The following is a 57,671-nucleotide window of genomic DNA, read 5'->3' as shown; positions in this document are numbered from 1 at the left end:
AAGAGAGGTGAAAATTGTAAATAGACATGGAAGGTGAACATGATGACGTTACAGGAACATATACCATTATGGAATCATGCTGCTATAAGGGTGCTTGATGTTCGTCGGTCTATTTTGCGATCGAGTGAGAGCCTGCAAGGGTTCCGATTGCCAGCCAGTGCCTTCCTATTCGCTGCTGCTGGTGATGCAAAAATTCTCATCGACGGAATGGAGCATGTGGTGAATCGTTTTTATGTGTGCCATGCCGGAAAAGGCGCTACGATTGACATTGTGCAAGTTGATGAAAAACTCGATTATTATTTTATTTTTTACAAAGCAGTTCTCGTTTTACCAGCTCGTAAAGAACTGTTAAATGAATATAGAGACAATAATCCTTTTCAAATGCAATATGGTTTTGCCCCTGCATATCCGCTAGGTCTCCTAACGAGAATCGAGCAAATGTATTCGCACTGGATGCTCGATATTCAATTGGAAAGATTTCATGTGAGAGCGTTGTTTCACCAATTGGTTTACGATCTTATGAAGCAGCTCCATGCCACTGAGGGTACTGCTAAGGCTCAGCCGGATTACGTCAGCCAAACGATTCGCTTCATGGAGGAACGTTATGCTGAGACCATTAGTCTTCAAGAATTGGCGAGTACCCTTCATTGCAACGAGAGAAAGCTACAGCGATTATTTAAAGCGCAGCTTCGGATTGGGCCATTGGAGTATCTCATTCAGGTTCGGATGGATCATGCGCAAACTATGCTATTGAATACGAATATGCCGCTTAAAGCCATTGCAGAATCAGTAGGTTATGGTGATAGTTATTATTTTAGCCGAGCCTTTAAGAAGCATTTTGGCGTTTCTCCTCTTTACTTCAGAAAGTACCGTCGGATAAGTTCATCCTCTATGTCGCAAAATTCCATTGTCGCAGATAACGCTCTCTCGTATGATAGTGATTGTGATAATCATTATCAACAATTAGACGGGGGAGTTATACGGATGAATAGGAGTAAGAGGTCGGTTTTAGCGGTTAGCTTGATGCTCAGTTTAATTTTATTGTTGAGTGCATGTTCGGCAGGCAATAGCACGGGAAACAATACGGGAGGGGCTAGTCCAACTGGAGCTGAATCCAATGTAGCTTCTACAAACACAAACGTATCGCAAACAGCGCAGCAGGCGTATCCTGTTGTTATTAAACATATGAAGGGCGAAACAACGCTGGAGCAGCGCCCACTTAAAATTGCGGTGCTTGATACAAAATTTGTGGATCAATTGGTAACTTTAGAAGAGCAGCCAGCAGGCAGCGTAAAAGCTGCGGCAGATAAAACAGACTTCCCGGCTTATTTAATGGATAAGCTGAAGGATGTTAAATTGCTTGGTACAAGGGATGAGCCCAATCTTGAAGCTATTATGGCCATGGAGCCCGATTTAATTATTTGTACTGAATTCCAAGAAGAAGTGTATGAGAGCTTGTCCAAAATTGCTCCAACGATCATGCTTGATTTTAATGAGGATTGGCGTGTCACGTTAGATAATTTTGGAAAAATTGTCGGGAAATCTGAAGAAGCGAAGGCTGTCTTGGAAGCCTATAACGTGAAAACAGCGAAGCTGAAGGTAGAACTGAAGGCTAAGCTCGGAGATCAGACTGTTGCATTAATGCGTCCACGTGATGAGGGGATACGTATACATACGCCAATCCACCGTACAGGAGCTATTTTATACAATGATTTAGGCTTGAATGCCCCAGAGTCAGTCTTGAAGGAAAAGGATACGGCTTATGAAATTGCATTAGAAGCTTTCCCGGAAGTTGGCGCTAATCATTATTTCCTCGTAAAAGATGATATGTTCAAGGCGGCAGTGGACGAAATCCAGAAGACGGAAACGTGGAAAAATGTTGAAGCTGTGAAGAACAATCAAGTCTATGATGTTGATTCAAACATATGGATTGCCTATTATGGCCCGATTGCCATCAATATGATTGTCGACCGGGTAGCTGAAATTTTCCTTGGTAAGGCATAACATGTCAGCAAAGCTTTCAAAGTCTGAGTGGGGTAATTTAAAAAGCAGATATCACTTCTCTTATGAAAATAATACTCACTCCGCTGATCGCTTCATTTATTCAAGAAATTTATTGAATAAGGAGCTATGCGAAACCTATCTGGATTCGCTAGCGAGCGAAATAGGTTCGCCATCAAGAAGAGTAACAGCGTCGATGCTGGCGAAGCGATATGCTTTTCTAGTGGTTGCTCCTGTTCTGTATGCGATGACGGTATACGACAAGAATCTGCTCTTGAAGTTGGACAATTGCCGCTTGGTTTCACCCAGCGACAGCGAGTTCAATGTGACTAAATCCAAGTTTCCTAATCTGAGCTTTGAAGAACCAAGCGTTACGGAACCGGTAGCTGGGAAGCGGAAAGAGTGGCGGGATCATGTATTACGACAACTTTTTGCAGAGCATATTTCCCCATTATTTCATGCTTTATCTCTGTTTGGTGGAATTCCTCTAGTGATCTTATGGGAGAATGTGATGGTTCGAATGGCTCCGATTTATGAAGACGGACTGGAGGAAGAAACGAATCCGGCAATCTTACAACGACTTCATGAAGATTTCACGTTTATTACGCAGACTGCACCTGGGAGCATATTTGGAGAACGCCGAAATCCGTTTACTAAGTTTATGAGCAAAACGAATATAGGCACTATGAGCGAGCTGCCCGATATTCGCCAAACCTGCTGCTTCTATTATGAGATGTCTTCGGCTGAATATTGCAGAGCTTGTCCGAAACCTCTCGAATGCCATAAATAGCTGGACGATTGCTCATTTTATTAAATCGTTCTTATATATAAGGCTTTTGAAAAATAATTCGATTCCACATATGCCATTTGACGGCCGATGTCATAGAGCTTAAGCTCGGGATATTTTAGCAGCTTACAATCTTTAATCATCCGAACTTTTGTCAAATAGGCAAGAAAGGTTTCGCCTGTTACAGCTATGAACATTTAATCGAAGTAATGGCAGTTAAATGGACCTCTTCGGCGACGTCCGCTAGGGAAATGGATTGTCCCAATATGGGGTTGCTTCCACAACAAATAGCAGGAGCTTTTCCTGCTATTGTCATTTTAACTGGGAAAGTCCCCGTTAATTTTTAGCTGTGCGCTCATCTGACTTAATTAGCTGGAACTTCTCCATGTAATTTTGCTGCTAAGCGCCTTTTTAGCGATTATGTGTTGAATTAGCAGGATTAAATCCTGTTAATTGCTATTTTGGGTTGCTTCCACGTCAAATAGCAGGAGCTTTTCCTGCTATTGTTATTTTAGCTGGAAAAGCACCCGTTAATTTTTAGTTGTGCGCTCATCTGACTTAATTAGCTGGAAATTCTCCATGTAATTTTGCTGCTAGGCGGCTTTTTAGCGATTTTGTGTTGAATTAGCAGGATTAAATCCTGTTAATTGCTAGTTTGAGTTGATTCCACCACAAATAGCAGGAGCTTTTCCTGCTATTGTTATTTTAGCTGGGAAAGCTCCCGTTAATTTTTAGCTGTGCGCTCATCTGACTCAATGAACTGGAAGTGCCATGCTGAGCATTTTTCAGACGTAATATTAAAATAAGCTCGTTTTACTCTTTAGTGTGTTGATGGATTTTCAGTTTATCTCATGTGCCGTTCGACTAGTGCTGCTAATTAAATACGTATTATGTAAGCCCGACCTGCTGCTCGCTCCATGCCCAAAGCTTGGCCGCCAGCTCAGGATTGCCCGCTTTGCTTGCTGTTTGAACGATCTTGCTGTCGATAAAATATTGGCCGGTCTGATTTGCCGCCTCATCGCTTGCCGCCAAATAAATAGCTGTCTTTGCCCCTTCAAGCGGTGTTCTGAAAAAAGGCCTGAGCAGCTTATGCACCGTTTTTCCGAAGCCGTTCTTGCGATCTACGCCAATATTGGTTGCTACAGCCCCCGGATGAACGCTGTTAACCGTTACTCTAGTGCCTGCGAGACGTCTCGCCAGCTCATTCGTGAATAAAATATTCGCCAGCTTCGATTGCGAATAACCTTTTACGACATTATAGCCCTTCGTCAAGTTCGGATCGTCAAAATGAATCCTTCCAGCCTTATGCGCACCAGACGATACATTGACAATTCTCCCTTGCGGGGCACTTTTAATAAGGTCAAGAAGCTCGTTAGTCAGCAAAAAATGACCCAAATGGTTGATCCCTATTTGCGACTCAAACCCATCCGATGTCATCTCTCGCTTCAAAGAGACAACACCTGCATTATTGATCAGCACATCAAGCTGACTATATTTCTGCTTAAATGCAGCTGTGAAGTTGCGAATGCTGGCAAACGAGCCTAAATCGCAGGTCATGAGGTCAATATGGTTGCTTCCGCTTTGGTTGCGTGCTTGTTCAATTGCCTGCTCGCCTCGCTCCTTGCTGCGGCATATCATCACCACATGCGCGCCTTGCTTCGCAAGCTCTACCGTTGTCGCAAGCCCCATGCCGGAATTAGCGCCAGTTACGGCTACGACCTTTCCTGTCATATTCCTCATCCAAGCCACCTCCGAATATTCCTTATTTACAGCTTACCATGTGCAAGAAAGGTATGCCGTACAAATTCAATAAACGATCTGACATGGGGAGACAGCTGATCCTCATTGCGGTACGCCAAACAAATATGCCTGCGGTTTACATACTGAGGCAGATCGCGCATAACCAGCTCGCCGGCATCGATTTCTCGAATGACGCTTCGGCGCGGCAGAATGCCCACACCCATATTGCATTTTAAAGCTTCCTTGATCGTTTCGATCGCACCCAGTTCCATGACGCTTTCCCACTGCAAGCCAGCCCCGCTTGCCCATTCATCCGACAAGGTGCGCGAGGTTGAGCCGATTTCATGCAGCAGGAACGTTTCATGCCTAAGCTCCTCGACTTCTACTTGCGTTTGGCTCGCTAACGGATGCTCCGGCGCAAGCAGCAGCTTCAGCTCATCGGCGACTAACGGCTGTATAATAAGCCCTTCTTCCAGCGATTCGCCAAGAGAGACGATGCCTACGTCGATCTCATAGCTGCGCAGCATCGCAAGCACGGAAGCTGCTTGCTTCACGGTCAGCATGAGGCTCACACTCGGATATAGCTTGCGGTAGGCGGCAAAGTGCGGCGGCATCACATAGGTTGCGGGCGTGTAGCTTGCTCCCAGCCGCAGGCGCCCTTCTCCCTGCTCGCGACGCTCCAACATGGCAAGTCTAGCTTCTTCCATAAGGAAAACAATTCGCTTCGCATAGGGCAGCAGCTCCAAAGCCGCTTCGCTTGGCTGAAGGCTGCGCGAGTGCTTGCGAAACAGCTCCACGCCTAGCTCCTCCTCAAGCCTTTTGAGATGAAAGCTGATCGTCGGCTGCTTAAGCCCCAGCTTATCTGCAGCTTCCGCGAGTGTTCGACCGCTGCATACCTCCATAAACACATGCAGCTGCTGTACGTTCATCCCTTACTCACTCCCTAGCTTTTTGCCTATTAATATAGATTAAATCTATATGTATATCAATATCTATCGATTATATTTCATAATATCTCGACAATACGTTAACAATCATCTGACAAACCGTTGCTAAAGTTAGGAGGTAAGCAAAACAGATAGTGGAGGGAAATCGATACGATGAAAACGAATGGAAAACGCTGGCTTGGAACCGTTTTGCTAGCTGGATTGATGACACTTACCGCTGCATGCGGCAACGGAAATGCAGGGAATACGAATAACGGGGCAGCAGCAAATGCCGGAAATACACAAACGACGGCTCCTACCGAGGAAGCGCAAGCGACAGAAACAGCTAGGGCGGAGGATGAAGGAACGCTTACGGTTTACTTAAATGATTTTGACAGCATGATCGTTCCATTGTTTGAGGAAGCTACTGGCTACAAGCTGGAGGTTGTCGTAGGCAACGGAGCAGAAATTATGTCCCGCGTTGAAGCAGAGAAAGGCAATCCGCACTGGGATGTCATTTGGCTGGATGCTATGCCTTCCATTTATGGACTAGGCGCAAGCGGTCAACTGCTCGAAGGCTGGTCGCCGGATAACGTCGCCAATCTGACTGACTTTGCCAAATCTTTTGTGCCTGAGAAGCAATGGTATGTTCCTACAGGCGCACATGCTGCGGGAGTTATTGTGTACAACAAGGACAAAGTGAAGGCGGAGGATGCGCCTAAATCATGGGAAGAGTTCTCCGATGCGAAGTATAAGAACATGATCGGTATGGCTGATCCAGCGATCGCAGCTCCTGCTTATCCTTTCGTTTCTTGGTTTTTTAATGAAAAGACAATCGATGGCGGACAAACGTTTTTCAGCTCGCTGATGGACAACGGGCTTCGCGTATATCCCAAAAATCCAAACGTTGTCAAAGCGCTCGCCTCAGGTGAAATCTCCATCGCAGCGCTGCAAGAGAGCAATGCCTATGCGATGAAAAACGATAATGAGCCCATTGAAATCATCTGGCCAGCAGAAGGCGCTCCTGCTTCCGTTCGGGTAGCTGCCATTCAGAAGGATACCAAAAATCCGAATGCGGCTAAGGCATTTATCGAATTTTTGCTCGATCCAAAAACACAGCAAGCCTTAATCGATCAAGGCGACGAGAGCTATTTCCAACCTTCAGTGAACGGCGTAAATGCAAAGCAAGATCGCGCAGCCGATGCGAAGCTCGTTGCAGCCGACGCTTCCTGGGCATCTGAGAATGAAGCAGCTATCAAGCAATGGTTCGCTGATCAGTCGGTTAAGTAAACAATGCAAACCTTTATGAAGGATCGGTTAGGATGGTTTGTCAGTATCATCTTATTCATTCTCGTCTTATATCCCTTGGCGGCAGTCATTATTCAGGTGCTGCTGCCTGGGGTTTTCTTCGGCAATTGGCAACTCGGGGATCTTGCGCTGCTGCTCGAAATATTCAAGCGTCCCTTATGGCAAAAATCGCTCGAAAATTCCGTCGTGCTCGGACTTGGAACTACGGTGCTCGCTACGCTTCTCGGCGGCGTACTGGCAACGATACGCGCAAACTGGTCATTTCCAACAGCCAAGCTGCTGGATGCCTCGGTTTGGCTGCTCATTATTACGCCTTCGTTTATTTTAGCGCAGGGCTGGGTGCTATTTGCTGCCGGAGGCGGTATCGCCGTTAACCTGCTTGGCTGGCACTGGGTTACAAGCGCTGTTTTCCAGCCTGCGGGGCTCATTTTTATTATGACTTTAAGCAAATTTCCATTCGCCTATTTGAGCGTTCATGCAGCAATGGAGTGGAAGGTTGATCAGCTGTCGCACGCAGCTCGCCTATCCGGAGCATCTGGTTTCACGGTATGGCGTACGATCCAAGCGCCTCTGCTCATGCCTGCCGTTTGGGCTGGCGCTGCGCTTGTCTTTATGGATACAATCGGCGATTTCGGGCTTCCCGCATCGATTGCCGCCGTCTATCGTTTTCCGACACTGCCTTACTCCATTTACTCAGCAATCTATACGTCGCCCATTCGATTTGATATGGCAGGTGTCCTATCCTTTTATCTCGTATTGTTAATCGGCATTGCGATGTTTGTCCAATTTTATGCGATGCGCCGCTCACGCTTTGATTTCTTATCAGCGCGGGCGCAGCGGTCTGTACCGAAGCCGGCTGGCAAGTTTGCTGTGCTTCTTACAACATTAAACTTGTTATTTCTTGCCGTAGTCATCGGCATTCCGATAGGCGCAAACGTACTGATGTCCGTATTTAAAACCCAGTCAGGCGGTTTGAAGGTAACTAATCTCACCTTTGATCATTACCGCGAATTATTTCATAGCTCAAGCACGCTGCTGAAAGGTTTGTCCCATTCCTTACTGATCGCCGGCGTCGCCGCACTGCTCGGTTTATTATTCGGGCTCTGCGTCGCCTATGTTCTAACCTATTCGCAGTTCAAATTCAAACGGACGATTGAAGTGTTCTCGGTCGTCACGCTTGCCGTTCCCGGCGTCGTGCTGGGCATCGGGTATATTTTCGTCTGGAATCAAAAATGGCTTGAATCGATCGGCTTGCTCCTGTACGGAACGCCTTGGATTCTCGTACTTGCCGCAATCGCCGGCGCCATTCCCGTCATTACGAGATTGATGGTAGGCGCAATGGCCAAAGTGCCGCTTAGCCTGCTTACTGCCGCGCAGCTGCAAGGCGATACGCTCGGAAGCCGGGTCCGCTTCATTCTTGTCCCTTTAGTACGCGGCGCCTTGCTCTCTGCGGGTCTCGCGGCATTTGGGTCCAGCGTGTTTGACTTAGCGGTTAATTCGATCTTGTTCCCGCCGAACTTCCTCACGCTGCCCGTTACAATTAACAAGGCATTCGAGGATTTGGATTTTGGGTATGCTTCAGCGGCAACCGTCGTTGGATCAGCCATCGTTATTATGATCATTTTGGCGATTGAGCTCATGCTCCGCCGCAAGGAGGCAAATACATGACATCGACAGCGATTCAGCAAAGGCATCACCTCACAGATGAGCTTAAGCCCGTTGCTCCAGCAGCTCCAAAACCGCTGCTTGCAGCAGTAGGTTTAATCAAAAGCTACGAATCGTTTCAAGCGCTTAAAGGAATTTCTTTCGACATGCGCGAAGGCGAGATTATTAGTGTACTTGGACCGTCAGGCTGCGGTAAATCGACGCTGCTCCAGCTCGTAGCCGGCTTATTGAAGCCAGACGGCGGCCAGCTTACGCTGGGCAATGAGATCATCGCCTCCTCGTCCGTCATGATGCCCCCCGAGAAGCGCGGGGTTAACATGGTTTTTCAAGACTATGCGCTGTGGCCGCATATGAATGTCTTCGATAACATCGCTTATGGGCTGCACAGAAGCAAGATGGCTAGGGCGGACATTCAGCAGCGCGTTCAGGAGCTGCTGACTATGCTCCATCTTGAAGGGTTTGAGCGCAGGCTGCCGCCGCAGCTCTCCGGCGGCCAGCAGCAGCGGGTTGCTATTGCGAGGGCGCTTGCTACTAGGCCAAAGCTGATGCTGCTCGATGAGCCGCTCTCCAACCTCGATATGCGGCTGCGCGTAGAAATGCGCACCGAGATGGCGTATTTATTCCGCCGATTAGGCATGAGCGTCTTCCATGTTACGCATGACCCGGAGGAAGCCTTCGCTATGGCCGATCGGCTGCTTATTTTGCGCAACGGGCAAATTGATCAAATGGGCACGCCGCAGCAATGCTTCACGCGTCCGGCCAGCCGCTGGGCGGCTTCCTTGCTTGGAGCGATTAACGGCTTGCGCGGCGAGGTCATAAACGGAGACAGCGGCAGCGCTGTTCGAATCGGCTCATCGTTAATCCACGGCTTGCTCGCTCCAGAGCAGCAAAACCTCAGTGACCATTCGCAAGCTATCGTCATGTTCCGTCCTGAGGAAGCTGAGGTCATCGAGCGAAGAGATGCCGCAGCTGAGCTTTCATTAGCTTCGCCACAGGAGCGGATAGACAATACGATTCAGCTTCAAGTGCTTCACTGCACCTTCGAGGGCAATCGCTGGCGCGCAGTCGCACAAACGAGCTGCGGCCAGAAGGTATACCTGGTACTCGCTGTCCCGTTAGAGGCTGGCGAGCATGTAACGATAAAGCTTGCCATTCGCTCTGCTTTCATTTACCCGAATGAGGAAGAAAGGTAGTCGATTCATTTGCTTAATCCAACAAAAACAGACTCACGTCTTTTAGCTATTGCAGATATACACGGTTATCAAGAAGAACTTATGCTTTTGCTTAAAGAAGCAGCTTATAACCCGCACCATGATCGGCTTATTTTGCTGGGCGACTACATCGATGCCGATAGACCCGCAACATGGGGCACGCTTGATACGGTTCACCAGCTTATTACCGAAGGTGCACGGGCATTGCTCGGAAATCAGGAGCTGCGGCTTCTCGCATCCGCTAAGTCTAGCAGAGCGCTTCACCCGGAAACGAAGGAATGGCTGCGCGAGCTTCCATTATATCTGGTAGACGGCCAGTATTTATTTGTCCATGCAGGCATACGGCCAGGCGTCCCCCTGCACGAGCAAAAAACGAAGGATCTAACGGAAATTCGTGACGAGTTTATTTATGCGCCGTTATCGGGGGCGGACGAAGCTCAGTCATACACCATTATTTTTGGCCATACGCCAACCTTTAAGCTGGACGCTTCTTCCCCCGGAGCCATATGGCAAGGAAATCGGCGTTTCGCCATTGATACTGGAGCCAAGCACGGCTGTCGCTTAACGCTGCTTGATGTCAGCAGCCAATTAAGCTATTCGTGCTCGACCGCGCCAGAGAGCGGCTGCGGCGATTTCAGATTGGAGAAGCTAAAAACCCCCATCTAACATAAAAAAAGCGCTGCCCGTTTAAGCATTAATGGGTTATGCGCTTTTTTCATTTTTCTTCTTAGATAGAGCTGTTTACATTATTATTTCGTTCAAAAGCAACGATCCAATCCCCTTGGACTGCCGCATATCCTGTGTCGCCCTCTACAACTAAACCGTACAAGTTTTTGACGTCTACATACTCTTTACGAACGCCATTATCGAATTCAAGCGTAATGTAATAATACGTACGGGATGAGTTGCTGGTATGCAGTGCCCCATCGTGGTTATGGTGATTCGTATGATGGCGAACGTCCATACGCTTTGCTACAACGCGGGCGTAAGTTGTTTCTTTCGGAGCACTCGAATTTTTGAAATATTTAATAACGCTAAAAATAATACCGCCGATAACGAGCGCGAAGACGATGACTATAAATATAGGAACAATCGTAAACATGATTCCGAAGCCGCCGCCTGGGGGGCCGAATCCAAATCCATTCAAAGACCATCACATCCAATCTTTTCTTTTCATGCCATTAATTTTACTATTTATACGCTTTTTCAGCTAGTCTGATGTGTAATAGAAGCTAAACAGCGTATTGATTAGAGACGAGAAGAGTAAAGAGGTCTGGCAGTAAAAAAGGAGAGAGGAGTGGTGACGCCGGAGTATGTTGGAGCTTGAAGGGATTTACGAGTAGGTTTGCGCAAAATAGAGCGGCTGGACGCTGCGCACGCCGGAAAGTTGTATAGCCGCTCCGCTTGATCATTTTCATTTCGACAACAATTTGGCCTCATTCATGCTTGATTAACGGAAAGCAATCAATGACCTCATACATAGGGGACTCGTTCATATGGGTAAGCATGAGCACAAACTGATCGATTTCAAAGCTGAACGATGAGGCGATAGACGTCGCAGCTTCAATTGGCATTTTGTTAGCGCCAGCGAAACCTTTGGCAAGAGTAATATGCGGCGAGTAGGGACGATCTTCTGGAACGAAACCAACTGAACTCGTTGCCTTAACAACCTCTTTGTGAAGAGCAGACAGTCCCTCTAGGTCTCCGCTAACAGCGCCCCAAAGAACGCGTGGAGCAGCGGGCGGGCCAAACGTTCCGATTCCGCTCCAAGTCAATGAATTCACATTTGCCTTCACTTTTTTTAGAGCAGTTACTAGCTCTTCGCGCTGGATAGCGGATGTGTCGCCTAGAAACTGAAGCGTAATATGGTAATCACTTGGATGTGTCCATTTACGGAAAGGCAGCCCGGTTTTGTGATCAGCGGCCCAGCTTTCAAGCTCCTTGGAAACAGATTGTGATATTGGTATTGCAACGAACAAGCGCATCTTATTTTCCCTCCTATTCACAGTATGCAGCCATAGTAGTCGAACCATTCATGCTGCAAGTTTGGTTCGGCTTCTTTGCTAGTTCAGATTTCAGCTTGTTTGCTTAAGTAAACCAAATATCGCGGAAGCGTACCCAGCCTAGCGATTCCAAAGCTATGCCTCGCACGGAAGGATGGAATGCGGTTTTCAAATGTTTTCGGTATAGGAAAAACAGGCTGTGCCTTTCTTTGAGATGAGCCTCAATATCCATGAATATGGCTTCTCGACGTGACGGGTCCGGCTCACCCAATATCAACTGGATGCTGCGCTCCAGCATATCATGAACCTCGGGAAGCGCATGCTGCTGCATGCTTTTGTACAAATCGATCAGTCTAAGCTCGCGATGCTCGTCCAGCATAACAGCGAAAAGCAGTAGATCGGCGGACATCCGTGCTGATCCTTTAAATTGCTCGGCAGGGATGAGATTAATTTGCAGCGGAATGCCTGATTTTGCACATACCTGCTGAATGATCTCGGCATCGGCTGCATACTGCGGAATCGTGGCTAGCACCAGTGATTCGCCTTGATAGCCGGAATTGGCAAGTTCTCGCTTGATTACGCTCCAATCAATGGGAGCTGCATGCTGCGAATGATCATTCTGGTTCAGCCAGAAGCTGTTAACTCCCTCGATAACATCGCCAGACAGCAGCTGCAAAAGCTCTGTTCGCTCGATAGCAAGGTCAATTGCCGCACGAATAGCAGGGTTTGCAAGCAAGCCATGCTTCTGTTCATTAACCGTGATGAATTTACAGGTCATGCCGGACTGTCTGACCTGCTGCCATCGTTCAGCTGCCATATCGGTTAGTCTCGCGTTGTGCATGATCTGGAACGATTGCAGCTCTGCATGGTTTTCGCGTGTTGCCTCCTCGGCAACAGTCCACACTTCTACGCGATCGAGGAAAGCTCTCCCTTGAAAATACGCGGCGAAAGCTTCCAATATCCAGACGCCTTGGTCATTTCCAGTGAATCGAAACGGTCCTGTGCCGATCGGCTTTATGCCGAATTGCTCACCAGCTGCCGAACATGCATCTTGCGGCACGATAGAAGCCCGATTAGTCGTCAAAAAGGCGAGAAAAGCTTCGTTGCGCTCGGATAATTGAATGCGTATGGTCGTGTCGTCCGGCGTGTCCATTGAGATAATATTGGTGTAGACCCAGCTGTACAGCCCTTGCGGAGCCAGTCTTTTAAGCCGTTCCAGTGAGTATTTGACGTCAGATGAATCCAGCTCCCGACCATGATGAAACAGAACGCCCTTGCGCAAATAAAAAGTCCAGCGCGTACGCGAGTCATCTACCTCCCATGCATGTGCAAGCTGCGGCAAAATCTGCTCTCCCTTCGGATCGATGCGAACGAGCCCGTCAAATATTTGATTAACGAGATGAGACTCGCCCGTATAATGAATGGCTGCCGGATCTAGTGAATAGATGGTCTGCGGAAGCGGGAAGCGCAAAATATCAGTACGCCGCTTGCCCTGCACCTCTGAATGAAATCCGAATTGACCTGAGAGCCATTCCTGAAATTGATCGCGCAGCAAAGGTGCTTCTTCGATTTGCTGAAGAAGCTCAAGCGCAGAATGCAAATCTTGCTTTTGCATCATTTCTTGCGCTTCCTCCAGTGCGACTTGTTCCTTGCTGACGAGGAAGGAGAGCGCTGAACGATTGCCTCGTCCCCTCTTTGGCTCCCACACCAGCCACTCCTCTTGCTGCATTCGCTTCAATAAAAGTACCATATTCCGATGTGTGCAATCGAGCAAATTTGCAAGCTCCTGTGTAGTAACCTCAAAGGGAATATTCTCTTGAATACTCGGATATGAGCGCCTAAGCGCGATATAATGCCTTCGAATTTTCATGCAAAATGCTCCTATCTCGAAAATATGAAATTTTCCAATTATAACTTACACTTTTTGTTCTTGTTTTCTAGGTTACAATAAAAGGAGTAAATTGACAAATCGAGTACAAAGATGGAGTGAATGTAAATGAGAGATCCGGCGCCATGGCAAAAAAGGTATGAAAAAATGCTAATCCTTGCCCTTTTGTTCGGTCTAGTCAGTCAATATTTGTTCGTGGGAGCAACTGCAGGCATTTCGGTTATCGTGTTCATCTCTAGCTTTTATGGCTTGTTTTTTTATTCCATAAAGGGGAGAATGGGCGGCTTTGAGAAATGGCGGGGGCAAGCACGATCGGGCTGGCTGCTGCTCATTCCAATCTTTTTACTAATGCTAACTTATGCGCTATATGATAATCATCTGTTCCGTCAGCTGAATATGTTCGCGTTGTTTGCTTTGATCATTTCTCAGACTGTGCTTATGACGAGCAGCAGTGTGAAGCCTTGGTACCGAGGCATTTTTTATACAGAGCTTTTATTTCTGGCATTAATAAAGCCGTTTGCGTTTATAGGCGTACCGTTTAATCTGGTTAATGATCGCTTGAGGGGGAGAGAGAAAGGTGCGAACTCGGCGAGAAGCAAGCTTGGCAAAATATCGTTAGGTCTGCTCCTCTCCGCACCAATCCTTATTGTCGTTATTTCGTTGCTTGCGTCAGCGGATGAAATTTTCCTATCTTGGCTGCTTGAAATTCCGGGCGTCATGGATCGTTTCTCTTTAGGTGAGAGCATCTGGCGCATAATCGTAGCAGCCATTTTCGCCTTTTATGCTTTTTGCTACATATGGGGCTTGCTCTTTCATAAAGCAACGGATACAACAAACGACTCACTCACAGCTACACCAAATGCTGCGGCTCAGCCAAACGGACGTATCGAAGTTGATCCTATAACAGCTGGGACGCTGCTGATTAGCATCAACCTCGTTTATGTACTGTTTGTCGTCATTCAGTTCTCCTATTTATTCGGAGCAGCGAACGGGCTGCTGCCAGAGGGAGCGGCGTATGCCGAATACGCACGTAGAGGATTTGCGGAATTAATTATGGTTGCGCTCATTAACGTTTGCTTGCTTATGTGTGGCTTGCATCTCATTCGGCGCACAAGTGCAGCAGCGGAGTGGATTCGCAAGCTGTCGCTTACCGTCCTGATAGGCTGTACGATCATTATGCTTATTTCAGCTTACAGTAGACTCTCCTTATATGAGGAGGCTTACGGCTTCACGCAGACAAGATTATTAGTCCATGGGTTTATGCTGTATCTAGGTATTCTGCTCGCCATTGCGATGTTCCGGATATGGAAAGAGCATTTCTCAATGGGCAAGGCCTATATATATGTGTCCATTATTGCATTCGTTGTGATGAACTATGTCAATCTGGATGCACGCATTGCTGCGAACAATGGTGATCGATACGAACGCACAGGAAAGATTGACATTGCTTATCTCGGTACGCTATCCACAGATGCGGCGCCGGCGCTGCTGAAGATGCAAGCGAAGCATCCGCAGTTGAAGGGGCTAAACGAAATAATTGATAGACTTCAGGATAAGGCTCATAAGCATAACAAGTGGCAGTCTTGGAATTTATCGAAGCAACGGGCTAAATAATTGGAGAAAGAGAGGGTCGTTTATATGATGAAAATATCCCTTTTTGATCGTAGTATTCGACTGATACTCTCACTTGCCTTATTTCCGCTGTTGATCGCACAGTACTTAGTTACGGTTTATGAGCAGAAGAAGCATAAACCAACAGGCTGGCACGCCGACATTGGCTCACGCAAGCTGCATGTAACCGTCACAGGTCACGGTTCTCCGACGATTATATTAGAAGCTGGAATGGGCGGGTGCTCTCTAGACTGGGCGCTCGTTGCTCCGGCGCTTTCGGAGAAAGCGAATGTGATCGCTTATGACCGCGCAGGGTTTGGCTGGAGTGAGGCAGTGCTCGACCTGCCTACTTGCAGCGCTTATGTTGATGATTTACGGTCGCTGCTCAGAACGCTTGGTGCAGCTCCGCCTTATTTGCTAGTTGGCCATTCTTATGGCGGGATGATTATGAGGCTGTTTGCCTCTCGATTTCCTGAGGAAGTATGCGGCCTTGTGCTTGTTGATGCCACGCACGAGAGCCGTTATCTGCCTGAGCAAACAACCGCTGGTCGGCAAAAACAACTGTCTAGCCACCGTTCCCAATATAGACTTGGCTATATGTTAGCGCCGCTTGGCATACCAAGGTTGATGAAGCAGCATATCGGCTCCAAGCGTTTGCCAGAGCAGTGGCTGGCATCTGTACGTGCATTAGGCTATAAAGCGAGTGCTTATAGGGCTGTATATGCCGAGCTGCTTAGCACGACAGAAAGCGGCCTGCAATTAAAAGCTGCCCAGCCGCTTAAACAGGATCTGCCTGTCATCGTATTGAGTGCAGGCAAGCAGAATGAGGAATGGCAGCAGGGTCAGCGGAAGCTGGCATATTTGACCAACCGCACGAATCAGATTATAGTCGAAGATAGCTGGCATTCTATTCATATTCATAGGCCGGATGCTGTTATTCATGCCGTTAATAGTCTATTAGATAAAATAGATTCGTCCAGTCATCGATAATAAGTAAGGAGTTTTGTATTTATGCGCATAACCAAAAAACGTTTGTTGTGGATGATACCGTTAGCCATTCTTATAGTGGTTGCTTTTCTTTATTATGAGAACAATGCTATCGGAATAACGAAATATGAGCTTAGCTCGGCCAAGCTTCCCGAGGGAGTCGACTCTTATCGTATCGTTCATTTAACGGATCTTCACAGCAAGTCCTTCGGCAAGGAGCAGAGCACAATTACGAGCAAGGTGAAAAAACTGAAGCCGGATCTCATTGTGATGACAGGCGACTTGGTTGATAGTAGAAGATACAATGCGGATATTAGTCTCACCTTGATGCGCAAGATGACTGAGCTTGCTCCCGTCTACTATGTTACTGGAAATCATGAATATGGTTCGAGGTTTCCTGCATTAGTGAAGGGGCTGAAAGAACTAGGCGTTCATGTGATGCGCAACAAAAGCGAGATGATAAAGCTGGGTAATGGCGAGATTCGAATCGCTGGCGTGGATGATCCGGTTTTTAATCAACAGGCAGACGGGGACGTCGCGAAGCTGAATGAACATATTGCGGCGGCTATGCAAGCAACCGAACAAGGGAATAGCTCCGACACGCTTACTATCCTTTTATCTCATCGCCCGGAGCTTTTTTCGGTATACACTCAAAATAAAATTGATTTGACCTTCTCCGGCCATGCTCATGGCGGACAGGTGAGATTGCCTTTTTTGGGTGGACTAGTTGCACCAGGGCAAGGTTTTTTGCCAAAGTATGACGGAGGCAAATATGTGGAAGGCGGAACAACGATGATTGTCAGTCGAGGACTGGGCAACAGCATCATTCCGCAAAGGCTGTTTAATCGTCCAGAGGTTGTGCTTGTTGAGCTTACACGTCAGTAGTACAGTCAGAGCGTTAGTATTACTATAGATGGGAGGACATTTAATTGAGAAGAAAACTTCTTGCCATTTATGTAGTAGTATTCGTACTTATCGTACTTATAGCATCATCTTATTTGTATTTTAATGAGAAGAAAAAGGCTGCTTTACCAGAGGATATTGAAATAGAAGCTGTATTGAAACCAAACAAGAATAAACAAATGAAACATGATGACTATATGCTAGAGGTAACTGTTCATAAGAAGAAAGCTAGTCAACATCTTATCTATCCATATCTTGAAGGTTTAGAAGGCATGTCCTTCGATAATAAAGAGGAAGATGGTTATTATGTGCCAGGCAGTATTGGAACCTCAAACGGTGATGAAGTTCTGGTTGAACAGGCGTTTAGAGAAAAGCAGCTCCTATACGAAAAGGATAAATCCTCCTTCATTGGATTTTATAGTCCAGCAGAGGCGGGCGTGTATAGAATGAGATTGTATTTTAGAGAAGTGGAAAACTTCACAGCCATGGATAACATGTATTTGACTTATGTGCATCGAGGGGAAAAGGGCTTTGGGTTAGATAAAAGCTGGACGAAAATAATAAAAATAAAATCAGAGTTAGAGTAGAGCCCTGTATTTTCAGATAGAAGACAAAAAGAGACCCACAGCATTCGGTGCTGTGGGTCTTCAATATATATATTACAAAAGGGGGTTGTTTTCATTATAGTAGGCTTTCATTAAAACGAGATGAATATTATATTTCAAGTTTATTACAAATGGCTGGAAAACCTTGTAATATTCATTTGCATATCGAGGAGAAGCGTTGAATAGACTTGTTAAAAGCAGAAAACTTGTCCGACTATGCTTGTTTGGAGAGGATGGGAATTTACAATATGAAGCATTCACAATCGAGTATTGCGATATTAGGGATTGGCACGGCGGTTCCGCCTTACCTTGTCGATCAAGCAGATACAGCGCGGAGGTTAGTCGATGCGTTAAGCGATAAGCCAGATTCAGCCCGCTGGGGGAGAAGGATCTTTAAGCAATGCGGTGTGCAAAGCCGCTATACCTGTGAACCGAACCTGCTAGCGGAAGCAGCCGAGTGCCGCTACTTGCCGAGCGCTTCACCTGAGACCGCCCCTTCGACGGCGGAACGTATGGGTATTTATAAGCGGGAGTCGGTGCCGCTCGGGCTGCATGCAGCGAGACAAGCTTTGGCGGATGGGGAGGTCGACGTGGCTGCGGTTACGCATCTCATTACGGTCAGCTGTACAGGCCAGTTTCTACCCGGTATGGACGCAGCTCTTGTGCATCAATTAGGATTAGCCCCTACGATAACTCGTATTCCGCTTAATTTTCTTGGCTGCGCTGCAGGGCTTAAGGCCATTGGTCTGTCGCGCCAAATTGTATCTAATGACAGTAATGCGAATGTACTTGTTGTATGCGTAGAGCTGTGCACATTGCATATTCAGCCATCAGGCGATAAAGAATCGTTATTCGCCGCTTCATTTTTTGGGGATGGAGCCTCTGCCTGTGTAATTGGAGCGGCCAAGCCTCATCACAAGCCTATATTTGAGCTAGGCGAAGAACGCTCGGTTCTGCTGCCTGAATGCGCTGAGGAAATGGTGTGGGAAGTAGGCAACCACGGCTTTGACCTGTACCTCTCCCCGCATATTCCAAAGCTGATCGGGGAGTTCATTCCAGCGGAAGTAAAGCGATTATGCGGTGATGATGCGATGGATCTATGGGCGATCCATCCGGGGGGCAAGGGGATTATCGATACTTTGCAAAATAAGTTCGAGCTCACAGATGAGCAAACTTCGCATAGTCTTGGCGTGCTGCGCGATTATGGCAATGTCTCCTCCGCAACGATTCTGTTTGTGCTGAACGCGATGAAATCGCATCTTCAAGAAACAGATTCGGAGCCGATCGGCGGCATTGCACTAGCATTCGGGCCAGGCTTAACGGCCGAGATGATTAAGATTACCTATGTTCCCGCTGTGCTTACGGGTGATCAGGAGCAAATGGCAGACGGGGCATATGTCTAGAAGCATGCGTGATCGGGCTGTGGCTGCTGAGCTTATGGATGATTTTTCAATTGGAGGAGCTGAGCTGCATGAGGCTTTGCGTCAGCTTCGTCAGCTGAATCGTATTTTCGTTGCAGCTGCACCTACGCTTTATGGCGTTGAACGACTATGGGTGCAAGCGAATAAGCCGAGAAGCCTGACCATTCTAGATATTGGAGCGGGCTCAGGTGATGTGAATCGGCGACTGCTAAAATGGGCGGATGTTCATGGTATTTCAATGAAAATCCAGCTTGTTGATATAACGCATGAGGCTTGCGAGGAAGCGAGGCTTGTTTTTCAGAAGGAGTCTAGAGTCCAGGTTAAGCAAGGCGATTTGTTTGCTTTGGCGGACGGCTGTGCAGATATCGTGACCGGAACGCAGTTTTTGCATCATTTTTCTGAGGAGGAGCTGCCGGATGCTGTCGCGCGTATGCTGAAGGCATCGAGGCTTGGCGTCGTCATCAATGACATCCATCGACACTGGATTGCATGGGCTGCGGTGTGGCTGACGACTCGGATTATTTCGTCCAATCGATTTATTTTGCATGACGGTCCATTGTCGGTGGCCAAAGGCTTTCGCTCGAAAGATTGGAAGCGTCTGGGGCAAAAACTCAGTGATAGTGCTATCCGCTACAGCTGGAGGCCATTGTTCCGATATGCTGTCGTCATTGGCAAGTCACCAAATCGTTCATTTGACGGAGCTGAGTAATATGACGCGGATACTGGATGCAGCCGTGCTCGGAGCAGGCATAGCTGGGAGCAGCTTAGCCAAAGCGCTAGCTGATAAGGGATGGGAGACGCTTCTGCTCGATCGTCAATCATTTCCGCGTCATAAAGTGTGCGGAGAGTTTCTCTCACCAGAAGCGCAGGGCACACTGCAAGCGCTTGGTATAAGCGAGTCCGTTAAGTCACTAGGACCAAGCATGATTGAGCGAATAAGGTTGATTTTTGAAAATGGTGCTGAGGTGAATATTCCACTTCCGAATGCGGCATGGGGTCTCAGTCGTTATTCCCTGGATACGGCGCTCCATCTAGCAGCGCAGCAATCGGGCGTTAGGCTGCAAACAGGAACTACGGTGACGACTGTGCGGCCTAAGGGTCTTGGTTATTCCATTGAGACGAAGCAAAACGGTGAAATTAGCTCCATCGAGGCTAGGTCTGTCATCGCGGCTTGGGGAGCAAATAAGTATGCTGGGTTGCCGGGCTATCGTCCCCCCCATTCGGCCAAGCCCTCGTACATGGGTGTAAAATCTCATTTTCGCGGTATTGCTATGGAGCCGGTCGTTGAGCTTTATTTTTTTCGCGGCGGTTACTTAGGATTATGCCCGATTGAAGGCGGGCTTGTTAATGCTTCGGCGCTGCTAGCGCGTGATGCTTTTGCAAACGCAGGAAAAACAATACTGACGATCATGAACGCTGCTGCAAGGCGAAATCCAAGGTTGAACGGGAAGCTGGCGTTGGCGGAGCCTGTACATGGATCGCAGGCAGCTGTTGCGCCGGTCCATTTGAACCATACGCCGCTCGCATGGGATCAGCTTCCGCTTTTAGGCGATGCAGGTGCGATGATTCCTCCTCTTTGCGGAGATGGGATGTCCATGGCATTGCGATCGGCGGCTCTTTGCGCTCCGCTTGCAGACCGCTACTTAAAAGGGAATCTTTCCATGACTGGCTGGGAGCATGCGTATACGAGGTCGATCAAGCGTGAATTCGCAGGACCGCTGCGTTGGGGAAGCTTCCTGCAATGGTTATTTCATATGCCGACCGTATCCAGTTGGCTGCCGAATGCCGCGCGATTAGCGCCTCCAGTAGCACAGGGGCTTTTAAAAGCGACTAGGCTAAAGCCATTCCAAATGTAAAGGGAAATAAGCAAAAGTACAGATTCGACTTACTTCGGGAGGTGCATATTCATGGGCATGCACGGCCTAGCGCTCCTTTCCTTCCGCTTTCCGCGAGTGTGCATCTTCTTATGGACGGTTGTACTTATCTTTATTGGCGCTCATGCTTTTAGGCTCGATTCCGTTGTACAAGACCATGGCTTGTATCCGCAAAATGGAAGTTATGCACGGGTGCAGCAGGTGCTAGCCTCCGATTTCAATCTGTCAGAAGCACCGGTCATGCTGCTGTTCGAGAAAACTGACAACTTATCGCATTCGCGCTTTCGCTCCTTTATTGATCTAACGCTTCAGCAGGTGAGAGGGCTTGATGATTTAAAAAACATCGTCTCACCGCTTGAGCGGCAGGAGCTGCTCAGTGGGAATTATGGTTATGCGCTTCTTTCATTCAACTCGCCTCCCTATCGGATGGAGGATACGCTGAAGCAGTTAAATCAGCTATTGCCTACTTATAGCGGAATTTCGATAAAGGTGACGGGCAAATCAGTCATTCAACGTGATGTGAATGAAGCTAGTCATGTGGATTTGGCAACAGCGGAGCTCATCGGCATACCGCTTGCCTTTCTTATTTTGTGGCTCGTTTTCCGTAAAATCATTATTGCGTTGCTTCCCATCGTTATTGGCATAACGGGAGTGACGATTGCTATGGGGATCATGTATGGGATTGGCACAAAATTGCCGCTGTCCAATTTTGTTTTAAATGTTATTCCCATGGTGGGGCTCGCTCTGAGCATCGATTTTGCGCTTATGCTCGTTAGTCGGTTTTGCGAGGAACTGGGAGCGCACAAGCTGCCTTATAAGGCGCTTTCTGCAACGATGAAGACAGCCGGCAGAGCTGTTTTTGTATCGGCAGCTTGTGTCTTCTTGGGATTACTGAGCTTCGTCTGGATTCCGCTGCCGATGTTCTCATCCATTGCGCTTGGAGCGATGACAGTAGTGGCCGTATCGCTGCTGCTCGCGTTTACGCTGCTGCCTGCTCTTCTTGCGATCTGCTTGCCAGCATTGCAAACGAAAAGAGCACGTACGATTGGCAACAGTCGTTCATCCGTTTGGGATGGACTTGCCCGTTTTGTGATGAAAAAGCCAGTTGTAATGGGGGTGCTTGCAGGGGGCTTACTTATCCTATGCTTATTGCCTCTGAGTAGGATGAAGACTGCCGTTCCAGATGAGTCTTCATTGCCTATGAGTTACGAATCCCGTGTTGCTGCTGAGGCTTATGAAGCTGTTTTTGAGCTGCCATCCACATCAAAGGTATGGGTCATTGTAGAGGGTGCTGCTATGTTTCTGAAACAAGCAGATTGGATGAATGCGTATGAATTAACGAAGCGGTTGGAGAGTGATCCGAGCGTTTTAAGGGTAGACTCGGTGTTCTCTAAGCTCAATATGTCTCCCGAGCATCTGCTGGCAATCATGCAGCGGCCGCTGCAGAAGAAGAAATTCGAACCGGCACTTCAGCCATTCCTGAAAAATAATCACATGCTGCTGCAAGTTACGATAGCAGGCGAACCTTCCTCTCGCGAGACGATGAATTGGTTAAAGGAGTGGGGGCGGAGAGGAGAATCATCGAAGATAGCTATCGCGTTTGGCGGAGAGGCCAAGTATGAGCAGGAAGTATTCGATCATATTTTTGGCAGCTTAGGTTATGTACTTCTCTTTCTATTTATTTCGAATTTCATCGTGCTTTTTGTTGCCTTTCGTTCCGTCCTCATTGCGCTCAAAACCATTCTCCTCAATCTTCTGAGCATAGGCGCCTCTTTTGGTATTCTGGCATGGATCTTCATGGATGGCCGATTGGGGATAGAGCCGAGCAGCATCGCAATTATGATACCGGTGTTTATTTTTGGACTAGTATTCGGTATTAGTATGGATTACGGCGTTTTCCTCATCTCGCGCATCAGCGAGGAATTTCATAGGACACGCAGCAACGAAGAGGCTGTACGGAAGGGTCTGTCCTCTGTCAGTCATGTGATTACCGCGGCTGCAGCTATTATGATAGCTGTCACCGCTCCCTTTGCTTTAGGCGAAGTAGTTGGAGTAAAGCAGCTGGGCATCGGCATCGCGACGGCAATATTTGTTGATGCCACAATCGTAAGAATGGTGCTGGTACCTTCCTTGATGATGATGCTTGGAAAATGGAACTGGTGGGCGCCGAGCTGGTTGAAGTAATAAATATCACATGTAAGATGAGGCTATCCTTGGAGCATGAGCCAAGTTGACCCTGCATTTATTTCCAATTTAGCCAAAGGCATTGTTGATTCAAAATTCATATTTCAAAAATAGAAGGCAAGTGGAAGCTGAGTCAAAATCATTCCAAAGAAAGACAAGAACGAGTTATCGACGCATTGGAGTTACAGAAGGATGAGCAATCTAAACAGATTGCAAAGCTGATGAAAGATTGGTAACGAAAAAAAACCAGACGAACACGATTGCAGTGTTTGTCTGGTTCTTTGCATTGCAGTTGTTTATTCCGCCGTGGCGACAGTTTGCAGCTTGGCGCTTGCAAGCTCGCGGACTGTTTTCCATTCCGTCAAATGTTTCTCTAATTGGTCAATCAGCGTGTTTACCCCTTGAATAAAATCAACTTGCCCGCTCGCTCTAATGGCTTCAACGGATTGAAGCGTATCAGAAGACAAGGCGATGTGAGCTGGAAGGGCAGCTGAGAGCTCATGAAGAGCAAGCTCAATCGAAGCAGCTGCAGCTGGTAGCTGGCTAACCTTTGAAGCTGGTTCAGACTCAGCTTGCTCTTGCTTTGCTTGCTTCTCTACTTTTGGAGCAACTGGTTTGGGCTCGGCAGCAGGTGCAGGTTTGGCGCGCTCCGCTTTGTTCTGCTCATGAGTCGACCAGGTTTCGATAAGTCCGCTGCCTGATTTGAAGAGGAGCTTGTCCTTGGTGCTGTCAGAAATGGTCTTGTCTTTAAACAGCTTGGCTATTTTCTTCACGTCGCTTACCGGCAACTCATCCCTTGCTGCAATCAGCGCTAGCGGGTCGCGATGCTCGATAGGCAAATCCTTCAGAGGGAGCAGTTGATCCTCGGTCAGCTTATCCTTCCTAATCTCGGTACCGCCAACGATCAGCTTCTTCACCGCATTGCCGAACTTTAGCAGCTCGCATTTGTTTTTAATATAGGATTCGGGCTTGCCCAGCTTACCGGACAAAAATTTGGTTGAGCTCTTGAACTTTGAATCATTCAGCAGCTTATTGAACGCCTCCGCCTCTTCGATCGGAGAGAAACCTTCACGTGTCAAATTTTCTGCTATTTGCTCCAAATAAATTTCCATCTCATCCGTTACGGTCGAGACGATACATGGAATCGTTGGCCGACCAAGCATTTTGCTTGCTTTGTAGCGACGGTTTCCATAAATGATCTTGTAGCGTCCGTTGCTCGTCGTTCTCACTTTAATCGGTGAGAGCAGGCCGATTTCTTCGATGCTTCTCATCAATTCTTGCAAAGCTTCTTCGTCAAACTGATACCTAGGCTGATCGGTATCCTCATCAATTAAATCAGTAACAATTTCAATGATATCCATATATTTCTCCTTAATTTTTTGTTTACTAGAGTGCATAGTCTTTTGTTCTTAGGTCGTCTGTTATGTAAAAGTATTGAGCATCCGATTATGATGGTGGCTTCCTCTATTATATCGGGTCTTTTGTTATGAATGGTTGTTATATAAAATTTTTAATGAAATTATGCTGCTTCCTCAGAGACAAGACTCATTACGGGGTTCTAACGGACATATAATCCGTTAAATGAACAAATTTGAGCTTAATCCAGACAATTGAAGCTCAATTAGGGCCTCAATGTCCGTTAGCTCAACAAAAATGGCGAAGGAGAAACATAATGCAACTAGTGTCCGTCTGTTCAAAGGCATTTTCTCTTGTAAAAGTTCATTCGGAGCTCTAGTATTCTGCGGTGCTGTCACCCGGTCATTTCCTAACCATTTCATCGTTGGACAAACAAGTGTTCTGTTTAATTATAGCAGATGGCACTGAATAGCGACACTAGTTCGGCAGAGGGTTCCAACGTATGGAGAGTGAGAATAGACCAAAAAAGCCAAACCCCTTGAACGGGGCTTGGCTTTTGCTCACTAATTATTTCACTGTCTTATTATAATTTGTTATCTTTTCGGTGATCGCTTTAGCAGCGTCATCGAGTGCCTTTTGCGGTTCTTTTACGCCTGTTAATGCTTCTTCGATCGCCGTTTCAACGAGTTGGCGCGCTTCAGGGAATACGCCCATCACTGCACCTTGCGAAGCAGTGGATGGTATAGAAGCATGCAGTTGATCGATTGCCGTTTGGAACTGTGGATATTTTGCTAGATTATCAGCTACGATTTTTTCATCATAAGCTTTTTTTGTAATTGGGAAGTAACCTGTGTTGATGTGCCAATAGGCCTGTGTTTCTGGCTTTGCTAAAAACTTGATGAAATCCCATGCTGCTTTCTGTTCTGCTTCCGGCTTGTTATTCAGAATCCATAAGCTTGCTCCGCCAACAACGACACCGCCATCTTTTGCATCGGCAGGTTTAGGCAGGAAGCCTGTTCCCACTTCAAATTTGCCAGCTACTGAATCTACAATTCCGCGCAGCGAAGCGGTAGAATCTAAAGTCATAGCAATTTGGCCTGCAGCAAAAGCTTTTTTCGTATCATCCGTTTTGCGTCCCAAGTTAAGTGCTGACTTGCTGTCAACAAGATCCTTCCACCAAGTCAATGTTTTGACACCTGTCTCATTGCTAAGCTCAGATTGTGTAGCTGATGCGGTACGTCCGTTACCATTGTTCAAATATTCTACGCCTTGGTTTGCAAACAATTGCTCAATGAACCAGCCATAAATGGCAAAAGAAGCACCTGTCTGACCATTTTGCGTAAGCTTAGCAGCAGCTTCCTTCACAGCTTCAAAAGTTGCTGGCGCTTTCTCTGGATCAAGTCCAGCTGCCTTAAACATATCCTTGTTATAGTACAAAATCGGATTTGATGTATTGAATGGCATGGAGTGAAGCTTGCCGTCAAATGTATAGTAGTTTGTAATATTTTCTTCTAGCTGAGAAAGATCATAGTTTTCCGCGTCTACAAAAGTTTGAACGGGTGTAGTTGCTTTTGAGTCGATCATGAACCTAGAACCAATCTCGTACACTTGAATGAGAGAGGGTCCAGATTTGGAATCCATCGATGCCTTCATTTTATTTAAGCTCTCGTCATAGGTTCCTTGAAACACTTCTTCAACGATGACTTCCTTCTGAGAAGCATTGTAATCGGTAACGAGCTGGGTTACCGCTTTACCAAGTTCTCCACCCATCGAGTGCCACCATACCACTTTAGTGGGTTCTTTTGCTGTTTCGGTAGGAGTTGTTGAAGCTTCAGTTGAGTTCGTAGCAGCAGGTGCCTCTGCATTGCCTTTGTTTTCAGAGTCATTGCCACCCCCGCAGGCTGTGATTACAAACAACATTACCGCCATCATAATCGTCAAACCAGACCTAAACCTTGCTTTCATTCTTTTTCTCTCCCTCTCTACTACTTTTTTTGTTTACAGTACATTTATGGAATCGTCTATGAAGACGGAGCCACCTCAATCATTATCCTTTTACAGCACCAGCAGTAATCCCTCGCACGAGCTGCTTTAATCCAACAATGAGCAGGATTAAGGAAGGCAGCAGCACAATAGCTACTCCAGCTAGTACAATGTTCCAGCTTGTCATTTCTTCGAACTGCAGCATGCTAATGCCGATCTGTACCGTTCGCATCTTATCGCTATTGGTTATGAGCAAGGGCCATAGATACATATTCCATGAATTCAGAAATACATAGACAGATAATGAAGCAATAGCTGGACGAGATAGAGGCAGGACGATAACTAGGAAATGACGGATATGCCCGCTGCCATCGATTTTTGCTGCTTCAAAAAGCTCACGAGGCAGCTGCAAAAAGTATTGCCGGAGGAGGAATACACCAAATGCAGACGCGAGAAAAGGAATCGTCAGGCCTTGATAGGAATCCAGCCATCCCCATGATTTTACCGTCAAATAATTCGGGATAATCGTGACTTCCCACGGAATCATCATGGTAGAGAGGAATAAGGAAAACCAATATTTTTTGCCTGGAAAACGAATATACACGAAGGCGTAAGCAGCCATACTTGCGATAAAAACCTGTCCAACCATAATAATTGTCGCTATAAGAAAGCTATTTGCTATGAACGCTCCAACTGGAATAAGCTCAAATACTGCCGATATGCTGCCAAAATAAAGGCTCTCAGGAAACAAGTCTGGCGGGAACTTAAGAGACTGCTCGGGTGTCATCAGTGCTTGTAGAAATGTATAAATCAATGGGAACAGCATTGCAATTGAAAGTAATGCAAGCAGAAGGTACACACTAGAGCGACGTAGGAATGGCTTTAATCCGATCATTGGTAATACACCTTCTTCTCCACAAAGACAAACTGGATAATCGTCAATACGAGAATGACAGCGAATAGAACTAACGACAAGGCGCTTCCTGTACCGAATTGGTAATTAATGAACGCTTCCTTATAAATGGAATATACGAATACCTCAGTCGATCCGGCGGGTCCCCCTTTTGTTAGAAGATGAATTTGTCCAAAGGATTGAAAGGAACCGATGATAGAGATGACAGCAAGGAAAAATAGAGTAGGTGACAGCAGTGGAAGTACGATTTGTAAAAATGCGCGGATTGGGCCTGCTCCATCGATCTTTGCGCTTTCGATCATGTCTTCCGGAATGCTCTGGAGACCGCTCAGCACGATGATGTAGTTGAAGCCCGATTGCATCCAGATTGTCATCATGGATATCGATAATAATGCTGTTGATGGATTGGTAAGCCATTGTATAGGGGCAATTCCGAACTCTGATAGTATATAATTCAGCATCCCGAGGCTGGGGTGAAATAGGATCATCCAAATGACCGCTGCAGTACTGACTGACAGTGCAAGCGGCATTGCGAACATAAATTGAAAAATACGCATGGCTGGCAGCTTGATATGCGTTAACGCAGCTGTAACGATGCCAAGTACAATACCTGCAGGCACGGTATATAATGTGAATAGGCCCGTTACCGTCAGACTATTCCAGAACATTTCTGATGACAACAGCTGCGTATAGTTTTCTAGACCGACATAGGCGGCTACTCTTCCTCTGGGATCTGTTAATTGGAAGCTTAAATAAACGGATTTCAGCAGGGGATAAAATAAAAATAAGGTAAACAGCACAAGTGAGGGAGCTAAAAACAAATAACCAAGCGCGTTCTCCTTCAAACGATTCGTTTTAGCCAGTAATCGACTAGCATCGTGAGAGCTATGTGTACGCTTAGCAGCTAGAGTAAGCTTGCCTTCTTGCATATTCATTACCTACCATCCTTTCACATCCAAGTTCTCCATTTAGTGTAGGTTTCGAATGTTCGAGGAATGTTTTGAAATTAATAATATATTGTGGATCACGTATAAGGTTGATGTGCCTAGCCCATTTCTGACAATAGTCATGCAGCTAAAAGAAAAGGAAACAATACAGAACAATTAAACCGCGTTGCTCGTTATTAGTTATAAAGGTGGATGAATAATGAAACAAATGACGAGTATTGGTTGCAGCAGTAAGCCATACGGTCATTATCGTGATGAACAGATGATTGGTTTTATTGATGTTTTGAACGAGCAGGAGAAGAAGATAGTATTCGATATTTCCGAATGGATGAAACGCGATGAACCGGGTCCGAAGACAGCTCCACTGCACTTTATGCAATAGAAAGCTCACATTAGGGTCAAGAGTAGGAGCTGCAGTGTAAAAATACAACAGAAATTCGAATAATCGCTACAAAAGGGGAGTGTGCAGACTATTCTATTGTAGTAACTGCAGTGTAGGATAAGAATAGTCGCTCAGAAGCGAACTCTATTGTAAAAACTACAGCGTACGGGGAAGTAGGTTTCGAGAATAGAGTTCTAAAGATAAAGCATATTAAGGAGGGGTTCAATTGGAAGAAATACAAGGGGATTTATTAACATCGGAAACTTTGAAAACGGATTTGATTAAGCTAGGCATTCATCAAGGGATGACGGTTATGATGCATACCTCCATGAAGGCGCTTGGCGGCTTTGTGTCCGGCGGGCCAATTGCTGTGATTTTGGCAATAGAGTCATGCCTTAGAAGTGAAGGTACACTTGTGATGCCGACGCATACGCCCGATTTGTCTGATCCGGAAAACTGGCGGTATCCACCAGTTAAGGAATCATGGTGGCAGCCGATAAGGGATACGATGCCCGCTTTTGAAACAGATCTGATTCCTTGCCTAGATATGGGGGTCATAAATGAATGCTTTAGAAAACAGAAGGGCGTCGTTCGAAGCAATCATCCACAGGTATCTTTTGCTGCTTGGGGCTCCCAGAAGGATTTTATAACTGCAAATCATAGTTTGGAATATAGCTTGAGCGAACAGTCTCCGCTAGCGAGACTTTACGACTTGGAAGGCTGGGTGCTTTTGCTGGGCGTCGGTCATAATAAAAATACTACTCTCCATCTATCGGAGTATCGAGCACAGTATGAAAGTAAAGCAGAAACGATCAATAAAGCACCGATATTTGAAGCAGGAGAGAAGAAGTGGGTTGATTTGCGTGACATTGATTTTGATACGGATGATTTTAATGATTTAGGTGAGGCTTTTGAGAGAGAAACGGATCATGTTCGCAGAGGAAAGATCGGTAATGCGGATGCGCTGCTCATGCCAGCGAAAGAGTTAGTTGATTACGCGGTAAAATGGATGGAAGCCAATAGAAGCCGCTAGCCGGCGGTTACGTTTGGTATAGAATCTAGCAGAAAATGTTTAACCAATTGCAATCATGTTAACACACTGATATTATTTATTTATAAGTAAAAATTAACTAATAAAAAGATGGGGTATGAACTTGGCTACCATACGAGACATAGCAATAAAAGCAAATGTATCCAGCGTAACCGTTTCCCGAGTGCTGAATCGAGATCAATCCTTTTCTGTGTCTGAGGAAACGCGTCAGCGAATTATATCGATTGCAGATGAGCTAAACTATAAAACTCCGCGTGAGCGTAAAGGTAAAAATGCAATCAGCACGGGCAGCGATGCTAGAATTGGCACGGTTATCTTTTTGACTGAACAGCAAGAAGAGGGAGACTCCCACTTTAGCTCGATAAGGGAAGGCATTGAAAAAGAATGTATAGCTGCGGGGATAACAACTACCAATGTGCTGCGATTGTCTCAGTATGGTAATCCTGATTTGGTCATTAATCATGTTGATGGAGCAATCGTAATTGGAGGCTCCATTGACAATATTGCTCCAATCGTTAATCAGGTAGATAACCTCGTATTCGTTGACTTCTCTCCGGATGTTGATAAATTCGATTCCGTTATCATCGATTTCGAAAGAGCCACAAAGCTTGCTTTAGATCATTTAATAAAAGCGGGCCATAAAGAAATCGGTATTATGGTAGGCGGAAAGTCTTATGGGAAAGATGAACGTCATCATTATTATGAAGGTATTATGAAGGAAAATGGCACTTACGATCATAAGCATGTCTATGTTGGTGATTGGTCGACGACGGAAGGTTACAACTCCATGAAACAAATTATCGAAAAGGACAATCTTCCGACGGCCTTTTTCTTTGCTAATGATTCTTTGGCCATTGGGGCGTTAAGGGCATTACAAGAAGCAGGCATTCGTGTGCCTCAGAAGATGGCGGTCGTAGGCTTTGATGATTTTCCGATGTCGGCTTATGTGACTCCCGCACTAACTACTGTAAAAATCCAATCAGAGATGATGGGGAGAATGGCAGTTAAGCTGCTGCTCGATCAAATGAATGGCCGAGAAATTCCAGTACAGGTAACGGTTCCATCCAAGCTCATCGTTCGTGATAGCTGCGGGACACAGTTGTCATAAGTTTTTGGTTAAACCAAAAACGTATAAATGAATCTAAAGCAATGGACAGCATTTTTGTTCATTGCTTTTTTTGTTGTCTAAGTGAAATTTATTAAGTGAAAAAAAAGAGGGGCTATAGGCAGGAAGAGGTAATTCATGCGAAAAGCCTAGGATATTGGTCATATTTTTATATTTAGGAAAAAAATAGTTGATAATTTCGTGGTGGTTTGATAACATCAAGTCGAGAAAAGAGTAGTTAATATTTACTTACATAATATCAATCAAAAACGCAGTTTTCAATAATTTTCTAAATTATTTTTTAGTGAAAAAATAATGGAAATTAACCGTTTCATAAACGGGAGCGAATAGGGGGTGGGTTCAATGTGAATGGAATTATATTTCTTTATAAAATGTAAGCGCTATCTAAAGAACGATTATTAATTATAAGGGGTGTATTTCTATGAAGCGGGTGAAACAATTAGCGGTTATTTCTTTAGTTTTTGCAATGATGTTTGTATTGGCTGCATGCGCTGGCAGTAATTCTAAACCTTCAGCTACCAACGAAAGCAATAAGGCTGCAGTAAACAATGACAATAAACCCGCAGCTGAAGAAACGGAAAAGCCGAGTGAAGAGAATCCGTCTGCAGAAGAGACAAAATTCGATCTAGGCGGCAGAGAGATCGTATTCTCCGCATGGTGGGACGGTACCCCTAAAGGTGATACGCCTGAAGGCGAAATTGCTCTAAAACGACAAAAGGAAGTAGAAGAAAAATACAATGTAAAAATTAAATATGTATCGCAGGACTATTGGCAAACGGCAGAAAAGCTGTCTTCGACCGTAATGGCTGGAGCACCTTATGCAGACGTTGTGCTGGTCCCAGATCCACTCATTTCTGGGTTGTTGGCTGGTGGATACTTTACTCCACTCGATGATTTCATGGACGTTAGAGTGGAAAGTAAAATTCCAGATGAGGTTATTGATGCAGGAAGCTATCAACAACCCAAAGCTTATGGTTTTGTTCGATCATTCCCTCTCTTTGATAATACAGGGATGTTCTATAATAAACGGATTTTCCAAGAAGCAGGGCTGGTAACACCTACAGAAGCACAGGAAAATGGCACTTGGAACTGGGATACATTCGTTGATTACGCCAAAAAACTCACGATTGATAATTCTGGCGACGGCAAAATAGATCAGTGGGGCGTAGCAGGTTCCCCGAGCGCTATCGGTCTTGGTTTGATTTATTCAAACGATGTAATGCCTTATGACGAAGAAACGCATAAATTCCATCTGGATTCACCAAATGCTATTGAAGGTTTGGACTTGATGAATAAGCTGTATAACGAATATAAAGTGGTCAAGCGCAATGAAGGAAATGACTGGGAGGACCCGGTCAAATATTTCCGCGAAGGTAAAATTGCTATGTATCCAGGCGGTATTTGGGAAGCAGGCTCACGGATGCAAAACCAAATGAATGATGAATATTCATTCGTTAATTTTCCTAAAGGACCAAAGGCAAATGGTTTTATGGTCGGTTTAGCACAGCTGCATATGAATTTTATTCCTAAAGGTGTTAAAGATCCTAAAGCGGTATACAAGATTTGGGAAGATTTACAGGTGTGGGATAACATCGAAGAGAGCGATAAGGAATGGGCGGAAACGTATTTCCTTGATGAATCTTCTGTCAATATTGCTTTGAATACGTTGAAAATGCTGAAATTTGGACGTTATGGCGGTTTAGGTTTTGATGATCATTTTGGTCCGTTAAGCACAGATATTGCGAATGGCAAAGTATCGCCGGCCTCAGGTGTTGCGAAAATAATGCCAGCTTTGCAGGCGAATGTAGATAAAATGATGCAAGGATCCGAACAGAAATAATCGAATCATTCTGCGAAAACCAACAATCCCTATTCTTAGCGAGAAGGATAGGGATTTCTTTATCTATGGAACGAATGATTAAGCAGATGAGGAGGATGTTATGGATGTTATCAAAGGTTTCGCGCATCTTGGTCACATTGGTATTGTTGTGCACGGTTACTCTATCGTCTGCGAATTGGGCAAATCCCGCATATGGGAATGAGGAAGATAACGATTCGGGCCGTGATAACAAGCTAATAGACAGTGCAAGGGAAAATAGTTATGACAGCTATTTGCAACGATATGAGAACGCGAATAGGCCAGAACAAAAGATTGTGATCAAGGGGAGTTCTTATTCCCATGCGGAGGGCATGTTGCCTAAAGTTTTGTCAGAGGTTGGGGACGAACAAGGAAGTTATGTGCTTACAGAGGATGCTGGAGAAATGGGATGGGATGTAACCATTCCGGAGGACGGCTTATACAATATCACCCTTCGATATTTTACGGTTGAAGGCAAGGTCTCATCCATTGAGAGGCAATTGTTAATCGACGGTGAGGTTCCATTTTCAGGCGCAGGCAGTTTATTGTTTCCCCGTATATGGAAGAACGAGAAGGAGCAAATCGAGAAGGATAACCGCGGAAATGATGTTAGGCCGCGTCAGGTGGAAGCAAGCAGATGGCAGGAGATGCCGCTTAAGGATTCAGACGGATATTATGAGGAGCCTTATTCATTTTATTTTTCCGCAGGTAATCACAAGATTTCACTCGTGTCACTGAGAGAGCCGGTTATTATCGACACGATTGAAATTTCTCAAATAGATCAACTGCCAACCTACGAAGAGCTTCTGCGCGATTACCGAGAGAAGGGCATTGAGAGGGCAAACGGCGAGATCATTAAGGTGCAAGGCGAGGCTGCTCAATTCAAATCATCGCCGACTTTATATCCGATAACGGATCGTACCAGCCCGATAACCGAGCCGCAGTCCATCTCTGAAGTTCGAATCAATTCAATAGGCGGATATAACTGGAGAATGCCGGGAGACTCAATAACATGGCAGTTCGAGGTGCCGAAGGACGGACTTTACAAAATTGGCCTTAAGAGCAGACAAGAGTATTTGCGCGGCGTTTATTCGACGAGAACATTATGGATTGACGATGAGATTCCATTTCAAGAGATGAAAGAAGTGCCTTTCTATTATTCGAGCGAATGGAAGATGAACGTGCTTGGAGATGGGGAAGAGCCTTACCTCTATTACTTAACGAAAGGCAAACATGAGCTGAAGCTCGAAGCCAGCTTGGGACCGCTTGCATCATCCATACGCGAGGTGCAGTCAAGCATTTTGGAAATAAATGCCATGTACCGCAAAATTCTGATGATAACAAGCGCAGTACCAGATCCGTTCCGAGACTACAATTTAGATCAGCGATTGCCGGATATGGTCAATGTTTTTACGGAGCAAAGCGAAAAGCTATACGGCATATCAGAAAAGCTGGTGGAGCTAACTGGAGAGAAAAGCGATCAAATCTCAATTTTGACTAAGGTGGCCTATCAATTAAAGGATTTGGCTGAGCGGCCGGAAACGATTCAAAAACGTATGGATTCACTCAAGATTAACGTCGGCAGCTTAGGTGCTTGGATTTTAAAAGTTAGAGAGCAGCCGCTGGAGATTGATTATTTGGTTATCGCTTCACCTGAGAAAAAAATGCCGAAAGCGAAGGCATCGTTTTTTCAAACGTCACGACATGAGCTGATGACTTTATTTAATTCGTTCTTCGAGGATTATAACAGTGTGGGTAACATGAACGAAGAACAACGTTCCGTTACGGTTTGGATCGGCACAGGACGTGACCAAGCCCAGGTGTTAAAGGCAATGGCTGATGATTCTTTTACAAAGCAGATGGGCATTAACGTGAATCTCAAATTAGTAAATACCAATGTATTGCTGCAGGCGACGCTGGCAGGGCAAGGGCCGGATGTTGCTATGCAAATTGCTAATGATATACCTGTCAATTACGGCATGCGTAATGCGGTTGTTGACCTGTCTCAGTTTAGCGATTTTGACGAAGTGGCGGAACGATTCCGAGAAAGCTCGATCGTCCCGTATCGGTTTCAGGATGCCGTGTATGGACTTCCAGAACAGCAAGTTTTTGAAATGCTATTTTACCGGAAGGATATTATCAAGCAGCTTGGCATTAAAGTGCCGGAAACATGGGATGAGGTTTATGAGTTAATCCCGATATTACAAAAGAGAAATATGGAGTTTACGTTGCCGATTGCGCAAACGACTGGGGTATCGGGCATGGAACCTAGCAAAGCGTTTGCAATGCTTCTGTACCAAATGGACGGCTCGTTCTATAAGGATGACGGAGCGGCGAGTAATTTGGATTCGGAAATTGCGATGAAGGCTTTTGATCGCTGGACGGATTTTTACGCCAATTATAAGTTCCCGTTAACCTTCGATTTGTCGAGTCGCTTCCGCACGGGGGAAACTCCTATGGGGATTGCGGATTATACGTTCTACAATACGTTGTCCGTCTCTGCACCGGAAATAAGAGGACTTTGGGATTTTGCTCCTGTCCCTGGTATGAGACAAGAAGACGGTACGGTTTCACGTGAGGTCGCGAGCGGTGGTACCGCGGTTCTTATGCTTAAGCAAGCGAAAGATAAAGATGCGGCTTGGGAGTTTATGAAGTGGTGGACGAGTAAGGAGACGCAGGTGCGTTTCGGACGGGAAATGGAAGGCTTAATGGGTGCTGCTGCCCGGTATCCGACAGCGAATATCGAAGCGCTAAAAGAGCTGCCTTGGCCTACAAAGGACTATATGAATTTAGAAAAGCAATGGGAATGGGTGAGAGGTATTCCAGAAGTGCCGGGTGGCTACTATACCGGACGAAACCTGGATAATGCTTTCAGAGAGGTCATTAATAATGGGACCAATACCCGTGATGCACTCTATGACTATGTTCAAGAGATTAATCGAGAAATCACTCTCAAAAGAAATGAAATCGATATGAAATAGAATCAGGGGTGACCGCATTGCAGCAATCGGAAGTAATTCCCGGAAAAGTGGATGTTATATCACTTCGCAAAACAAAGAGATCAGGCAAGCTTCAGCAGTTAAAAGAAGAGTTGAAACGCGATAAGCATCTCTACGTGCTCATTGCGCCTTACATTTTGCTCTTCTTTATTTTTACGGTGCTGCCGGTAGCGATGTCGATGCTGATTAGTTTAACTAGCTTTAATATGCTTGAGTTTCCGAAATGGGTGGGCTGGGGGAACTACGAGCGGTTGCTGCTTGAGGATGATATCTTCCTCATTGCATTAAAAAACACGTTTGTATTTGCCGTCATTACCGGGCCTGTCAGCTATATTGCCTGTTTTTTATTTGCATGGCTGATCAATGAGCTGCGCCCGAAAATGCGAGCGTTGATGACGCTTGTATTTTATGCACCATCCATATCAGGCAATGTGTATTTCATTTGGCAGATTATGTTTTCAGGGGACTCATACGGGATCGTTAACGGCTTTCTCATGAAGCTCGGCTTTATTAATGAACCTGTGCTTTGGTTCCAAAATCCCAAATATACACTCACTATCATAATTATTGTTCAGCTATGGCTAAGTCTTGGCACAAGCTTCCTGGCCTTTATAGCCGGACTTCAATCGATTGACAGAACCTTATTAGAAGCGGGTGCCGTTGACGGTGTGCGCAATCGCTGGCAGGAATTATGGTACATTACATTGCCATCGATGCGGCCGCAATTAATGTTTGGTGCTGTTATTCAAATTACAGCTTCTTTTGCCGTGGCGGATGTCGCCATGAATTTGGCTGGTTTCCCAAGCGTTCAATATTCGGCGCACACGATCGTCACGCACTTGGTCGATTATGGCACGATCCGCTTCGAGATGGGCTATGCGTCTGCGATTGCAACGTTTCTGTTCGTTCTTATGCTAGGGTCAAACCTAATCATCCAGAAGATGCTCAAGAAAGTAGGTGAGTAGCATTTATGAAAATTTCTATGCGGCTGATTGGCCCAAAACGAATTAACCGTTCTTGGTACGTCGACATGATGTTGTTTATTCTGCTTGCCTTGTTCGGAGCATTCATGGCCATCCCATTGATTTACTTAATTAATAATGCGTTCAAGCCCTTAGACGAGCTGTTTCTGTTCCCTCCCAAAATTTTTGTGCGGAACCCTACGCTGTCTAATTTCCCTGATTTGTTCCATCTCATGGCCAAGTCATGGGTTCCGTTCTCGCGGTACATTTTCAACACTGTATTTATTACGCTTTTGGGAACGGTCGGACACGTCATACTCGCCTCGGCAGCAGCGTATCCGTTAGCCAAGTATAAGTTTCGCGGATCAAAAGTATTGTTTTCGATGATTGTATTGTCACTGATGTTCTCGGCACAGGTAACCGCGATTCCGAACTATATGACCATGTCTTGGCTCGGGTGGATTGACACCTACTGGGCCGTCATCGTACCTGCATTCGCGTTTCCTTTGGGACTCTATCTAATGAAGCAATTTATCGAACAAATTCCTATGGCATTAATTGAAGCGGCCAAAATGGACGGGGCTAACGAGTATAGGATTTTTTGGACGGTAGTCATGCCTTTAGTTAAGCCGGCATGGTTTACGCTCATCATTTTGTTGTTTCAAATGTTATGGGGCACCGATGGCGGCGGATTTATTTATAGCGAAGAGCTGAAGACGATGCACTATGCCATGGGGCAGATCGTTCAAGGCGGGATCGCTCGTGCAGGTGTAGCTGCGGCTGTCGCATTTATGCTCATGATTGTTCCGGTCATTATTTTTGTCATTACGCAAAGCCAAATTATCCAGACGATGGCCTCTTCCGGAATTAAGGAATAGGGTGGGGGGGAAACGCTTGAAATATAAGATATTGGTTCTTATATCAGCTTTAATCATTTTAGTGACAGCGCTGTCCGAGTTCACGGTCCTAGCGGCTCCCTATCAGGGGTATACGTATACGTACTGGGGGACAACAAGGTCTTCTCCGATCGCTTATATGCCAGATAGGATTATTGATGGTAAAAATCTCGGAATTGACAATTTTAACGCTCCGTCCGACTTATTCGTAGCTAAAGACGGAAAAGTGTATGTGCTGGATGCGGGAAATGGACGAATTGTTATTTTTGATGAGCAATGGAAAGTTATTCGGCAAATTATAGGGTTTCAGAAAGAAGGGAAGCAGGATCAGTTCGCAAACCCGCAAGGCATATTTGTAACGGATAAAGGTCAGATCTACGTTGCGGATACAGAGAACAAAAGAATCGTTGAACTAACGAATGAAGGGACTTTTGTTCGAGAGATTGGCGCGCCGCAGTCAGAGGTTATCCGGACGGGATTTGAATATTTGCCAATCAAGCTAGCAGTCGACAAGGCGGGTCGCATATATGTGGTTGGCAAAGGTGTGTTTGATGGCATTATTGAATTTGATCTAGACGGTCATTTTACTGGTTTTATGGGGACTAACCGAGTGAAATTTGATGCATGGGACTATTTCTGGAAGAGCATGTCCACCAAATCGCAAAAGAGTAAATTGGTTCAGTTCGTACCGCAGGAGTTCAATAACTTAGATTTAGACGAAGAAGGTTTTCTCTATACGACAACGACAGAACTGAATTCTTCTGATCCGATTAAGAAATTAAATTCGACAGGGATTGATGTACTGCGTCGTGAAGGTTACTTCGCGCCTCGTGGAGATTTGTTTTCCGAGCAGGGTTCGGCGCTGACCGATATAACCGTACGTGATCATGGCGTCTACAGTGTACTGGATTCGAAGCGCGGCAGAGTTTTTACGTATAACGAAGACGGAATCCTAATGTATATCTTCGGTCAGCTTGGCCAACAGGAGGGCACATTTGTAAATCCAGTGGCTATCGCGAATATAGGCAATAATCTGCTTGTGCTTGATAGCGGCATGAATCGGATTAACGTATTTGCTCCAACCAGATTCGGTACGCTCACAAACGATGCGAATGCACAATACAGTACTGGCAAGCATGATGAGGCAGCCACAATGTGGAAGCAATTGCTAAGTCTGGATTCCAATAATGAAACGGCCTACGTCGGTATTGGCAAAGCGCTGTTAAGGCAAGGGGATTATAAGCAGGCGATGGAATACCTCGAACTTGGCTATGACCGAGAATATTATTCGAAGGCATTCGGGAAGTATCGTAAAAATCTTTTGCGTGGATATTTCGGGACGTTTATGACTAGTATAGTCATCCTTTTTGGAGCGTATCTGGTTTGGATAGCGGTAAGACGACGTTTAAAGAAAAGGGTGGAAGCAAATGTATCCTCAAATGGTTAAATATCCATTTTATATTTTATTCCATCCTTTCGATGGATTTTGGGACTTGAAGTACGATAACAAAGGCAAGCTTCGCATTTCGTTAGCGATCCTGCTGCTGCTGACGATTACAACGATTTTGCAGCGCCAATATTCAGGTTTTGTCGTCAATTTTAATAATCCGACTGAGCTGAATAGCATCAATGAATTGAAATATATCGTGCTTCCTTTTATTTTATGGTGTGTATCCAACTGGTCATTAACGACGCTAATGGATGGTGAAGGAAAGTTTAAGGAAATTTTAACGGCTACGGGGTACGCCCTTCTGCCGCTGATGCTCGTTCATTTGTTCAACACCATCCTTAGCAACATGATCACGCTTCAGGAGGCTACGTTTTATTATTTTTTGGAATCATTTGCGTTCCTCTGGTTTCTATGGCTGTTGTTTATTGGGACGATGACTATTCATCAGTACAATGTGCTAAAGACGATTGTGACGATGGCGTTAACCCTGGTAGTCATGGGCGTTATTATGTTTTTGGGATTATTGTTTTTTAGTCTCATGCAGCAAATGTTAGGGTTCGTGCTCTCCATCTATAACGAGCTCTCATTACGCATGTAGGGAAGGAGGTCTATTGGTGAAAAGGAAGCCCATAATGAGCTTGATCGCAGCTCTTTTAGTTTGCATCATCGTCTTGACGAGCAGAACTGTTTTTGTTGAATCAGCCGGTACTGCATCGAGGTCATCCGAAGAGCAGGCTCAACCTGAGGCTGGTCTCAAAAAGGATGAGCGGAATATCGTTTCAATTGCAGGAGCGGATAACGAATCGATGGAATTGGTTGCAGAAAATGAATCGTTAGCTCTTTATTTCAATCATGAGACGACAGAGATTGCGGTTAAAAATAAGAAGCAGGGATCGACCTGGTATTCGAATCCCCAAGACCGTGAGCAGGACGGTAAAGCAACTGGCTATAACAAATCAATATTAGGCAGCCAGCTTCAGCTGAGCTATTCCGATTCATCGGGAAAACCGCAGCAGTATGACAATTTTAATCAAAGTATTCAATACAAACAATTCGAAATAAAGAAGCTGGAAGATGGAGTTCAAATTACATACACCATTGGTGAAAAAACAAAAGGTGTAGATCAGATTCCCAAATATATAAGCGAAGAACGCTTTCAGACGCTTATTCTCGATAAAATCGAGGATGAAGGTAAACGAAAGGATTTGGGAAAGCGATTTAAATACGATGAGGAAAAGAAGCTGTACGAGAGAAGGGACGCTGCACTCACTGGTGTAGGGCTCTCGCGTGCATTGGAATTGTTATCCGAGATCGGTTATGACGAGAAGGAGAGGAATATCGATAAGGAAGCCTATTCAGGTAAGTCGACTAGCAATCAGGCGCAATTTGTTCTTCCGATATCCTATCGTTTGGAAGAGGATCAATTGGTTGTGAATGTTTCGACCGAGCATATCGAATCGAATGATTTTCATCTGCAAAAGCTGTCCGTGCTGCCTTATTTCGGAGCGGCTGGCACTGATCGCAGCGGATATATGATGGTGCCGGATGGATCGGGCTCACTGATTTATATGAATAACCATAAACTCGAAGCTGCTCCCTATTTGACCACGCTGTATGGGACGGATTCATCTCGTATAAACCCGTCGAAAGCGATTCAAAACAGTATAGCCAGATTGCCGGTATTTGGGTTGAAAAAAGCTGACGAGGCTTTCTTAGCCATCATCGAGAACGGCGATGCAATCGGAAATATTGAAGCTGATATTAGCGGTAGAACGAACTCTTACAATTATGTTTACAGTAGTTACAGCTTAACTGCCTTCGAGCAGCTCACGCTATCCGGCAACTGGAACTCACAAACCGTACCTAGATTTCAGAAGCAATCATTTAAAGGCGACATTTCTTTGCGATATGCTTTCTTGCAAGGAAAAGAAGCATCGTATACAGGGATGGCATCCTATTATCAAAGCTATCTATTGAAGAAACAGAGCTTGACCAAGCTTGAGGAAGAGGAGCAAACACCATTCTATCTAGAGCTGATAGGTGGCATTCCGAAGCGGAAGTTTTTTCTGGGCATTCCCTATGAATCGTATGAAGCGTTAACTACCTTTGACGACGCGCAAGCGATTCTTCAGCAATTAAAGGAAAGAGGGTTAGAGCATATAAAGCTGCGCTATACGGGCTGGTTTAACGGAGGCATCTCTCATAAGATTCCGAGCTCGGTTTCAGTTGATAGCAAGTTAGGCGGTAAACAAGGCTTTAAGCAATTGCTGGATTATGCTTCGAACAACAATGTTGATGTATATCCAGACGCCGCATTTATGCAAGTTTTCCGAAATAGCTGGGGTTTTAGCCCTAAGAAGGATGGAGCACGATATATAACCGGTCAATTGGTCAATGTGTTTCCTTATAATGCAGCCAACTTTTTTGCGGATAAGAGCAAAATACCGGCTTATGTTCTTTCACCGTCAAAACTGTCTGGTGTAGTTGATGACTTTCTAGCTGATTACGAGCGAATGAATGTTTCCGGCTTATCCTTGAGAGATTTAGGGAATGAGCTCAATTCCGACTTTAATGACAAACGCATGATGATGAGAGAAGAAGCAAAGCAGCTTGTACAGGAGCAGCTCGTAAAGCTGGATAATTCCGTGAACAGCCTCATGATTGATAGCGGGAATGCGTACGCTCTGCCTTTTGCTGATAGTGTAATCAATGCGCCGCTGACAAGCAGTAAATATAATCTGACAGACGAGGCTATTCCATTTTACGAAATCGTGCTCCACGGTTATATCGATTATACGGGCACAGCACTCAACATAGCTGACGATCAAGCCACTCGTTTCCACATTCTTCAGGCGCTCGAGACTGGGGCGAATCTTCATTATTCGTGGTTCTATGCTAAGCCGTCGGAAGTGAAGAACACGGATTACAACTATTTGTATGCTGCAAACTATATGAATTGGATCGACGAGGCAGAGGCTGCTTACAAGGAAGTCAATGAAGTGCTTCGCGGGGTTAGAACAAAGGTCATTATCGATCATAAAAAGCTGGAAAGCGGCGTATTTGCAACAACCTATGAAGGTGGGACACAGGTGATTGTCAATTATAACGATTATAGCGTAAATGTAGAGGGTGATCTGATCGAAGCGATGGGATACGGCATTGGAGGTGACGAGCGTTGAAGCTTCCAAGAATAGGGATGACGTTGTATCAAAAACAAAAGTATGGCGGATTATGGTTTATCCTCCCTTGGTTATTGGGATTCTTATTTCTTTTCTTTCTACCGCTCATTAATTCGCTTCGTTATAGCTTTAGTAAGCTAGAAATAAACGATATAGGCTTTTCCATTAACTATACCGCGTGGGGAAATTATAAAAACGCCCTTTTTGAACATGAGTCATATGTCAGAACGCTGACAGAATCATTACTCAATATGGTTATCAACGTGCCGCTTATCGTTATTTTTAGTTTATTTGCTGCCGTATTGCTCAATCAGAGGTTTAAAGGAAGGGCGCTGGCTAGAGCTATTTTCTTCCTTCCAGTTATTTTGGCCTCGGGTGTTCTTGCTTCCATAGAAGGCGGGGATTATATGCAGGCCATTATGCGAGGTGCGAGCCAACAAACCAGCGGTGAGTTCACATTGTTTAAAAACCTGAATCTAGCAAAAGTTCTAATAGAGTCGGGTGTAAATAAAAGTATTGTTGAGTATCTGGTCAACGCTGTAAATCGTATCTATCAAATCATTACCTCATCCGGTGTGCAAATATTAATCTTTATGGCGGGACTTCAGTCGATCCCAGCCTCTTTGTACGAGGCATCGAAGATTGAAGGAGCAACATCCTACGAATCCTTCTGGAAAATCACATTCCCGATGATTAGCCCGTTAATTTTGACAAATGTGATCTATTCAATCGTTGATAATCTGACAACGAGTCAAACAAGCAAGCAAATTAAAGATACGGCTTTTAGAAGCTTCGACTTTGGGCTTAGCTCGGCGATGGCTTGGACGTACTTTGTTATTATTTCGCTTGTTCTATGGATAATTACTTTGCTCATTAGCAGAAAAGTGTTTTATTACGACTAAACAACGGGAAGGAGACAGCGTATGAAGACAATTGCGGAAAGACTCGCATCCTTGCATTTTTGGACTACTAAATTTAAAGCTTGGGTCTGGATTATGATTCGTTCTGTGCTGATCTGTGGCATCTCATTTGTCATTTTATATCCGATCATAACGAAAGTTTCAATTGCATTTAAACAAGAGTCTGACATTTATGATTCAACGGTTGTTTGGATCCCGAAACATTTCACCCTGGAAAACTTTAAGCTGGTTTTTAATGCCTTGGATTATTCCCAAGTGCTGCTCAGTACAGTTTTGCTTTCCGGAGGAGTGATGCTCCTCCAAACCTTCTCCTGTCTGCTTGCAGGCTATGGCTTTTCAAGGATAAAATTTCGCGGGAGCGGCTTGTTATTCGCCTGTGTCATCTTTACGATTCTCGTTCCGCCGCAAACGATTATGATTCCAACCTATTTGCAATACAAAGACTTTGATGTTCTAGGCATCATTTCCTTAATAAATGGGGACTCATGGAATCTAATAAACACGTATTGGCCTTTTCTTCTTTCTTCTGCGCTCGGCATGGGGTTAAAAACGGGACTATTTGTCTTCATATTCCGGCAGTTTTTTAGAGGAATACCAAGGGAAATGGAAGAGGCGGCTTTTGTCGATGGGGCAGGATCATTTACGACGTTTATAAAAATTATCGTTCCGAATGCGATTCCTGCGCTCGTATCCGTCATGCTATTTTCGTTCGTATGGCAGTGGAATGATTCTTTCTTTACGAGCTTAATTCTTACCGACCCTAAAGTAATGTCATCGATGATGGCGACGGCTGGGCCGCAGATTCTATTTTATATAGGATTGCAAACCGGAGGAGGGCAGGCGGATCCACTCTATCTGTCTATGATTCAAAATACGGGTGTGCTTTTGGCCATTCTTCCGCTTATTATTATGTATTTGTTCGTCCAACGACATTTTGTTGAAAGTATGGAGCGAACGGGTGTCGTAGGCTGATCGACTAGTCTTAGCTGATTGTTTCGATTCGTTATTAATGATGGGAGTGTTGAACATGGTTAATGTAGGAGAAATAAAGTTGAAGCAAACGGCGGATGAGTTCGCGGTTGATAATGGTTTAGTATGTGCAACGGCAAATTTGGCAGATGGAACGTTAACGCTCCGTTGGAGCAGCGGGGAAGCCATGCTTGGTCTATATGCAGAAGCTCGTTATGGACTTGAGCTGTTACGTTCCACCTTTTATAGCACGCACGCCGTGTATGAATCAGAGGTACACGCCATTGAAGATGAATTCGGGCGTGGCCTGCGATGGACGCTTGAGCACGAAGAGTTAGGCAAACCGGTGCTTCGCCAGCACATACGAATGTATGAGCAGTTGCCCTATTTATTTGCTGAGTTGGAAGTGGAATGTGAATTCGAGTGGGAAACGAATGAACTGGCACCCTTAGTCTCCTATTTAAATGATAATAGTATTATGGAATTCGGTAGTTCTTCCAATATGACTGGGGAAGTAAGGGCGCTATTTATACCTTTTGATAATGATAAGTGGGTTCGTTTCGCTTCCCATGCGATTCCTTGCAGTGTGCAAAGCTATGAGGTAACTGCGATCTACCACTCTGAAAGTAGAAACGGATTTGTAATGGGGTCCGTGACACATGATACATGGAAGACGGGTCTAATTGTAGAAGGGACTTTCCCTGGCTCGGTAGGCAGGCTTCGCGTATATGGAGGAGCGGCTGATATGCAGACGCGTGACACGCTGCCGCATGGTTCCGTGAAGGGTAAAAGCATCGTTTCACCCAAGATTTTTGTGGGAGCATTCTCCGACTACCGGGATGGACTTGAAGCATATGGAAAGGCGAATGCGCTTTTGTCCCCTGCGCTTCCATGGCAAGGCGGCGTGCCAATGGGCTGGAATAGCTGGTCTGCCGTTATGAGTAAGGTTGATCTTGACGTATATGCGCACACGTCAGATTTCTTCCGAAAGGAGCTGCAGTTGAATGGTTTCTCTGATGATGATGGGGAGCTGTACGTCAACTTTGATTCCTTTTGGGACAATTTAACCCAAGAGCAGATGAATGAAGCGGTGAGCAGGGTTAAGTCGAATGGGCAGAAGCCGGGTATTTATTATACGCCGTTCGCATTTTGGGGTAATGATCCAGACACGCCGGTTGAAGGAACGGATGGAACGGTGTCGTATCGTGAAATTCTCATCAAAGACCAAGCGGGAAATCCGCTGCCGAAACTGGATGGCGCCTATGCAATTGATCCCTCACATCCAGCAGCGCTAAATAGAATCAGGCAAATGCTAGAGAGCTTTGTGGAGCGGGGCTTTGATTATGTAAAGCTGGACTTCCTAACGCATGGCGCGATGGAAGGTGTATTCTATGATTCTAGCGTTCGGACGGGTATACAAGCGTATAACAAAGGGATGGCTTGTATATGTGAAGTGTTGGACCCGAAGCGTATCGGTCGACCATTTTTAATTAATTTATCGATTGCTCCGTTGTTTCCACACGGTTATGCGCATAGCCGCCGCGTATCCTGTGATGCATTTGGAACGATCAATGATACGGAATATATGCTGAACGCGTTAACGTACGGATGGTGGATTAATGACAGCCTGTATCGTTTTAATGATCCCGACCATGTTGTGTTATACAAGAGCAGCAATCAACGTGCAATCACCGAGGCGGAAGGTCGAAGTCGGTTGAACAGCGCAGTAATTGCCGGCACTTCACTGCTGCTTGGCGATGATTACCGGATGAAGGAAGCGGAGCAGCGCGCAAAAGAATGGATGACGAATAAAGAAGTGATGTCGATCGCGCGAAAGGGAATTACGTTTCGTCCGGTGGAAGGACGCAGCGGTAATAAAAGCGAGGACTTGTTCATGCTTAGTGATGAGAAAGGCACATGGATTGCAGTATTCAATTTTGATGCAGAGCATGGATGTGAGAAAAACTTGTCATTTGAACGATTAGGCATCGATGCTTCTAGGGAAATCGTTGCCTTGGATCTATGGAATGGAACAGAATGGAATATAGCTGCTGGCACAGACATGTACCGTGCTGAGCTTGCGCCCTCCGAGTCCAAGCTGCTGTTATTTAGACAGGCTTAATGACGTTAACCCCATAGTTTAGGTTGTTAATAAATAATAGGCTGCCAATGATGGCAGCCTATTGCTCTATTTAATCTTCAATTTGCTTAAACGCTTCATATACGTAATTTTGTTTTCCGTTGGTTGGTGCTTGACCATAATTATAATCAGCTGATACAACCACATCCGAAAAACCAATGTTTTCTAAAATAAGCTTAAACTCTTCGACGCCATACCAACGTAATGCAAAGCGCTGCAGCTCGGTTTGGATAAGCGCACCGTTATGCCATTTTTCATATTTTATATATGAAATCTTATATTGATGGTATAAGTCGGCTTCAACAAGCTTGTCTTCCATTGTAATGATATCTCCATCCGGCAAGGTGAATGTCGACGTACCGCTGAATTGCCCGCATTCGAAATGGTTGTCAGGCAGGAAAAGATCAAGAATAATACGTCCGCCTGGCTCAAGATGATCATACAAATTTTTTAAAGCTTGAAGTGATTCTTCTCGGTTCTCAATTAACAAGAAAGAACCGCCTGGGATAATGATGGCTTCATAGCGATGAGGCAAATCAAGTTCTTGTAAATTTGACTCATACAGCTCAGCAACCAGCCCGCGTTCCTCACAGCGTTGACGGCATGATGCCAGCATTTCGGCTGAATAGTCAACGCCATCTACATGTAGACCTGCTTCCAGAAGCGGGATGAGAACACGACCAGAACCGGCCATCGCTTCAAGAATACGCCCCTTGCAATGTTTAAGACGATCACGGTAATGTTCTAAATCTCCACCGATCGATTGCCCTGTTTTCTTGGAAAGGTCATAGACCACTGTACAAAGTTCTCCGTAATAACTAAAAGACATACGTAGTTCCCTCCGATAATTAGATTTTCACGGAAGGGATTGCAATCATTATCCCTTACGTACCTTAATAATGAACGTACCGGAATGTAGTTTTTGCATGATAACCACTCGCTTTCGAATAAAGTTACTATTAGTATAAGTATTAGGGAAATACTGGTCAATGTTTTTGGAAATGCCAGCCTAGAATTTCTAATTTACACCTGTATCATTTAAACTATTTTTGGAAGCTTGTCTAAGAGAGGGTGATTATAGAATGCATGTAAGCTGTATGCTTTGCAGAAAATCATTTGATATTAATCACAGTGATCCCCAATATCGAAAGCTCATTGAAAAACAAACGAAGTATTATATTTGTCAGTCTTGCAATTCAAAAACAGTGAAAGAAGCAAGTTCAATGAGTGAAATTAAGCCAGAAAACCTTGATCCCAAAGGTTATGATAAATTAATAACTTAATGATTTATGTTTTAATGAATACCAGTGCTTGGCTATTATTCGAAGAGGAATTTTGGTCTCTTATTCGAATTAACGGACACCAGAGACCTTATTTGCTTTAAATCTCCCTTTTGTTGGATCTAACGGACATAGCGTCCCTTATTCAGCATTATTCGAAGCATTTAGGTACTATTTTGGCAAATAGAGGCTTCTGTGTCCGTTAGAAAGCAAATTAGTCTACTTATTGAGAAATAACGGCTTCTATGTCCGTTAGCATGAAACGATTATCGTGTCGCGCCTTTGTTATTGATTCAAATGAAGCTTTTTGTCCAAATATTTAAGAGCTTTCTCCGTACAAACATCGCTCAGCTCTGCTTTGACGATAGCTCTGGTCTCTGCTAGATTATCGTGAGCAACAGCCTCTTTGCCAAGTGTGGTTTGAAGCCAGTGATCTGAGCTTTCAAAGCACATGCTGCTCCAACCGCCTTCGAAGTCAGCTTCCTGTGCCCCGGTAATGACAATGTCAGCAAAGTTTTGAAGATCAACAAGCGCCCGATCGTAGTCCTTCTTCTGCTCTTTAGCGGTCAGCCCGCTCTCTTTCCGCAAATTGCGAGAGTCGATATTGCCTGCTTCCTTGATGATATGATAAATATATCTGGCTTCTTGGGACATAAGACCGCTGCTGTAGCGTTCATCAACGCTTTTTCCTTGGGATAACAAGACCGGGATATGCGGAAACAAGTCAACGTGAATGAAGGTTAGTTTGCTGCCAAAAAACTTGCCATATGCTGCATGCTCATCCTTTACGATTTTAACCCGCCATATCCATGGATCAAACTCGGTTTCTGTATGCCAGCTGTCACTAGGAACCACGGAGGTGAGGGACGGATGCTCAGGGATGAGATCAGAGAATGGAAAAATCTTATATTGACCGACAAGCTCTACGAACTCTGGATAAGTGGTAATACTCATATATACACTCCTTATATCGTTTACTCCTTTATTCTAGTTTTCTCCTGTCTATTCCTTCCATACTTCGGCTTATTAAATTTGATGAAAAAAAAGTAACTTTTTTACAGCAACTGACGTCACTATACATAGGGTTGAGAAGGAACATCTTTTTGTTCATGAAAGGACTGGCGAAAAAATGAAAGGAAATTTCGTTTCAGCTGTCATTACGGTGCTGCTTCTTGCTGGTTGTGCTGCCGAAAGCGTTGAGACAAAGACAAATAGCGAGCAGGAGCAGCAACTGGTTCAAGCTAAACTAACAGGGTTATTGGATGAGAAAAAGACAGGCCCATCATTTAGCGTCACAGATGCCAATGAAATATCTCTTTCAACCGACCTATACGATTACGGTGAAACAGCATTTCGTGAGAAATGTCTTCAACCTTTGGATAAACGAGAGTTCTGAACAGGGCGTTATTATGGATGTGAAAGACATACATAAGGGCTATACATTAACAAAGGAAGCGACGGATGAATTACTACAAATCATTCAAGAGGATTTACAGCTTACTAAGCAGAGTGAGATCGTTATGCCGCTTGCCTTCGAGAAGGTTCAAAACGTTCAGAAGGTTGTGAAGGTGGATACTATTCAGATGGAGCAGTTATTTAAAGAGCAGGAGATTTCTGGCGGAAAAATTAGCATTTATTCGAAGTCGGGCGACGCTGAGCAAGTTTATGGTGCTTTCGAGTCCGAAGCTGGTCTTTATGAGCTTGGTGTAGTCGGAGGCGTGCACCCACAAAACAATGATGAGCTGCTATCGATCAAAGAGATGGAGCTTTATGGTAAGTCGCTTATTCGAATCAATGGCGTCTTTGGAGCAAATGCGCCGATACAAAATTATTTTGAAATGGCAGATGGTAAACCCAATCCATTCCTGCTCGTAGACACGGGTCATGCGGAAGAAGTGGATTTAGACGGAGATGGTATCGAAGAAGTAGTCTCGAAACACGGACTACCGCTGCTCACTTTTGTTTACAAATGGGAGGATGGCGCTTTTAAAGTTGGCGAAGTGGAATCGCAACAAAAATAAAAATTCGCAGGAGGCTTTAATGATGAAAAAATGGATGAAAGCAACGACAGCTGCACTAACAATAGCAGGTGTGCTTAGTGCGGGTTCTGCAACGATGGCGGCGTCTGCACCCAAGGCACCCATTAAAATGTTCATCGACGGCAGGCTCCAGGATGATGTATTAAACGTAAACGGCAGAACGATGGTGCAGCTCAAAGCCTTTAATGATCCTGAGAAACTCAAATATTCTTACGAAACGGCTACCAAGACGATTGTGATCAAAAACCCGGATCGGAACTTGACTGTTCGATTAAAGGATGGACTAAAATCAGCCGATGTAAATGGGGAAAAAGTTCCTCTGGATGCACCAGTTACTGTAAAGAAAGGACGTACTTACGTTCCTGTTCGCTTTGTAACGGAAACGCTTGGCGGAACAGTAGGACCCGACAGCACAGGGAAACAGATTATTGTAAGAACACCGTCGGGTGAAGAGCGGTTTAAAACGCTGAGGAATGGCGATCTTACAGAAGCGCGAAAGCTTGCGATTCATACTCCTGGAGTTGACAATGGCATGGATATTGCGCCATATGGTGAAGGCTTCACATTCGTATATACTTTCCCTCAAGGGGAGGCACTCCGATATACCATGAAATATAGAGGGTTAATCACCTATTATGAAATCAACGATAGCGGTATTTCAGAAAGAAAATGGCAAAAGGATTTATTAGGGAAAAACGGAGAAGCGGGCAATGAACCTAAGCCGTTTGGTGATTCTGTCTATTTCTCAGAGCACCTTATGCTCGATTGGCTGAAATATGGAACGATTGACAGTGCGGGCAAGCAGACGGAACTAGGCTCTATCGATCGTTATACGAATAAAGAATATGCTAACGTAACCATTTTGCCAATCGAGGGAGAAGTACGAACGGATATGAAGTAGCTGAATGATTCTAAGGGAAATAGAGAGGGATTAACCTTGATTATAAAAATAGACATCGCTGATGCTGCAATTGCAGAGGAAGTGTTACGCATACAAATTCCAGCTTATAGGGTGGAAGCGGAACTCATTGATTTTTACGAAATACCGCCATTAAAAGATACGGTAGTTACGCTGGTCAAATGCGGCGAGACCTTCTATGGTTATTATATAAACGATGAATTATGCGGGGCCATCGCTATAACGGTTGAAAATAATATCATTGATATCCATCGGCTGATTATCCACCCCAACCATTTTAGAAAAGGAATTGCAAGGAAGCTGCTGCATCACATTGAAAGCGTTGAAGGTAGCAGGAATGAAATCGTAGTATCAACGGGATCAAAAAACGAACCTGCTGTTAACCTTTACAAGCAAAGTGGATTTATTGAAACAGGAGTCATTGAAATCGAGAAGCGGTTGTCGATTGCTTTTTTCAAGAAAATATTAAATGAAGCGGATTCCACACATACTGAAGGAGCTTGATTATTTGTATCAGTTAGCGAAGGAGCTTAGCGGCTCTCAAGAGATTACCGTCTATGAAGCCAATCAATTGTTTGGGGAGATCGGGAAATATCGGTTCTTGCAGTTTTCTGATCATGCGATTCAAGGGGCGATAGATTTGAAGGAGCCGAAGCGAGTCGTAATGGAATATCCGCGTGCGATCATGCATGTCATGGAGACTAACGATCCGTCATTCGAAAATGTTTTTATGATCGGTCACGGAATTGGAACCATCGCCGGTCATTACCCCGATAAACGATTTGTGATAGCGGAGATCAATGAGAAGGTAGTAGAGCTGAGCAGAACTTATTTTAACTATAGCAAGGACAATGTTGTAATTGGAGATGGGAGGAAGATTCTTGAAAATCAAGCGTCCGGCGGCTTTGATTATATTATTTTGGACGCCTTCACGAAAGAGGGAACTCCGCATCATTTAACGACATTGGATTTTTTTGAGTTAACGAAAGAGAAGCTGAACGCAAGCGGTTCGATTATTATGAATCTCTTCGGAAAAGTCAAAAACGACAAATTAATTAATTCAATTTATTCAACGCTAAAAGAGATCTATCCATACACGAAAGCTTTCTCTCTACCGGCAGAAGATCGTGGCGATACTCGTAATATGATCATCGTCGGTAGTAACAAAGAGCTATGCTTTCAGTCACGGGAAATGGCAGGTTTCCTCGAAATAGAATTAGAAGAAGGGCATCGCATGGTGGACAAACGAAAATGATGAACCGATAATACGGATCATGTATTGTTACGTATGATTCGTCGATACTCGCGAGGCGTCATGCCGACAATTCGTTTGAAATGGGTGAGGAATGCATCGATATTTTTGCAGCCCACCTCTTCCGCAATGCTGCTGATTTTCAGCTGTGAGTTCCTAAGGAGCTCGCAGCTTTTTTTTATGCGCAGATGCTGCAAGTAGTGGAGAAAGGTTTGTCCAGTTTGCTGCTTGAACACACGACTGAAATGCCGCTCGCTCCACTCGCAGCGATCTGCAAGCTGACTAATTGTTACATTCTCATGAGCGTGCTGCTCGATGTAGTTCAGTACATGATGGAAGCGGGCGGAAGGACTTTCTTCTAATAATAGCTCCTTAGCATCCTTCATTAATCGATAGACCGATAGAAACAGCTGCACTAGCAGCGTTAGTAAATAGGCGGATGAGCCGCTCCGCGGCAGCTCGTACTCGCGCAGCAGGCTGCGAAACAAATCTTCAATAACACTGTCGGAGTCGAACAAGGAGTGAAAAGTAGAAGCGTCATTGAAACATTTTTCCAGAAAATCAACTATCGATTGATCACCAATCCAGTCCTTCTGAGATTGAAGAAGTGAGGGCATGAAGACGCAATTATACACAATTAATGGCGAGCTGTTGCGAGAAGGCGTTGAAGGCCGAAAGACATGCGGAATGCCAGGGGGCAATATGAATAACATTCCTTTGTAAACAGGGACGACCTCATCCCCAATATGATGAAAGCCCTTGCCTTCAGCTACATAAGCAAGCTCAATGAAAACATGATTGTGCAGCGGCAGATCAAAGTCTTCCTCAGCACGGTTTACGAATATAAATTTACTCTTTTGAAAATATTGCTCGCCCTTGTAAAGCAGCGTATGCTTGCTTGTCATCAGCTGGTCATTCCTTTCATCCGATGTCGTTTTTCAGGGAATAAATGTCCGAAACAGGGGTAATTGAGTAGCATGATTTTACTATAATTATAGATAGAATGCACGCGCAAACATACTTGTACTCGCATAGAAGGGGCGGAATAACATGATGGATTGGGATTGGAAGGCGAATTGGATTTGGGGCGGAGAAGCTGTAAGCCCTCGTAACGAATGGCGCTGCTTCAGAAAGAGCTTTGATGTTGCACCAACATCGGATGATTTTGACCGGAATATTCAGACAACACTGCGAATAAGTGCGGATTCTCGCTATGTTCTTTATATTAATGGCAAACAGGTAGGTCGTGGCCCTGTACGTTCTTGGACTGTGGAGCAATTTTATGATGTGTACGATATTGGTCATCTGCTAGTGCCTGGGCAGTCCAATACGATTGCGGTACTCGTACATCATTTTGGGGTATCTACCTTCTACTATTTGAGAGGCCGCGGCGGGCTGCTCGTTCAGCTCGACAGAAGCAGTGAAGAGGGGACGCAAACGCTGCTTGAGTCAGATCATACTTGGAGCACAGCTATTCATGAAGGCTATCATACACGTTCGCCTCGTATGTCCTGTCAGCAAGGCTACTCTGAATATGTCGATGCTGGTTCGTGGGAGAGCGATTGGACTACAGCCACGGGTAGTGATGACGCGTGGGAGAAAGCAACGTCATTAGGTGTTGTCGGTACGGGCCCGTGGAAAACGTTAAAGGAGCGGGACATTCCACTGCTAGCAGAATACCCTATTTATCCTTCCCGCATTTTATCCATGAGCAGCGTTAAGTCCTTCAGCTTCTCCACGGCTATTGATATGCGCAATCAAATGGTTGAGGGCAGTGAGGATCATGCGAATGTTGTCGGCTTCACGGGTTATGCGGCTACCGTTCTATCTGTCCAAGAGGAAACGGATATTATACTTGGGTTTCCATTTGCAAGTGAGTGTGTAAGAGCGGTATCGCTTAATGGAGTGAAGTTGGACCCAGATCAGTTTACGGGTGTGCTTCCTGAACGATATGCGGAAGTTACCATACAAAAAGGCGATCATTTACTCTTAATTGATGTCAGTGGAAGCATGCATACGGGCCAGCTGCATTTGGGCATCTACAGTGAAGCTCCAATCGAGCTTCGATCACCGCTAGTTTCAGAGCAGCAGCCGGAGGGAGCATCTGCTTTTATTAGCATTGGTCCTTTTGACAGTACCGTATATTTGGATCATCAGGAATCGAGACAGATTGATTTTGAGGATGAGTACTATAAACAAGTAATAGATAAGATAACTTCTGTTCAAGATTTGGCTGCGTATTCTCCGTATATTCGTCCTATCGATGAGAGTCTAGTAAGTGAAGTAGATGTATTCGGTCTCTCTGTCTGGAAGAAGGAAAGTACCGCACGCGTTATTCCAGTAGCCTTGCAAAATCTAGTCATTCCGAATGCTTCGCCAGGAATTATTCCGATATATCCAGGTCTAGATACGGAAATCATTATTGATTTCGGCAAGGAGCTCACAGGATATCTGTCGTTTGAAGTTGAGGCAGAAGCGGGTGCTATTTTAGACTTTTATGGATTTGAGTATATGACAGATGATTATCGCCAAGATACGTTTGGACTGGACAATACAGTGCGCTATGTATGCAAAGAAGGAAGACAGTCTCATGTCTCTCCGATTCGCAGAGGCTTGCGATACTTGATGCTGACTGTCCGGAATGCGAATACGCCGGTCAAAATACAAAATGTTCACTATATAGCAAGCCATTATCCGGTAGCGGAGATCGGCAGGTTCCAATGCTCAGATCCGTTATTGAATGATATATGGGAGATCAGCCGTCATACGACCAAACTATGTATGGAAGATACATTTGTGGACTGCCCAGCCTATGAGCAAGTTTTCTGGGTGGGGGACAGCCGCAATGAAGCGCTAGTCAGCAACTACTTATTTGGCGTAAATGATATGGTTAAACGCTGCTTGCGTCTTGTACCGGGATCGAAGGATCAAACGCCTTTATACGCGGATCAGGTTCCGAGCGGTTGGAGCAGCGTTATTCCGAACTGGACCTTTTTCTGGGCTATTGCATGCCGTGAATATGTAGAGCAAACTGCGGATCTTGATTTTGCCCAAGAGATGTATCCTCACATTCGTTTTACGCTAGAGCATTATTTGAAGGAAATTAATGAAGATGGCTTGCTTGCTATTAAGGGCTGGAACCTGCTCGACTGGTCGCCGATTGATCAGCCTAACGATGGCATTGTCACTCATCAGAACTGCTTCCTAGTGAAGACGTTGCGAGTTGCCTCGGAAATGGCCGGTTTTTCCGGTGATGAGGAAGGGCGTTCGCGATTTGCAGGAGCAGCCGATGATCTTCAAGCGGCCATTCATCTGCACTTGTGGTCCGAGGAGCAGTCTGCTTATTTGGATTGTATCCATGTGGATGGACGCAGATCGGATATCTTCTCCGTGCAAACCCAGGTAGTCGCTTATTTGACAGGTGTTGCGCAAGGAGAGCGCAGAAGCATCATGGAGAAGTATTTGTTGGAATCGCCTTCGCATTTTGTTCAAATCGGTAGTCCATTCATGTCTTTCTTCTATTATGAAGCATTGTCAGCATCGGGCCAGTACTCAACGATTGTAGAAGACATCCGCCGCAATTATGGACAAATGATCGAGCATGATGCGACAACTTGCTGGGAGATGTATCCGAATTTCTCGGAAAATCGGGCGAATCCCAATATGCTGACTAGAAGTCATTGTCATGCTTGGTCGGCAGCGCCTGCTTATTTCCTTGGACGCGAAGTTCTCGGCATTCGCAGTACCGCAATGGGCTGGACAGAGGTGGAGATTAGTCCCAATCCTTGTGGTCTTACTTGGGCGAAGGGCAGTGTTCCTCTATCTGATGCGGGACAAATCGATGTATCATGGAAATTGATCGATGAGCAAGTTATTGAGATTACCATCCAATCCCCAGAATCGGTAAAAGTGAATATTAAAATACCGGATGGTTATCAAGGTATCGTTCGGGAGAGGAAAATCTCTTAGAATTATTTGCTGAAATACGATAATAACGAACTTCAATGAAGATAATAAATAAGCTCTCACTGTCAGTAGACAGTTGAGAGCTTGTTTATTATGAGTAGTGAATTGAATAGGATTTATTTAGTACAGATCGAACATGTTGACTTCATAACCTTGTATCTTCAAATAGGTAAACAGCTGCGCCCGATGATGCTGAATGTGGGTAGTAATCTCAATCAGCCATTTAGCCTGTACCGAACCGTGCTCTAGATAAAAAGGTTTTGTTTTCTTGTGTAGGAATTCCTCTTCCGGAAGACTTTCCATATAAGCTCTGACCTCAAGCATGCCAGACGTCAACCATTCAATTAGCTTTTCCTTGTCTTGATCGGCAGCTATATCCGCTTCCAACTTACGGATGACCGCTTCATCATTTTCCTGAAGAATGAGTAGATCACTTGAAGGGATAGATACGATATGGTGGACCAACTCTAGCAGTGACCTCATATTGTCATGTGGTTTGTACGCCCAATGGTCTGTAGAGATTTTGCGAATCAAATGGGAGGTTGTTTTCACGATATGTTCCAATTCCTCTAGAAGTAATCCTTTTACTTCATTAATAGCTTGAGATTGCATTGCCTTCACTCCATTCTTCATAATCATATTATTGTTGTCAGCCTTAGTGGGCTTAATACTGATTGTAGCTTATAATAGTGACAGTACTTGTCATAATTAAGAAGCGAATGGAGAATCAATATGTCAAAATCGAAACGGCTCATTGAGTTGATGATGACTGTCAACAGAAAACGAAAGTTCACCGTCAAAGAACTCGCGGGTGAGTTTGAAGTATCGACAAGAACCATATTGAGAGATTTGCAAGAGCTAAGTGAGCTAGGCGTTCCGTTGTACTCGGAGGTAGGGCCGCATGGCGGGTACCAGGTATTAAAAGAAAGAATACTGCCGCCGATCGCTTTTACGGAAGAAGAGGCCGTTGCCATATTTTTCGCTAGCCATGCGCTGAGGCACTATTTATATCTTCCCTTTGAACCAGAATCAGCTTCCGCATTGAGCAAATTTTATTATTACATGCCTGGAGATGTGCGAGATCGTATTGATCAAATGAAAAACCGGGTTGATTTTTTCACACCTGCTCGGCAAATGAGATCACCTTACCTATCTATCCTGCTTGAAGGAGCTATTCACCAAAAAATATTGCTCATCGAATATGAATCACGAGAAGGCCGGTTAAGCCGTCAAATACAACCGATTGGCATATATGCAAGCAACGGATTATGGTACTGTAGTGCCTATTGTTTCCTTCGTGCTGAATTGCGGTTATTCCGTTGTGATAGAATTCACTCCGCAGTAGAGGATACATCTGATTTGGAAGCGCTAGATCTGCGACATGTAAACCTTGGGAATCGTGATGAAGTCTTTCAGACGCAGGAGACCTATGTTAATCTTTATGTTGAATTAAGCAGGGAAGGCTTGCAGCGCTGTGAGTCTGAGCTATGGCCGCTACCCAAGTTGAATATTCGTGAAGATGGAACAGGCTGGATAGATGGTGATATTCGAAAGGTTGATCTTCGGTTTTATACGAAGTTTTTTATTGGTTTAGGAAATGAGGCGACAGTTAAGAAACCGGTAGAATTAATAGAACGTATGAAACAGATATTATCTGAAGTCATGGCTAAATATGTTTGAAGTTAAGGGATAAACGAGAAATATAATATTAATTTCAAAAAACACTTGCATTAGTAGGCGAGTACATGGTATATTCTTATTCCGGCCAAGAAACACACCGGAACAAAAGAAAAACAAACGTAACAAACGAAAGAAAAGATTGCTCTTTGAAAACTGAACAACGAGTAATAACTGCCTCGCAAATCCTTCGGGATGAGCGAAAAAAGCGATAAAAAAGTAATGAGCATTTCAAACACCAATTTGGAGAGTTTGATCCTGGCTCAGGACGAACGCTGGCGGCGTGCCTAATA

At 45.1% G+C, this 57,671-nt stretch carries 48 protein-coding genes; 35 read left to right on the top strand and 13 right to left on the bottom strand.

The features are described from left to right. Positions 1–39 precede the first annotated feature (39 nt). Positions 40–2,004: an AraC family transcriptional regulator gene (locus AC787_RS13215; protein ID WP_235560975.1), complete on the top strand. Its 1,965-nt coding sequence runs from the start codon at positions 40–42 to the stop codon at positions 2,002–2,004. 1 nt (position 2,005) lies between these two features. Continuing rightward, positions 2,006–2,791, top strand: coding sequence for an IucA/IucC family C-terminal-domain containing protein (locus AC787_RS13210; RefSeq protein ID WP_054025207.1), 786 nt, complete (start codon positions 2,006–2,008; stop codon positions 2,789–2,791). Between the two features lie 885 nt (positions 2,792–3,676). On the opposite strand, the gene AC787_RS13205 is transcribed toward AC787_RS13210, so the two are convergent. Then, positions 3,677–4,519: an SDR family oxidoreductase gene (locus tag AC787_RS13205; RefSeq protein ID WP_054027052.1), complete on the bottom strand. Its 843-nt coding sequence runs from the start codon at positions 4,517–4,519 to the stop codon at positions 3,677–3,679. A 35-nt stretch (positions 4,520–4,554) separates the two neighbouring features. Further along, positions 4,555–5,457, bottom strand: coding sequence for a LysR family transcriptional regulator (locus AC787_RS13200; RefSeq protein WP_054025206.1), 903 nt, complete (start codon positions 5,455–5,457; stop codon positions 4,555–4,557). 171 nt (positions 5,458–5,628) lie between these two features. Here AC787_RS13200 and AC787_RS13195 point away from each other — a divergent pair, with 171 nt between their 5' ends. Genes AC787_RS13195 through AC787_RS13180 form a run of 4 tightly spaced genes read left to right on the top strand, consistent with a single transcriptional unit; the run spans position 5,629 to position 10,304 of the window. Beyond that, positions 5,629–6,744 carry an extracellular solute-binding protein gene (locus AC787_RS13195; RefSeq protein ID WP_054025205.1) on the top strand — a complete coding sequence of 372 codons (1,116 nt, stop codon included), beginning with the start codon at positions 5,629–5,631 and terminating at the stop codon, positions 6,742–6,744. A 3-nt stretch (positions 6,745–6,747) separates the two neighbouring features. Then, positions 6,748–8,430 carry an ABC transporter permease gene (locus tag AC787_RS13190; protein ID WP_054025204.1) on the top strand — a complete coding sequence of 561 codons (1,683 nt, stop codon included), beginning with the start codon at positions 6,748–6,750 and terminating at the stop codon, positions 8,428–8,430. Then, positions 8,427–9,620 carry an ABC transporter ATP-binding protein gene (locus AC787_RS13185; protein WP_082360744.1) on the top strand — a complete coding sequence of 398 codons (1,194 nt, stop codon included), beginning with the start codon at positions 8,427–8,429 and terminating at the stop codon, positions 9,618–9,620. Before AC787_RS13190 ends, AC787_RS13185 begins: the two co-directional genes overlap by 4 nt. A gap of 9 nt (positions 9,621–9,629) precedes the next feature. Then, positions 9,630–10,304, top strand: a complete 675-nt coding sequence (locus AC787_RS13180) for a metallophosphoesterase (protein ID WP_054025203.1) — start codon at positions 9,630–9,632, stop codon at positions 10,302–10,304. Positions 10,305–10,365: 61 nt separating this feature from the next. On the opposite strand, the gene AC787_RS13175 is transcribed toward AC787_RS13180, so the two are convergent. The 3 genes from AC787_RS13175 to AC787_RS13165 all read right to left on the bottom strand — a co-directional run bounded on the left by AC787_RS13175 (position 10,366) and on the right by AC787_RS13165 (position 13,511). Continuing rightward, positions 10,366–10,740: a DUF2500 domain-containing protein gene (locus tag AC787_RS13175; RefSeq protein ID WP_054027050.1), complete on the bottom strand. Its 375-nt coding sequence runs from the start codon at positions 10,738–10,740 to the stop codon at positions 10,366–10,368. Between the two features lie 334 nt (positions 10,741–11,074). After that, entirely contained in the window at positions 11,075–11,623 is a 549-nt protein-coding gene (gene thpR, locus AC787_RS13170) for an RNA 2',3'-cyclic phosphodiesterase (protein WP_054025202.1), read from the bottom strand. Positions 11,624–11,726: 103 nt separating this feature from the next. Further along, positions 11,727–13,511 (bottom strand): ABC transporter substrate-binding protein, encoded by a 1,785-nt coding sequence (locus tag AC787_RS13165; RefSeq protein ID WP_054025201.1) that lies wholly within the window; start codon positions 13,509–13,511, stop codon positions 11,727–11,729. A gap of 126 nt (positions 13,512–13,637) precedes the next feature. Between AC787_RS13165 and AC787_RS13160 the strand changes: the two genes are divergently transcribed. The 8 genes from AC787_RS13160 (at position 13,638) to AC787_RS13125 (ending at position 23,114) form a co-directional block, all read left to right on the top strand. Next, entirely contained in the window at positions 13,638–15,143 is a 1,506-nt protein-coding gene (locus AC787_RS13160; protein WP_054025200.1) for a DUF4153 domain-containing protein, read from the top strand. 24 nt (positions 15,144–15,167) lie between these two features. Then, positions 15,168–16,130 carry an alpha/beta hydrolase gene (locus AC787_RS13155; RefSeq protein WP_235560974.1) on the top strand — a complete coding sequence of 321 codons (963 nt, stop codon included), beginning with the start codon at positions 15,168–15,170 and terminating at the stop codon, positions 16,128–16,130. A 21-nt stretch (positions 16,131–16,151) separates the two neighbouring features. Further along, entirely contained in the window at positions 16,152–17,012 is an 861-nt protein-coding gene (locus AC787_RS13150) for a metallophosphoesterase (protein ID WP_054025199.1), read from the top strand. A 44-nt stretch (positions 17,013–17,056) separates the two neighbouring features. Continuing rightward, positions 17,057–17,617, top strand: a complete 561-nt coding sequence (locus AC787_RS13145) for a hypothetical protein (RefSeq protein WP_054025198.1) — start codon at positions 17,057–17,059, stop codon at positions 17,615–17,617. A 266-nt stretch (positions 17,618–17,883) separates the two neighbouring features. Beyond that, a complete protein-coding gene (locus AC787_RS13140) occupies positions 17,884–19,038 on the top strand; it encodes a type III polyketide synthase (RefSeq protein WP_054027048.1) in 1,155 nt (384 codons plus the stop codon). Further along, complete coding sequence (locus tag AC787_RS13135) at positions 19,031–19,765, top strand: methyltransferase domain-containing protein (protein ID WP_054025197.1); 735 nt, start codon at positions 19,031–19,033, stop codon at positions 19,763–19,765. Before AC787_RS13140 ends, AC787_RS13135 begins: the two co-directional genes overlap by 8 nt. Continuing rightward, positions 19,713–20,912, top strand: a complete 1,200-nt coding sequence (locus AC787_RS13130; protein ID WP_235560973.1) for an NAD(P)/FAD-dependent oxidoreductase — start codon at positions 19,713–19,715, stop codon at positions 20,910–20,912. The genes AC787_RS13135 and AC787_RS13130 overlap by 53 nt, the downstream gene beginning before the upstream one ends. Before the next feature lie 51 nt (positions 20,913–20,963). Further along, positions 20,964–23,114, top strand: coding sequence for an MMPL family transporter (locus tag AC787_RS13125; RefSeq protein WP_054025195.1), 2,151 nt, complete (start codon positions 20,964–20,966; stop codon positions 23,112–23,114). 296 nt (positions 23,115–23,410) lie between these two features. On the opposite strand, the gene AC787_RS13120 is transcribed toward AC787_RS13125, so the two are convergent. From AC787_RS13120 to AC787_RS13105, 4 genes are all read right to left on the bottom strand, one after another. Then, a complete protein-coding gene (locus AC787_RS13120; protein WP_054025194.1) occupies positions 23,411–24,475 on the bottom strand; it encodes a ParB/RepB/Spo0J family partition protein in 1,065 nt (354 codons plus the stop codon). 562 nt (positions 24,476–25,037) lie between these two features. Beyond that, positions 25,038–26,435 (bottom strand): ABC transporter substrate-binding protein, encoded by a 1,398-nt coding sequence (locus AC787_RS13115; protein ID WP_054025193.1) that lies wholly within the window; start codon positions 26,433–26,435, stop codon positions 25,038–25,040. Positions 26,436–26,517: 82 nt separating this feature from the next. Further along, positions 26,518–27,348, bottom strand: coding sequence for a carbohydrate ABC transporter permease (locus AC787_RS13110; RefSeq protein ID WP_054025192.1), 831 nt, complete (start codon positions 27,346–27,348; stop codon positions 26,518–26,520). Beyond that, entirely contained in the window at positions 27,345–28,301 is a 957-nt protein-coding gene (locus tag AC787_RS13105; RefSeq protein WP_054025191.1) for a carbohydrate ABC transporter permease, read from the bottom strand. The genes AC787_RS13110 and AC787_RS13105 overlap by 4 nt, the downstream gene beginning before the upstream one ends. A gap of 211 nt (positions 28,302–28,512) precedes the next feature. On the opposite strand from AC787_RS13105, the gene AC787_RS13100 reads away from it, so the two are divergent. The 13 genes from AC787_RS13100 (at position 28,513) to AC787_RS13040 (ending at position 46,227) form a co-directional block, all read left to right on the top strand. Continuing rightward, the gene (locus tag AC787_RS13100) at positions 28,513–28,695 is read left to right on the top strand and encodes a hypothetical protein (RefSeq protein ID WP_054025190.1); all 183 of its coding nucleotides are present in this window, start codon (positions 28,513–28,515) and stop codon (positions 28,693–28,695) included. Positions 28,696–28,921: 226 nt separating this feature from the next. Next, the gene (locus tag AC787_RS13095; RefSeq protein WP_054025189.1) at positions 28,922–29,728 is read left to right on the top strand and encodes an aminoglycoside N(3)-acetyltransferase; all 807 of its coding nucleotides are present in this window, start codon (positions 28,922–28,924) and stop codon (positions 29,726–29,728) included. 121 nt (positions 29,729–29,849) lie between these two features. Then, the gene (locus AC787_RS13090) at positions 29,850–30,854 is read left to right on the top strand and encodes a LacI family DNA-binding transcriptional regulator (protein WP_054025188.1); all 1,005 of its coding nucleotides are present in this window, start codon (positions 29,850–29,852) and stop codon (positions 30,852–30,854) included. A 439-nt stretch (positions 30,855–31,293) separates the two neighbouring features. Continuing rightward, positions 31,294–32,712 (top strand): ABC transporter substrate-binding protein, encoded by a 1,419-nt coding sequence (locus tag AC787_RS13085; protein ID WP_054025187.1) that lies wholly within the window; start codon positions 31,294–31,296, stop codon positions 32,710–32,712. 104 nt (positions 32,713–32,816) lie between these two features. Continuing rightward, positions 32,817–35,711, top strand: coding sequence for an extracellular solute-binding protein (locus AC787_RS13080; protein ID WP_235560972.1), 2,895 nt, complete (start codon positions 32,817–32,819; stop codon positions 35,709–35,711). A 47-nt stretch (positions 35,712–35,758) separates the two neighbouring features. After that, complete coding sequence (locus AC787_RS13075; RefSeq protein ID WP_054027047.1) at positions 35,759–36,694, top strand: carbohydrate ABC transporter permease; 936 nt, start codon at positions 35,759–35,761, stop codon at positions 36,692–36,694. Positions 36,695–36,699: 5 nt separating this feature from the next. After that, on the top strand, positions 36,700–37,569 hold the full coding sequence (locus AC787_RS13070; RefSeq protein ID WP_235560971.1) for a carbohydrate ABC transporter permease: 870 nt from the start codon (positions 36,700–36,702) through the stop codon (positions 37,567–37,569). A 16-nt stretch (positions 37,570–37,585) separates the two neighbouring features. After that, a complete protein-coding gene (locus AC787_RS13065) occupies positions 37,586–39,034 on the top strand; it encodes a tetratricopeptide repeat protein (RefSeq protein ID WP_054025185.1) in 1,449 nt (482 codons plus the stop codon). Continuing rightward, positions 39,015–39,635, top strand: coding sequence for a Yip1 family protein (locus AC787_RS13060; RefSeq protein WP_054025184.1), 621 nt, complete (start codon positions 39,015–39,017; stop codon positions 39,633–39,635). The genes AC787_RS13065 and AC787_RS13060 overlap by 20 nt, the downstream gene beginning before the upstream one ends. Before the next feature lie 16 nt (positions 39,636–39,651). Further along, positions 39,652–42,216 (top strand): DUF5696 domain-containing protein, encoded by a 2,565-nt coding sequence (locus tag AC787_RS13055; protein WP_054025183.1) that lies wholly within the window; start codon positions 39,652–39,654, stop codon positions 42,214–42,216. Next, positions 42,213–43,118, top strand: coding sequence for a carbohydrate ABC transporter permease (locus AC787_RS13050; RefSeq protein ID WP_235560970.1), 906 nt, complete (start codon positions 42,213–42,215; stop codon positions 43,116–43,118). Before AC787_RS13055 ends, AC787_RS13050 begins: the two co-directional genes overlap by 4 nt. A gap of 21 nt (positions 43,119–43,139) precedes the next feature. Continuing rightward, a complete protein-coding gene (locus AC787_RS13045; RefSeq protein ID WP_054025182.1) occupies positions 43,140–44,108 on the top strand; it encodes a carbohydrate ABC transporter permease in 969 nt (322 codons plus the stop codon). Between the two features lie 55 nt (positions 44,109–44,163). Further along, positions 44,164–46,227 (top strand): alpha-galactosidase, encoded by a 2,064-nt coding sequence (locus tag AC787_RS13040; protein WP_054025181.1) that lies wholly within the window; start codon positions 44,164–44,166, stop codon positions 46,225–46,227. Positions 46,228–46,297: 70 nt separating this feature from the next. On the opposite strand, the gene AC787_RS13035 is transcribed toward AC787_RS13040, so the two are convergent. Further along, positions 46,298–47,074, bottom strand: a complete 777-nt coding sequence (locus AC787_RS13035) for a class I SAM-dependent methyltransferase (RefSeq protein ID WP_054025180.1) — start codon at positions 47,072–47,074, stop codon at positions 46,298–46,300. Between the two features lie 253 nt (positions 47,075–47,327). Between AC787_RS13035 and AC787_RS35365 the strand changes: the two genes are divergently transcribed. Then, on the top strand, positions 47,328–47,528 hold the full coding sequence (locus tag AC787_RS35365; RefSeq protein WP_054025179.1) for a DUF2197 domain-containing protein: 201 nt from the start codon (positions 47,328–47,330) through the stop codon (positions 47,526–47,528). Positions 47,529–47,810: 282 nt separating this feature from the next. On the opposite strand, the gene AC787_RS13025 is transcribed toward AC787_RS35365, so the two are convergent. Beyond that, positions 47,811–48,479, bottom strand: a complete 669-nt coding sequence (locus AC787_RS13025; RefSeq protein ID WP_054025178.1) for a hypothetical protein — start codon at positions 48,477–48,479, stop codon at positions 47,811–47,813. 175 nt (positions 48,480–48,654) lie between these two features. Here AC787_RS13025 and AC787_RS13020 point away from each other — a divergent pair, with 175 nt between their 5' ends. Genes AC787_RS13020 through AC787_RS13000 form a run of 5 tightly spaced genes read left to right on the top strand, consistent with a single transcriptional unit; the run spans position 48,655 to position 51,738 of the window. After that, entirely contained in the window at positions 48,655–48,921 is a 267-nt protein-coding gene (locus tag AC787_RS13020) for a hypothetical protein (RefSeq protein WP_054025177.1), read from the top strand. A 19-nt stretch (positions 48,922–48,940) separates the two neighbouring features. Continuing rightward, complete coding sequence (locus tag AC787_RS13015; protein WP_152970627.1) at positions 48,941–49,546, top strand: hypothetical protein; 606 nt, start codon at positions 48,941–48,943, stop codon at positions 49,544–49,546. Positions 49,547–49,565: 19 nt separating this feature from the next. Further along, positions 49,566–50,465: a copper amine oxidase N-terminal domain-containing protein gene (locus tag AC787_RS13010; protein WP_063847520.1), complete on the top strand. Its 900-nt coding sequence runs from the start codon at positions 49,566–49,568 to the stop codon at positions 50,463–50,465. Between the two features lie 36 nt (positions 50,466–50,501). Next, complete coding sequence (locus AC787_RS13005; RefSeq protein WP_054025174.1) at positions 50,502–50,987, top strand: GNAT family N-acetyltransferase; 486 nt, start codon at positions 50,502–50,504, stop codon at positions 50,985–50,987. Further along, positions 50,953–51,738: a spermidine synthase gene (locus AC787_RS13000; protein WP_082360741.1), complete on the top strand. Its 786-nt coding sequence runs from the start codon at positions 50,953–50,955 to the stop codon at positions 51,736–51,738. The genes AC787_RS13005 and AC787_RS13000 overlap by 35 nt, the downstream gene beginning before the upstream one ends. Positions 51,739–51,755: 17 nt before the next feature. Here the strand turns inward: AC787_RS13000 and AC787_RS12995 are convergent, their stop codons facing one another. Then, entirely contained in the window at positions 51,756–52,640 is an 885-nt protein-coding gene (locus AC787_RS12995; RefSeq protein ID WP_054025173.1) for an AraC family transcriptional regulator, read from the bottom strand. 145 nt (positions 52,641–52,785) lie between these two features. Here AC787_RS12995 and AC787_RS12990 point away from each other — a divergent pair, with 145 nt between their 5' ends. Next, a complete protein-coding gene (locus AC787_RS12990) occupies positions 52,786–55,704 on the top strand; it encodes a family 78 glycoside hydrolase catalytic domain (protein ID WP_235560969.1) in 2,919 nt (972 codons plus the stop codon). Positions 55,705–55,821: 117 nt separating this feature from the next. Here the strand turns inward: AC787_RS12990 and AC787_RS12985 are convergent, their stop codons facing one another. Then, positions 55,822–56,313 (bottom strand): DinB family protein, encoded by a 492-nt coding sequence (locus tag AC787_RS12985; protein ID WP_063847621.1) that lies wholly within the window; start codon positions 56,311–56,313, stop codon positions 55,822–55,824. A 120-nt stretch (positions 56,314–56,433) separates the two neighbouring features. On the opposite strand from AC787_RS12985, the gene AC787_RS12980 reads away from it, so the two are divergent. Further along, entirely contained in the window at positions 56,434–57,381 is a 948-nt protein-coding gene (locus tag AC787_RS12980; RefSeq protein WP_054025171.1) for a helix-turn-helix transcriptional regulator, read from the top strand. Positions 57,382–57,671: the final 290 nt, after the last annotated feature.

Source organism: Bacillus sp. FJAT-28004, from assembly GCF_001280845.1.
Lineage (GTDB): Bacteria > Bacillota > Bacilli > Paenibacillales > Paenibacillaceae > Pristimantibacillus.
This window is presented reverse-complemented; position numbering and strand designations above follow the sequence as displayed.

What these genes read in the sequence shown, in the direction of transcription:
- AC787_RS13000 (WP_082360741.1), top strand. Translation starts at nt 50,953, where the DNA reads ATGAAGCGGATTCCACACATACTGAAGGAGCTTGATTATTTGTATCAG.
- AC787_RS13025 (WP_054025178.1), bottom strand. Translation starts at nt 48,479, where the DNA reads ATGAGTATTACCACTTATCCAGAGTTCGTAGAGCTTGTCGGTCAATAT.
- AC787_RS13080 (WP_235560972.1), top strand. Translation starts at nt 32,817, where the DNA reads ATGTTATCAAAGGTTTCGCGCATCTTGGTCACATTGGTATTGTTGTGC.
- AC787_RS13020 (WP_054025177.1), top strand. Translation starts at nt 48,655, where the DNA reads ATGAAAGGAAATTTCGTTTCAGCTGTCATTACGGTGCTGCTTCTTGCT.
- AC787_RS13070 (WP_235560971.1), top strand. Translation starts at nt 36,700, where the DNA reads ATGAAAATTTCTATGCGGCTGATTGGCCCAAAACGAATTAACCGTTCT.
- AC787_RS13185 (WP_082360744.1), top strand. Translation starts at nt 8,427, where the DNA reads ATGACATCGACAGCGATTCAGCAAAGGCATCACCTCACAGATGAGCTT.
- AC787_RS12995 (WP_054025173.1), bottom strand. Translation starts at nt 52,640, where the DNA reads ATGACAAGCAAGCATACGCTGCTTTACAAGGGCGAGCAATATTTTCAA.
- AC787_RS13010 (WP_063847520.1), top strand. Translation starts at nt 49,566, where the DNA reads ATGATGAAAAAATGGATGAAAGCAACGACAGCTGCACTAACAATAGCA.
- AC787_RS13175 (WP_054027050.1), bottom strand. Translation starts at nt 10,740, where the DNA reads ATGTTTACGATTGTTCCTATATTTATAGTCATCGTCTTCGCGCTCGTT.
- AC787_RS13120 (WP_054025194.1), bottom strand. Translation starts at nt 24,475, where the DNA reads ATGGATATCATTGAAATTGTTACTGATTTAATTGATGAGGATACCGAT.
- AC787_RS13160 (WP_054025200.1), top strand. Translation starts at nt 13,638, where the DNA reads ATGAGAGATCCGGCGCCATGGCAAAAAAGGTATGAAAAAATGCTAATC.
- AC787_RS13150 (WP_054025199.1), top strand. Translation starts at nt 16,152, where the DNA reads ATGCGCATAACCAAAAAACGTTTGTTGTGGATGATACCGTTAGCCATT.
- AC787_RS13190 (WP_054025204.1), top strand. Translation starts at nt 6,748, where the DNA reads ATGCAAACCTTTATGAAGGATCGGTTAGGATGGTTTGTCAGTATCATC.
- AC787_RS13035 (WP_054025180.1), bottom strand. Translation starts at nt 47,074, where the DNA reads ATGTCTTTTAGTTATTACGGAGAACTTTGTACAGTGGTCTATGACCTT.
- AC787_RS13060 (WP_054025184.1), top strand. Translation starts at nt 39,015, where the DNA reads ATGTATCCTCAAATGGTTAAATATCCATTTTATATTTTATTCCATCCT.
- AC787_RS13200 (WP_054025206.1), bottom strand. Translation starts at nt 5,457, where the DNA reads ATGAACGTACAGCAGCTGCATGTGTTTATGGAGGTATGCAGCGGTCGA.
- AC787_RS13210 (WP_054025207.1), top strand. Translation starts at nt 2,006, where the DNA reads ATGTCAGCAAAGCTTTCAAAGTCTGAGTGGGGTAATTTAAAAAGCAGA.
- AC787_RS13165 (WP_054025201.1), bottom strand. Translation starts at nt 13,511, where the DNA reads ATGAAAATTCGAAGGCATTATATCGCGCTTAGGCGCTCATATCCGAGT.
- AC787_RS13205 (WP_054027052.1), bottom strand. Translation starts at nt 4,519, where the DNA reads ATGACAGGAAAGGTCGTAGCCGTAACTGGCGCTAATTCCGGCATGGGG.
- AC787_RS13040 (WP_054025181.1), top strand. Translation starts at nt 44,164, where the DNA reads ATGGTTAATGTAGGAGAAATAAAGTTGAAGCAAACGGCGGATGAGTTC.
- AC787_RS13125 (WP_054025195.1), top strand. Translation starts at nt 20,964, where the DNA reads ATGGGCATGCACGGCCTAGCGCTCCTTTCCTTCCGCTTTCCGCGAGTG.
- AC787_RS13140 (WP_054027048.1), top strand. Translation starts at nt 17,884, where the DNA reads ATGAAGCATTCACAATCGAGTATTGCGATATTAGGGATTGGCACGGCG.
- AC787_RS13195 (WP_054025205.1), top strand. Translation starts at nt 5,629, where the DNA reads ATGAAAACGAATGGAAAACGCTGGCTTGGAACCGTTTTGCTAGCTGGA.
- AC787_RS13110 (WP_054025192.1), bottom strand. Translation starts at nt 27,348, where the DNA reads ATGATCGGATTAAAGCCATTCCTACGTCGCTCTAGTGTGTACCTTCTG.
- AC787_RS13045 (WP_054025182.1), top strand. Translation starts at nt 43,140, where the DNA reads ATGAAGACAATTGCGGAAAGACTCGCATCCTTGCATTTTTGGACTACT.
- AC787_RS13130 (WP_235560973.1), top strand. Translation starts at nt 19,713, where the DNA reads ATGCTGTCGTCATTGGCAAGTCACCAAATCGTTCATTTGACGGAGCTG.
- AC787_RS35365 (WP_054025179.1), top strand. Translation starts at nt 47,328, where the DNA reads ATGCATGTAAGCTGTATGCTTTGCAGAAAATCATTTGATATTAATCAC.
- thpR (WP_054025202.1), bottom strand. Translation starts at nt 11,623, where the DNA reads ATGCGCTTGTTCGTTGCAATACCAATATCACAATCTGTTTCCAAGGAG.
- AC787_RS13085 (WP_054025187.1), top strand. Translation starts at nt 31,294, where the DNA reads ATGAAGCGGGTGAAACAATTAGCGGTTATTTCTTTAGTTTTTGCAATG.
- AC787_RS12980 (WP_054025171.1), top strand. Translation starts at nt 56,434, where the DNA reads ATGTCAAAATCGAAACGGCTCATTGAGTTGATGATGACTGTCAACAGA.
- AC787_RS12990 (WP_235560969.1), top strand. Translation starts at nt 52,786, where the DNA reads ATGATGGATTGGGATTGGAAGGCGAATTGGATTTGGGGCGGAGAAGCT.
- AC787_RS13100 (WP_054025190.1), top strand. Translation starts at nt 28,513, where the DNA reads ATGAAACAAATGACGAGTATTGGTTGCAGCAGTAAGCCATACGGTCAT.
- AC787_RS13155 (WP_235560974.1), top strand. Translation starts at nt 15,168, where the DNA reads ATGATGAAAATATCCCTTTTTGATCGTAGTATTCGACTGATACTCTCA.
- AC787_RS13215 (WP_235560975.1), top strand. Translation starts at nt 40, where the DNA reads ATGATGACGTTACAGGAACATATACCATTATGGAATCATGCTGCTATA.
- AC787_RS13105 (WP_054025191.1), bottom strand. Translation starts at nt 28,301, where the DNA reads ATGAATATGCAAGAAGGCAAGCTTACTCTAGCTGCTAAGCGTACACAT.
- AC787_RS13115 (WP_054025193.1), bottom strand. Translation starts at nt 26,435, where the DNA reads ATGAAAGCAAGGTTTAGGTCTGGTTTGACGATTATGATGGCGGTAATG.
- AC787_RS13135 (WP_054025197.1), top strand. Translation starts at nt 19,031, where the DNA reads ATGTCTAGAAGCATGCGTGATCGGGCTGTGGCTGCTGAGCTTATGGAT.
- AC787_RS12985 (WP_063847621.1), bottom strand. Translation starts at nt 56,313, where the DNA reads ATGCAATCTCAAGCTATTAATGAAGTAAAAGGATTACTTCTAGAGGAA.